This window comes from Pseudomonas sp. LBUM1645, assembly GCF_059716185.1.
On sequence record NZ_CP166811.1, the window covers coordinates 1 to 57228 of the forward strand.

Sequence of the window (57228 nt, forward strand, 5' to 3'; positions counted from 1 at the left end):
GTGTCAGTGGAACTTTGGCAGCAGTGCGTGGAGCTTTTGCGCGATGAGCTGCCTGCCCAACAATTCAACACTTGGATCCGTCCACTACAGGTCGAAGCCGAAGGCGACGAGTTGCGTGTCTACGCACCGAATCGTTTTGTTCTCGACTGGGTCAACGAAAAGTACCTGGGCCGCGTCCTTGAACTGCTGGATGAGCATGGCAATGGCATGGCGCCGGCGCTGTCCTTATTAATAGGCAGCAAACGCAGTTCGGCACCGCGTGCCGCCCCGAACGCTCCGTTGGCCGCCGCTGCTTCACAGGCTCAGGCCGCTCAAGCACCTGTCAGCGCCCCGGCGCCAGCCCAGGTAGCGGCTCCGACCAAGCGTGCGACGCAAAAAGTTGCCGAGGTTAATGAAGAGCCATCGCGAGACAGCTTCGACCCGATGGCCGGGGCCAGTTCGCAACAGGCACCGATTCGCGCCGAACAGCGTACGGTGCAGGTTGAAGGTGCGCTCAAGCACACCAGCTATCTGAACCGCACCTTCACCTTCGAAAACTTCGTCGAGGGCAAGTCCAACCAACTGGCCCGGGCTGCGGCCTGGCAAGTGGCGGATAATCCCAAGCACGGTTACAACCCGCTCTTCCTTTATGGTGGCGTCGGCTTGGGTAAAACCCACTTGATGCACGCTGTGGGTAACCACCTATTAAAGAAGAATCCGAATGCCAAGGTTGTGTACCTGCATTCCGAGCGTTTCGTGGCCGACATGGTCAAGGCCCTGCAGCTGAATGCGATCAACGAGTTCAAGCGCTTCTACCGTTCGGTGGATGCATTGCTGATCGATGACATTCAGTTCTTCGCCCGTAAAGAACGTTCCCAGGAAGAGTTTTTCCACACCTTCAATGCCCTGCTTGAAGGTGGCCAGCAGGTCATTCTCACCAGTGACCGCTACCCGAAAGAAATCGAAGGCCTTGAAGAGCGCCTGAAATCCCGCTTCGGCTGGGGCCTGACGGTAGCCGTCGAGCCGCCGGAACTGGAAACCCGTGTGGCGATCCTGATGAAAAAGGCCGATCAGGCCAAAGTCGATCTGCCCCATGACGCGGCGTTCTTCATTGCCCAGCGTATTCGTTCCAACGTCCGTGAGCTGGAAGGCGCACTCAAACGCGTGATCGCCCACTCGCACTTCATGGGCCGCGATATCACCATCGAGTTGATTCGCGAATCCCTGAAAGATCTGTTGGCACTGCAAGACAAACTGGTCTCTGTGGATAACATTCAGCGCACGGTCGCCGAGTACTACAAGATCAAGATCTCCGATCTGCTGTCCAAGCGTCGTTCACGCTCGGTCGCACGTCCGCGTCAGGTTGCAATGGCGTTGTCCAAAGAGTTGACTAACCACAGTCTGCCGGAAATCGGCGATGTGTTTGGCGGCCGTGACCACACAACCGTTTTGCACGCCTGCCGCAAGATCAACGAACTTAAGGAATCCGACGCGGACATCCGCGAGGACTACAAGAACCTGCTGCGTACACTGACCACTTGATGAACACCAGCGCAGCTTATTAAGGCAAGGGACTAGACCATGCATTTCACCATTCAACGCGAAGCCCTGTTGAAACCCCTGCAACTGGTCGCAGGCGTCGTCGAGCGCCGACAGACCTTGCCGGTGCTCTCCAACGTGCTGCTGGTTGTCGAAGGCCAGCAATTGTCGCTGACCGGTACCGACCTGGAAGTCGAGCTGGTCGGTCGTGTACAACTCGAAGAGCCTGCCGATCCAGGTTCCATCACTGTGCCTGCGCGCAAGCTGATGGATATCTGCAAAAGCTTGCCAAACGACGCGTTGATCGACATCAAGGTCGACGAGCAGAAGCTCGTGGTGAAGGCCGGCCGTAGCCGCTTCACCCTGTCGACCCTGCCGGCTAACGATTTCCCGACTGTGGAAGAAGGCCCTGGCTCGCTGACCTGCAGCCTTGAGCAAAGCAAACTGCGTCGCCTGATCGAACGCACCAGCTTCGCCATGGCCCAGCAAGACGTGCGTTACTACCTGAACGGTATGCTGCTGGAAGTTTCTGAAGGCATCATCCGCGCCGTGGCCACTGACGGTCACCGTCTGGCCATGTGCTCGATGAAGGCTGATATCGGTCAGCCGGATCGCCACCAGGTCATCGTGCCACGTAAAGGTATCCTTGAGTTGGCGCGCCTGCTGACTGAGCCGGACGGCATTGTCAGCATCGTCCTGGGCCAGCATCACATCCGCGCCACCACCGGTGAGTTCACCTTCACCTCGAAACTGGTCGACGGCAAATTCCCGGACTACGAGCGCGTTCTGCCGAAAGGTGGCGACAAGCTGGTACTCGGCGACCGCCAGGCCCTGCGTGAAGCGTTCAGCCGTACCGCGATTCTGTCCAACGAGAAGTACCGCGGCATCCGTCTGCAACTGGCCAATGGTCAGCTGAAGATCCAGGCGAACAACCCGGAACAGGAAGAAGCGGAAGAAGAAGTGGGCGTCGAGTACAACGGCGGCAATCTGGAAATCGGCTTCAACGTGAGCTACCTGCTGGACGTGTTGGGCGTCATGACGACTGAGCAGGTTCGTCTGATCCTGTCCGACTCCAACAGCAGTGCGCTGGTGCAAGAGTCCGACAACGACGACTCGGCCTACGTTGTCATGCCGATGCGTCTGTAATCATGCTCAGCAGAAGCTAGATGTCCTTAAGTCGCGTCTCGGTCACCGCGGTGCGCAATCTGCACCCGGTGACCTTCTCCCCCTCCCCCCGAATCAACATTCTTTACGGCGCCAACGGCAGCGGCAAAACCAGTGTTCTGGAAGCCATTCATCTGCTGGGGCTTGCCCGTTCGTTTCGTAGCACCCGCCTGTTACCGGTCATCCAGTACGAGCAGCTCGCCTGTACGGTGTTTGGTCAGGTAGAGATGGCCGAGGGTGGGCACAGCGCCTTGGGGATCTCCCGCGACCGTCAAGGGGAGTTCCAGATTCGCATTGACGGGCAGAATGCTCGCAGCGCGGCGCAACTGGCGGAAATCCTGCCGCTGCAGCTGATCAACCCTGATAGCTTCCGCTTGCTGGAAGGCGCACCGAAGATTCGCCGGCAGTTTCTCGACTGGGGCGTGTTCCACGTGGAACCACGATTCATGTCCACCTGGCAGCGCTTGCAGAAGGCCCTGCGCCAGAGAAACTCTTGGCTGCGGCATGGTACACTTGACGCCGTTTCGCAAGCGGTTTGGGACAGGGAACTGTGCCAGGCCAGCGCTGAAATTGATGAATACCGCCGCGCTTATATCAAAGCCTTGAAACCAGTCTTTGAACAGACCTTGAGCGAACTGGTTGAGCTCGAGGGCTTAACGCTCAGCTATTACCGAGGTTGGGACAAAGACCGAGAGCTGAGTGCAGTGCTCGCCGGGTCCCTTCAGCGGGATCAGCAAATGGGTCATACCCAGGCCGGACCACAGCGTGCTGATTTGCGTCTTAGATTGGGCGCACATAATGCCGCGGACATCTTGTCTCGCGGTCAGCAGAAGCTGGTGGTTTGTGCATTGCGGATTGCCCAAGGGCACTTGGTTAGCCAGGCCCGACGCGGCCAGTGTATTTATCTGGTGGATGACCTGCCGTCCGAACTGGACGAGCACCACCGCCGCGCGCTTTGCCGCTTGCTGGAAGACTTACGCTGCCAGGTGTTTATCACCTGTGTAGATCACGAATTATTGAGGGAAGGCTGGCAGACGGAAACGCCAGTCGCTCTGTTCCACGTGGAACAGGGCCGTATCACCCAGACCCACGACCATCGGGAGTGAAGGCATTGAGCGAAGAAAATACGAATACCTACGACTCAACGAGCATTAAAGTGCTGAAAGGCCTGGATGCCGTACGCAAACGTCCCGGTATGTACATTGGTGACACCGACGATGGTAGCGGTCTGCACCACATGGTCTTCGAGGTAGTCGACAACTCCATCGATGAAGCGCTCGCTGGCCACTGCGATGACATCAGCATCATCATCCACCCGGACGAATCCATCACCGTTCGCGACAACGGTCGTGGCATCCCGGTAGACGTGCACAAAGAAGAAGGCGTCTCGGCAGCCGAGGTCATCATGACCGTGCTGCACGCCGGCGGTAAGTTCGACGACAACTCCTACAAAGTATCCGGCGGCCTGCACGGTGTAGGTGTGTCGGTTGTGAACGCCCTGTCCGAAGAGCTGGTCTTGACCGTTCGCCGCAGTGGCAAGATCTGGGAACAGACCTACATTCACGGTGTTCCACAAGAACCGATGAAAATTGTCGGTGAAAGCGAAACCACCGGTACCCAGATTCACTTCAAACCGTCTGACCTGACCTTCAAGAACATCCATTTCAGCTGGGATATCCTGGCCAAGCGGATTCGTGAACTGTCCTTCCTCAACTCCGGTGTCGGCATCGTCCTCAAGGATGAGCGCAGCGGCAAGGAAGAGCTGTTCAAGTACGAGGGCGGCCTGCGTGCGTTCGTTGAATACCTGAACACCAACAAGACCCCGGTCAACCAGGTGTTCCACTTCAACATCCAGCGCGAAGACGGCATCGGCGTGGAAATCGCCTTGCAGTGGAACGACAGCTTCAACGAGAACCTGTTGTGCTTCACCAACAACATTCCACAGCGCGATGGCGGTACTCACCTAGTGGGTTTCCGTTCCGCTCTGACGCGTAACCTGAACACCTACATCGAAGCCGAAGGTCTGGCGAAGAAGCACAAAGTCGCGACCACCGGTGACGATGCTCGTGAAGGCCTGACCGCGATCATCTCGGTAAAAGTGCCGGATCCGAAGTTCAGCTCCCAGACCAAAGACAAGCTGGTTTCTTCCGAAGTGAAGACTGCGGTCGAACAGGAAATGGGCAAGTACTTCTCCGACTTCCTGCTGGAAAACCCGAACGAAGCCAAACTGGTCGTCGGCAAGATGATCGACGCGGCTCGCGCTCGTGAAGCGGCGCGTAAAGCCCGTGAGATGACCCGTCGTAAAGGCGCGCTGGATATCGCCGGCCTGCCGGGCAAACTGGCTGACTGCCAGGAAAAAGACCCTGCCCTTTCCGAACTGTACCTCGTGGAAGGTGACTCTGCTGGCGGCTCCGCCAAGCAGGGACGCAACCGTCGGACCCAAGCCATCCTGCCTCTCAAGGGCAAGATCCTGAACGTCGAGAAGGCGCGTTTCGACAAGATGATCTCTTCGCAAGAAGTGGGCACCTTGATCACCGCGCTGGGCTGCGGCATTGGTCGCGACGAGTACAACATCGCGAAGCTGCGTTACCACAACATCATCATCATGACCGATGCTGACGTCGACGGTTCGCACATCCGTACCCTGCTGCTGACCTTCTTCTTCCGTCAGTTGCCGGAGCTGATCGAGCGCGGCTACATCTACATCGCCCAGCCGCCGCTGTACAAGGTCAAGAAAGGCAAGCAAGAGCAATACATCAAAGACGACGACGCCATGGAAGAGTACATGACGCAGTCGGCCCTGGAAGATGCGAGCCTGCACCTGAACGAGGAAGCCCCGGGTATTTCCGGACCGGCCCTCGAGCGTCTGGTGAATGACTTCCGTCTGGTAATGAAGACCCTCAAGCGTCTGTCGCGCCTGTACCCACAGGAGCTGACCGAGCACTTCATCTACCTGCCGGCTGTCAGCCTGGAGCAATTGTCCGATCACGCAGCGATGCAAGATTGGATGGCCCAGTACGAAGTTCGCCTGCGCACCGTCGAGAAGTCCGGCCTGGTTTACAAAGCCAGCCTGCGTGAAGACCGTGAACGTAACGTCTGGCTGCCAGAGGTCGAACTGATCTCTCACGGCCTGTCGAACTATGTCACCTTCAACCGCGACTTCTTCGGCAGTAACGACTACAAGACCGTTGTATCGCTGGGCGCTCAATTGAGCACCTTGCTGGACGACGGCGCGTATATCCAGCGTGGCGAGCGCAAGAAGCCGGTCACCGAGTTCAAGGAAGCCCTTGAGTGGCTGATGGCCGAAAGCACCAAGCGTCACACCATCCAGCGATACAAAGGTCTGGGCGAAATGAACCCGGATCAGCTGTGGGAAACCACCATGGACCCAGCACAGCGCCGGATGCTCAAAGTGACTATCGAAGACGCCATTGGCGCGGACCAGATCTTCAACACCCTGATGGGTGATGCGGTCGAGCCTCGTCGTGACTTCATCGAAAGCAACGCCTTGGCGGTTTCTAACCTGGACTTCTGATCCAGCGGACCTGCCAAACGAAAAAGGCCAACGCTCAAGCGTTGGCCTTTTTTATTTTCCGTAAATGGCTGTGGAAACAATCCAATCTTGCTGTTGTTCAACGATTGAAACACGTTATCGCAGGCATAAAAAAACCGGCTATATCAGCCGGTTTTTTTACGTCCGAAAAAAACTTATGCACCTTTTTCGGTTTTTTATGGGTTTATGAAATATGTATATAAATCATGAACCTACAAACTAAATCAGACGCTTTCCAACAAAACGGTACACAGGTTATCCACAGAATCTCAGACAGCCACTTGATCGCTAGCAGTCGGGGCTTGCGGGGCTGCCGGCAGCGAGCCCATTTCACGTTGCATCTGCTCGTTCCAGGCCTGGACCCGATCATTCAGCTCGGCAATTGCTCGCGGCCCGCTACCCTCGGCATACATGGGTGCGCCGATGATCACGGTAATGACGCCCTGCTTCTTCGCCCAACCGGTTTTCGGCCAGAACTTGCCAGCATTGTGCGCAATCGGCAGAACGGGAAGTGCGGCGTTGACGGCTAAAGCGGTACCACCCCGAGAGAACTTTCCGATGGTGCCGTAAGGAACGCGCGTTCCCTCTGGGAAGATCAGGACCCAGACACCATCCTTCAGCAGTTCATCGCCCTTCTTCGCCACATGCTTGAGTGCCGCTTTCGGGTTGTCGCGGTCGATGGCGATCGGCCGCAGCATGGCCATGGCCCAGCCGAAAAACGGAACGAAGAGCAGTTCGCGCTTAAGTACCTGGCTCAATGGCTCAAAGTAGGCCGATAGAAAGAACGTCTCCCACGTGCTCTGGTGGTTCGACTGAATCACGCAGGGCTGGTCAGGCACGTTCTCGGCGCCCTTCACTTCGTAGCTGATGCCCAGGAAAACCTTGCTCAGCCACAAGGCGCAGCGGCACCAGTACACATTGATGAAGCGATAGCGCGCCTTGAACGGCAGAAAAGGCGCGATAAAAAAGCTCAGGCTGCACCAGAGCAAGGAGCTGGTGCCCAGCAGCAGGTAAAAGAGGAAGGTTCTGATGGCCTGCAATATCGACATGGCGACGTTTACCGTGCGGGCTCTGCCCGTCTATATAAAGCGCACTCCCGATCAATCCTTGGTCAGGAACAATCGAAGCACTCTAATTGTGGATAAGTTCTGCGGCAATCGCCGCCAGATCGTCAAAAATCAAGGTGCCTACCGGTAGGGTCTTGCCCAAAGTCTTTTCGCCTTTCCCGGTCTTTACCAAAACTGGCTGAGAATCGACGGCTTTGGCGGCCTCCAGGTCACCAAGGGTATCGCCGACGAACCAAAGATTGGTCAGCGATACGTTGTAATGCGCGGCGATGGTTTTCAACATCCCGGGTTTTGGTTTGCGGCAATCGCAGCCATCGTCCGGCCCGTGCGGGCAATAGACGATCAGCCCGACTTCACCGCCCTGCTCCGCCACCAGCGAGCGCAAGCGCTCGTGCATGGCGTCCAGGGTGGCGATGTCGTAATAGCCGCGAGCGATGCCCGACTGGTTGGTAGCCACCGCCACCGTCCAGCCGGCCTTGCTCAACTGCGCGATGGCTTCGATCGAACCAGGGAGCGGAATCCACTCCTCCACCGACTTGATGTAAGCGTCGGAGTCGTAATTGATCACCCCGTCCCGATCGAGAATCAGCAGTTTCAACAGCAGCCCCTCAACCCAGCAGCGAAATGTCGGCTACGCCGAGGAACAGCCCACGCAGACGCGCCAGCAACGCATAACGGTTGGCGCGGACCTTGGCATCTTCCGCGTTGACCATCACGGCTTCGAAGAACGCATCCACTGGTTCGCGCAAGGCAGCCAGACGTGCCAGCGATTCGCTGTACTGACGCGCCGCAGCCATCGGCTGGACAGCCTGGTCAGCCTGCTGGATCGCCGAGTACAGGGAGAACTCGTTGGCGTTGTCGAAGTACTTGGCTTCCACGACCGAAGGAACAGAGCCTTCGACCTTGCTCAGCAAGTTCGAAACGCGCTTGTTCACCGCGGCCAGGGCAGCGGCTTCCGGCAATTTGCGGAAGGCTTCTACCGCTTGTACGCGCTGATCGAAGTCCAGCGCCGAACCCGGTTTCAGCGCACGCACCGACAGGTAAGTCCCGACATCCACGCCTTCGTCTTCGTAACGGGCACGCAGACGGTCGAAGATGAACTCCAGCACCGAATCGTTGAGGCCGGCAGCCTTGACCTTGGTACCGAACGCATTCACGGCAAATGCCACGGCGTCGTTCAGGTCGAGGTCGAGCTTCTTGTCGATCAGGATGCGCAACACGCCGAGTGCAGCACGACGCAGGGCATACGGGTCTTTGCTACCGGTTGGCAGCATGCCGATACCAAAGATGCCGACCAGGGTGTCGAGCTTGTCCGCGATGGCCACAGCCGCACCGGTCAGGGTGGTCGGCAGTTCAGCACCGGCACCGCGCGGCATGTATTGCTCGTTCAGCGCCAGAGCGACTTCTTCCGGCTCGCCGTCGTTGAGGGCGTAGTAGTAACCGGCGACACCTTGCATCTCCGGGAACTCACCGACCATCTCGGTCGCCAGGTCGCACTTGGACAGCAGGCCTGCACGGGAAGCCCATGCGGCGTTACCGCCAATGCGTTGAGCGATGAACGCTGCGAGTTTGGAAACGCGCTCGGCCTTGTCGTAGACGCTGCCGAGTTTTTCCTGGAACACCACGTTCTGCAGACGCAGGTTGAAGTCTTCGAGTTTCTGCTTCTTGTCTTGCTTGAAGAAGAACTCGGCGTCGGTCAGGCGTGGGCGAACCACTTTCTCGTTACCGGCGATGATCTGTTGCGGGTCTTTGCTTTCGATGTTGGCCACGGTAATGAAACGTGGCAGCAACTTGCCGTCGGCATCCAGCAGGCAGAAATACTTCTGGTTGTCCTGCATGGTGGTGATCAGGGCTTCTTGCGGCACGTCGAGGAAACGTTCCTCGAACGAGCACACCAGCGGCACCGGCCATTCAACCAGCGCGGTCACTTCGTCGAGAAGGGCTGGCGGCACGATCGCCGTCCCTTCCTGCATCGTCGCCAGCTCTTCGACGCGCTTGCTGATCAGCTCGCGACGCTCGTTGGCATCGGCCAATACGTAAGCGGCACGCAGGTCGGTCAAGTAGTTGGCCGGCGAGGTGATGCGTACGCTTTCCGGGTGGTGGAAGCGGTGACCACGGGAATCGCGGCCGGACTTCTGGGCAAGGATTGTGCAATCGATGACCTGGTCACCGAGCAGCATCACCAGCCACTGGGTAGGACGAACGAATTCTTCCTTGCGAGCACCCCAGCGCATGCGCTTGGGAATCGGCAGGTCGTTCAGGGAATCTTCGACGATGGTCGGCAGCAGGCTCGCGGTCGGTTTGCCGGCGATGCTTTGGCTGTAACGCAGTTTCGGGCCGCTCTGATCGATTTCGCTCAGGTCGACGCCGCACTTCTTGGCGAAGCCCAAAGCCGCTTGAGTCGGGTTGCCTTCGGCATCGAACGCGGCCTGACGTGGCGGGCCGTCGAGGTTGATGCTGCGATCCGGCTGATGGGTAGCCAGCGAGGTGATCAGCACAGCCAGACGACGTGGCGCGGCGTAGACGGTTTTGGTCTCGTAGTTCAGGCCAGCGGCTTGCAGGCCCTTGTCGATACCGGCCAGGAACGCGTCGGCCAGGGTGTTCAGGGCTTTGGGTGGCAGTTCTTCGGTGCCCAGTTCAACCAGAAAATCTTGAGCACTCATTGTGCAGCCTCCAGCTTAGCCAGCACTTCGTCACGCAGGTCCGGGGTCGCCATCGGGAAGCCCAGCTTGGCGCGAGCCAGCAGGTAGGCTTGCGCAACGGAACGCGCCAGGGTGCGGACACGCAGAATGTATTGCTGACGCGCAGTCACCGAGATCGCCCGGCGCGCATCCAGCAGGTTGAAGGTGTGGGAGGCCTTCAACACCATTTCGTAGCTCGGCAACGGCAGCGGCTGGTCGAGTTCGATCAGGCGCTTGGCTTCGCTTTCGTAGAAGTCGAACAGTTCGAACAGCTTCTCGACGTTGGCCTGTTCGAAGTTGTAGGTCGACTGCTCCACTTCGTTCTGGTGGAACACGTCGCCGTAGGTCACCTTGCCGAACGGACCGTCAGCCCAGACCAGGTCGTAGACCGAGTCCACGCCTTGCAGGTACATGGCCAGGCGCTCGAGACCGTAAGTGATCTCGCCGGTCACCGGGTAGCACTCGATGCCGCCCGCTTGCTGGAAGTAAGTGAACTGCGTCACTTCCATGCCGTTGAGCCAGACTTCCCAGCCCAGACCCCAGGCGCCCAGTGTCGGCGACTCCCAGTTGTCTTCGACGAAGCGAATGTCGTGGACCAGCGGGTCCAGACCGACATGCTTCAGGGAGCCCAGGTACAGTTCCTGGAAGTTGTCCGGGTTCGGCTTCAGGACTACCTGGAACTGGTAGTAGTGCTGCAGACGGTTCGGGTTTTCGCCGTAGCGGCCGTCAGTCGGGCGACGACTGGGCTGCACATAAGCGGCGTTCCAGGTTTCCGGGCCAATGGCGCGCAGAAACGTGGCAGTGTGGAAAGTCCCGGCGCCTACTTCCATATCGTAGGGCTGAAGTACCACGCAACCTTGCTCGGCCCAGTATTGCTGGAGGGCGAGGATCAAGTCTTGGAAGGTACGCACGGCTGGCGTAGGCTGGCTCACGAAATTCACCTGTTTCTTGGGCTGCGATTTAAAGAGCGGGAGTATACCCGATTCGGTCCTGCGCACGCCCCCTGGAGCCTTATGCCACGCTGCTTTTGGTGTTCCGAAGATCCGCTGTACATGGCTTATCACGATCAGGAGTGGGGTACGCCGCTACGCGATGCGCAGGGATTGTTCGAGTTGCTTTTGCTCGAAGGGTTCCAGGCCGGCCTTTCCTGGATCACCGTGCTGCGTAAACGCGAGCACTATCGTCAGGTAATGTTCGGCTTCGACGTACAACGCGTGGCGCAAATGAGCGACGCAGAAATCGATGAATTGATGCTCGATCCGGGCATCATTCGCAATCGCCTCAAACTCAATGCGGCCCGGCGCAATGCCCAGGCCTGGCTGGCGCTGGAGGATCCGGTGGAGTTTCTCTGGTCCTTCGTCGACGGCAAGCCTGTGATCAACCATTTCAAGGACCGCAGCGAAGTGCCGGCCGTGACGCCGACCGCCGTGGAGATGAGCAAAGGCCTGAAAAAGGCCGGCTTCACGTTCGTAGGCCCGACTATTTGTTACGCGCTGATGCAGGCCTCGGGGATGGTCATGGACCACACCCAGGATTGTGATCGTTACGCGGAGCTGGCGATCGGCGGTTAGAATAGCCGCCTCGCGCACAGCACAAGATCAGGAGTGACCTGTGGATAAGTTTAAAGGCGCCTTGCTGGTAGGCGCTCTGCGGTTGTTTGCCCTGCTCCCGTGGCGGGCAGTGCAGGCAGTGGGCTCGGCCATTGGCTGGGTGATGTGGAAAACCCCCAACCGTTCCCGCGATGTGGTGCGGATCAATCTCGCCAAATGTTTCCCGGACATGGACCCGGCCGAGCGTGAGCGTCTGGTAGGCCAGAGCCTGAAAGACATCGGCAAGTCCCTGACCGAAAGCGCCTGCGCCTGGATCTGGCCGGCCCAGCGCTCCATCGACCTGGTGCGTGAAGTCGAAGGTCTCGACGTATTAAAGGACGCCCTCGCCTCCGGCAAAGGTGTCGTCGGCATCACCAGTCACCTTGGCAACTGGGAAGTGTTGAACCACTTCTATTGCAGCCAGTGCAAACCGATCATTTTCTATCGCCCGCCGAAGCTGAAGGCTGTGGATGATTTGCTGCGCAAGCAACGGGTGCAATTGGGTAACCGGGTAGCCGCTTCCACCAAGGAAGGCATCCTCAGTGTTATCAAGGAAGTGCGCAAAGGTGGTGCAGTGGGCATTCCCGCTGACCCGGAACCGTCTGAATCTGCCGGGATCTTCGTGCCGTTCTTCGCTACCCAGGCCCTGACCAGCAAGTTCGTACCGAACATGCTCGCCGGCGGCAAAGCGGTCGGCGTTTTTCTGCATGCGCTACGTCTGCCGGACGGTTCGGGTTACAAAGTGATCCTGGAAGCCGCGCCAGATGCCATGTACAGCACCGATACCGAGACGTCCTGCGCAGCCATGAGCCAGGTGGTCGAGCGCTATGTGCGGGCGTATCCGAGCCAGTACATGTGGAGCATGAAGCGCTTCAAGAAGCGTCCGCCGGGTGAAGAACGCTGGTACTGAGTCGATTGGCATGATCTGTGGATAACCTGTAGGAGCTGCCGAAGGCTGCGATCTTTTGATCTGGCTTCTCAGTTATCCACAACACGTTCATAAAGGGCGCAGAAGATGTCCGAACACCGCAAATCGTTTCGCATCAAGATCAGTCACCACAGCTTCGGCGAATGCCTCGGTCAGACGCGTAACCTGTCGACGACAGGCGTCTACGTCAAGCATCCGGGCCTGTCGACCTTGCCCAAGGGCGCGGTGGTGTACGGTCAGGTGCAGGACTTACCCACAGGCGCGCCGCGGGTGCGCATGGAAGTGGTGCTGGTGGATGCCGAGGGCATTGGCCTGCGATATCTCTGATCAGTGAGCCTGACGCTCAAGCTTCTTCAGAAACACAGTCATTTCCTTTTCGGCCTGCTTGTCGCCATGGGCGCGAGCGGCTTCCAGACCCTGTTCCCACGCCTGACGTGCGGACGCGAAATCCTTCAGCCCCAGATGGGCCTTGCCCAATAGCTTCCAGGCCGCCGAATACTTCGGATCGAATTCGACGCAACGCTGGAAATGCTCGGCGGCCTTGGCGTTTTCCCCAAGATCCAGATAGCCCTTGCCAAGGCCGAAGCGCAGCAATGAGTTATCCACACCCTTGGCGAGCATTTTTTCCAGGGATTCGATCATTGGTACTTCCTGTGAGTGATGGGTGGTTTCCAGATTGCCATCGCGGGCAAGCCTTGCTCCTACAGGTCCGCGTCGTACACAAAACATCCGAACGAAAAAAATCCTGTAGGAGCAAGGCTTGCCCGCGATGAGGCCTTCCGCGTCACAACAGAACTCGGATCAGAAGAAGCTAAGTCCCACATGGAACAACTTCTCCACATCCCGAATATGCTTCTTATCCACAAGGAACAGAATCACATGGTCGCCGGCCGCGATCACTGTGTCGTCGTGGGCAATAATCACCTCTTCGTCGCGGATGATCGCGCCGATGGTGGTGCCCGGCGGCAGGCCAATGTTCTCAATGGACTTGCCGATGACCTTACTCGATCTCTCATCACCGTGGGCAATCGCCTCGATGGCTTCCGCCGCGCCCCGGCGCAATGAGTGCACGCTGACGATGTCGCCGCGGCGCACGTGGGCCAGCAAGGTGCCGATGGTCGCCAATTGAGGGCTGATGGCGATGTCGATGTCGCCGCCCTGGATCAGGTCGACGTAGGCCGGGTTGTTGATGATGGTCATCACCTTCTTCGCACCCAGGCGCTTGGCCAGCAGCGACGACATGATGTTGGCTTCGTCGTCGTTGGTCAGGGCCAGGAAAAGGTCAGCGTCGGCGATGTTCTCTTCCATCAGCAAGTCGCGGTCGGAGGCGCTGCCCTGCAACACTACAGTGCTGTCGAGGGTGTCCGAGAGATGACGGCAGCGCGCCGGGTTCATCTCGATGATCTTCACTTGGTAACGGCTTTCGATGGCTTCGGCCAGACGTTCACCGATCTGCCCGCCGCCTGCGATGACGATGCGCTTGTAGCTCTCGTCGAGACGGCGCATTTCGCTCATCACGGCGCGAATATTCGCCTTGGCGGCGATGAAAAAGACTTCGTCGTCTGCCTCGATCACCGTATCGCCCTGCGGCAGGATCGGCCGATCACGACGGAAAATCGCCGCCACGCGGGTTTCGACATTCGGCATGTGTTCACGCAACTGTCGCAGCTGCTGGCCCACCAGCGGGCCGCCGTAGTACGCCTTGACCGCCACCAATTGGGCTTTGCCTTCGGCGAAGTCGATCACCTGCAAGGCGCCCGGATGCTGGATCAGGCGCTTGATGTAATTGGTGACCACTTGCTCCGGGCTGATCAGCACGTCCACCGGAATCGCTTCGTTATCGAACAGCTCGGAGCGAGTCAGGTAGGCAGCTTCGCGAACCCGGGCGATTTTGGTCGGCGTGTGGAACAGAGTGTGGGCAACCTGGCAGGCCACCATGTTGGTTTCGTCGCTGTTGGTCACCGCCACCAGCATGTCGGCGTCGTCCGCGCCGGCCTGGCGCAGCACGGTTGGCAGCGAGCCGCGGCCCTGCACGGTGCGGATGTCCAGCCGATCGCCGAGGTCGCGCAGGCGTTCGCTGTCGGTGTCGACCACGGTAATGTCGTTGGCCTCGCTGGCCAAGTGTTCTGCCAGCGAACCGCCGACCTGCCCTGCGCCGAGGATGATGATTTTCATCCAGTCACTCCCTTAAAACCCATTAACCGCGCGCGGCGGCGATCTTGATCAGCTTGGCGTAGTAGAACCCGTCGTGGCCGCCGTCCTGGGCCAGCAATTGGCGGCCATGTGGCTGCTTGATGCCGGCCGCCGTGGCGAGGTCCAGTTCACGGGCGCCCGGCGTGCGAGCGAGGAAGGCTTCGATGACTTCGGTGTTCTCGGTCGGCAGCGTCGAGCAGGTGGCGTAAAGCAGGATGCCGCCGACCTCCAACGTTATCCACATGGCATCGAGCAGTTCGCCCTGAAGCACCGCGAGTGCGGCGATGTCGTCCGGTTGGCGAGTCAGCTTGATGTCCGGGTGACGACGAATCACACCGGTGGCCGAGCACGGCGCGTCCAGCAGAATGCGCTGGAACGGTTTGCCATCCCACCAGATGGCGGTGTCGCGGCCGTCGGCGGCGATCAGTTCGGCGCTCAGGCCCAGGCGTGCGAGGTTTTCCCGCACTCGCACCAAACGCTTGGCTTCCAGGTCCACCGCTACCACGCCGGCGAGTGCCGGCTCGGCTTCAAGGATGTGGCAGGTCTTGCCGCCCGGTGCGCAGCAGGCGTCCAGCACCCGTTGGCCCGGCGCCAGGTCGAGCAGATCGGCGGCCAGTTGCGCGGCTTCGTCCTGCACGCTGATCCAGCCTTCGGCGAAACCCGGCAAGCTGCGCACGTCGGCAGCGGCGTCGAGAATGATGCCGTCCTGACTGTAAATGCACGGCGTGGCGGCGACGCCGGCGGCGGTCAGCAACCCGAGGTAAGCATCGCGGCTGTGATGACGACGGTTGACCCGCAGGATCATCGGCGGATGCGCGTTGTTCGCCGCGCAAATGGCTTCCCACTGCTCCGGCCAGAAGGCTTTCAGAGATTTTTGCAGCCAGCGTGGGTGGGCAGTGCGCACCACTGGATCGTGTTCCAGCTCGGCCAGCAGCGCTTCACTTTCACGCTGGGCGCGGCGCAACACGGCGTTGAGCAAGGCCTTGGCCCAGGGCTTTTTCAGCTTCTCGGCGCAACCGACGGTTTCACCGATGGCGGCATGGGCCGGAACCCGTGTGTAGAGCAACTGGTAGAGACCGACCAGCAACAGCGCTTCAACATCGGCGTCGGCTGCCTTGAACGGTTTCTGCAGCAACTTGGCCGCCAGCGCCGACAAACGCGGCTGCCAGCGAGCGGTGCCGAACGCCAGGTCCTGGGTGAAGCCGCGATCACGGTCTTCAACCTTGTCCATTTGTGTCGGCAGGGAACTGTTGAGTGAGGCTTTTCCGTTAAGAACAGCAGCGAGTGCCTTGGCGGCGGCCAGACGTGGATTCATTGAGCGTCCGCCGCTTGACCGAGAACGGTGCCGACGGCGAATTTCTCACGACGGCTGTTGAACAAGTCGCTGAAGTTCAGCGCCTTGCCGCCGGGCAATTGCAGACGAGTCAGACACAGGGCCTGCTCACCGCAGGCGACGATCAAACCATCCTTGCTGGCGCCGAGGATTTCCCCCGGTGCGCCCTGCCCTTCAGCGAGGCTCGCAGCCAGCACCTTCAATGCTTCGCCATTCAGCGTGCTGTGGCAGATCGGCCATGGATTGAAGGCGCGGACCAGACGTTCCAGCTCAACCGCCGGGCGGCTCCAGTCGATGCGCGCCTCATCTTTGTTCAATTTGTGAGCATAAGTGGCGAGGCTGTCGTCCTGCACTTCGCCTTCCAAAGTGCCCGCAGCGAGACCGGCAATCGCCTGAATCACGGCTGGCGGACCCATTTCGGCCAGACGGTCGTGGAGGCTGCCGCCGGTGTCTTCACCGGTGATCGGTGTGGTGACTTTCAGCAGCATCGGTCCGGTGTCGAGGCCCAGTTCCATGCGCATCACGGTCACACCGCTTTCGCTGTCGCCCGCTTCAACGGCGCGCTGGATCGGCGCCGCACCGCGCCAGCGTGGCAGCAAGGAGGCGTGGCTGTTGATGCAACCCAGGCGCGGAATATCCAGCACCACTTGCGGCAGGATCAGGCCGTAGGCGACCACCACCAGCAAGTCCGGCTTGAGCGCGGCCAGTTCAGCCTGAGCGTCTTCGTTGCGCAGGGTTGGCGGTTGCAGCACCGGGATGTTGTTCTCGAGAGCCAACTGCTTGACCGGGCTTGGCATCAACTTTTGCCCGCGACCCGCCGGACGGTCCGGTTGGGTGTAGACCGCGACGATCTCGTAAGGGCTGTCGAGCAGGGCCTTGAGGTGTTCGGCGGCGAATTCCGGGGTGCCGGCAAAGACGATGCGCAGTGGCTCAGTCATTCAAAAGGTCTCGCAAAAGAAAAAGGCTTGCCGCAGCAAGCCTTTGAAAGGAGGGCATCAAGCGTTCTGGCGATGGAGCTTTTCCAGTTTCTTCTTGATTCGGTCGCGTTTGAGATTGGACAGGTAGTCGACGAACAATTTGCCGTTCAGGTGGTCGCATTCATGCTGGATGCACACGGCGAGCAGGCCTTCGGCGATCAGTTCGTAAGGCTGGCCGTCGCGGTCCAGAGCCTTGATTTTGACCTTCTGTGGGCGATCGACGTTTTCGTAGAAGCCCGGCACCGAGAGGCAGCCTTCCTGATATTGCTCCATCTCGTCGGTCAGGGTTTCGAACTCGGGGTTGATGAACACCCGTGGTTCGCTGCGGTCTTCGGAGAGGTCCATCACGACGATACGTTTGTGCACGTTGACCTGGGTCGCGGCGAGGCCGATGCCTGGCGCTTCATACATTGTTTCAAACATGTCATCGACCAACTGACGCACTTCGTCGTCCACTACGGCCACTGGTTTGGCGATAGTGCGCAGGCGCGAATCGGGGAATTCGAGGATGTCTAAAATGGCCATAAGCTTAATTGCTGCACGTTTGAGGTAATGTCGGGTCGATGGCCTGGCGGGTCCGAAGATGCAGGCTACCGTTGTAAAACGTAGCTTCCTTCTCTTTTTGGTAAAGAGTCGGGAGCGAGCCACGAGGGCTCTGGCGTTCTACGCGAATGCACATAATAAAGGGATTCACCGCATGAGGAAATCACTACTCGCCTTGCTCCTTCTGGCCTCGGCCGGTTTGGCGCACGGGCAAGTGCAACTCAGGGAAGGTTTTCCACAGCAATACACCGTGGTATCGGGTGACACACTCTGGGACATATCGGGGAAATACCTTCGTGAGCCGTGGAAATGGCCGGAACTCTGGCAGGCCAATCCACAAATCGAAAACCCCAATCTGATTTACCCCGGCGACTCGCTGTCGCTGGTCTACGTCAACGGGCAGCCACGCCTGACCCTCAATCGCGGCGCTTCCCGGGGCACCATCAAGCTGTCGCCACGCATCCGCAGCAGCCCGGTTGCCGATGCGATCCCGAGCATTCCGCTGCAATCGATCAACAGCTTTCTGCTGAGCAACCGCATCGTCGACAAGGTCGAGGACTTCGACAAGGCGCCTTATATCGTTGCCGGCGATGCCGAACGCGTGCTCAGTGGCACCGGTGACCGAATCTTCGCTCGCGGCCACTTCGATCCGGCCCAACCGGTTTACGGCATCTTCCGTCAGGGCAAGATCTACACCGATCCTGTCAGTAAAGAATTTTTGGGGATCAATGCCGACGACATCGGCGGTGGCGAGATTGTGGCCACCGAAGGCGACGTAGCCACCCTGGCGTTGCAACGCACCACTCAGGAAGTTCGCCTCGGCGACCGCTTGTTCAGCGGTGAAGAGCGTTCGATCAACTCGACCTTCATGCCCAGTGCGCCAAAAACCGAGATCAACGGGTTGATCATCGACGTGCCGCGCGGGGTGACCCAAATTGGCGCGATGGATGTGGTCACGCTGAACAAGGGCCAGCGCGATGGCTTGGCCGAAGGCAACGTATTGGTGGTGATGAAAACCGGCGAAACCGTACGTGACCGGATCACCGGTCAGCCACTGAAAATCCCGGATGAGCGCGCCGGTCTGCTTATGGTTTTCCGCACCTACGACAAGCTCAGCTACGGGCTGGTGCTCAACGCATCACGCTCCCTGGCGGTGCTGGACAAGGTGCGAAATCCTTAGCAGGCTCCACAAGTTACCAACAGAGTTATCCACAGCTTATTCCCGTTTGAACGGGGCTCATAACGATCAAGGATGATCCATGTCGCTGTCTGCTTTTGCACCGGTTTCCCCTGCGGAACTGGAAGCTCGTTTACGTTTGCATCGCCTGCCGGAACTCGGTCCTGCGCGTTTCAAGAAATTGCTTGAGGCCTTCGGCTCGGCGTCCAAGGCTATCAGCGCACCGGCCAGTGCCTGGCGTTCGCTGGGTTTGCCCCTCGCTTGCGCGGAGGCCAGGCGTTCCAGTGAAATCCGTGATGGCGCGAGCCATGCATTGGCCTGGTTAGAGCGTCCGGGCCAGCATTTACTGATGTGGGACCAATCTGACTATCCGGCACTGTTGGCGGAAATCAGTGATGCGCCGCCGCTGTTATTTGTGGCGGGCGATCCCGGCATTCTGGAAAAACCGCAACTGGCGATGGTCGGCAGCCGTCGCGCGTCGCGACCGGGCATGGACACCGCCGCGGCCTTTTCCCGCAGTTTGGCCGGCGCCGGTTTTGTCATTACCAGCGGTTTGGCGCTGGGCATTGATGCCGCCGCGCATCAAGCCGCTTTGGACGTGGGCGGGCGAACGGTCGGTGTACTTGGCACGGGACTTGAAAAGTTTTATCCACAGCGCAATCGAAGGCTAGCAGATGCCATGATCGCCTCGGGCAGCGCAGTGCTTTCAGAGTTCCCGTTGGACGCCGGACCGACCGCCAGCAACTTCCCCCGACGCAATCGGATCATCAGCGGTTTATCCCTGGGTGTGCTGGTGGTCGAGGCGAGTGTCGCCAGCGGTTCACTGATCACCGCGAGGCTGGCGGCGGAACAAGGGCGCGAGGTGTATGCGATTCCCGGGTCGATTCATCACCCGGGCGCAAAGGGTTGTCATCAGCTGATCCGCGACGGCGCAGTACTGGTGGAAACCATCGAGCATATCCTCGAAGCGTTGCGCGGCTGGCAGCAGTTGCCGTTATCCACAGCGACACAAGCGGTGACACATCCGTTGCTCATGCTGCTTCACGCGGCGCCCCATACCAGTGAAGCGTTGTCCGTCACCAGCGGCTGGGCCTTGCCGAAAGTGCTGGCAGCGCTGACGGAGCTGGAAATGGACGGCCGTGCGGTCTGCGAAAGCGGGCGCTGGTTTGCGCGGGTGAGCTAGGTTTTATAAGGAAGATCGGTAAACTGCGCAGAGCCTTATTCCGGAGAGTTTTTTCATGGTCAACAGTTGGCGTGTGCAACAAGCCGCACGAGCCATTCGCGCAGGGGCGGTGATTGCCTATCCGACCGAAGCTGTCTGGGGCCTGGGTTGCGACCCGTGGGACGAAGAAGCGGTCTATCGTCTGCTGGCGATCAAGGGTCGTTCTATGGAGAAAGGGCTGATTCTGGTGGCCGACAACATTCGCCAGTTCGACTTCCTCTTCGAAGACTTTCCTGAATTGTGGATGGATCGCATGGCCAGCACGTGGCCAGGGCCGAACACCTGGCTGGTGCCGCATCAGAATATGTTGCCGCAGTGGATTACCGGCGTGCATGAAACGGTGGCATTGCGGGTCAGCGATCATCCGTTGGTGCGGGATTTGTGCGCGGTGGTCGGGCCGTTGGTTTCAACGTCGGCCAACCCGCAGGGCCAGCCAGCGGCGCGGACGCGGATTCGCGTCGAGCAGTATTTCCGTGGGCAGGTGGATTACGTGTTGGGCGGGAATCTGGGTGGGCGCAAGAATCCGAGCGTGATTCGCGATCTGGCTACCGGCAAGGTTGTGCGCCCGGATTAGGACCGCGTCATCGTTCATCGCGAGCAAGCTCGCTCCCACAGGGGATCGCGTACTACCTGTGGGAGCGAGCTTGCTCGCGATGAGGCCCTCAAGGCAACAAAACAGTGGAACCCGTCGTACGCCGTGCCGACAACTCGGTCTGCGCCTTCGCCGCTTCGGCCAATGGATACTTCTGGCTGATGTCCACCTTCAACTTGCCACTGATGATCATCTCAAACAGCTCATCCGCCATACGCTGCAGGTTCTCGGCGTTATTGGCGTAAGTCGCGAGCGTAGGCCGGGTGACGTACAACGAACCCTTCGCCGACAGAATTCCCAGGTTCACCCCGTCTACCGCGCCCGACGCATTGCCGAAGCTCACCACCAGACCGCGAGGCGCCGTGCTATCAAGCGAAGTCAGCCACGTGTCTTTGCCGACACCGTCGTACACCACCGGGACTTTTTTCCCGTCAGTCAATTCCAGTACGCGCTGTGCGACGTTTTCATGGCTGTAATCGATGGTCGCCCAAGCGCCGTTGGCCTTGGCCAGTGCGGCTTTCTCCGGTGAGCTGACCGTGCCGATCAACTTCACGCCCAAGGCCTTGGCCCATTGGCAAGCCAGGGAACCGACGCCGCCAGCGGCAGCGTGGAACAGGATGGTTTCGCCACCCTTGAGTTCATACGTCTGACGCAGCAGGTACTGCACGGTCAGGCCCTTGAGCATTACGCCGGCCGCCTGTTCGAAGCTGATCGCGTCCGGCAGAAGGACCAGGTTGGCTTCCGGCAACACGTGAACGTCGCTGTAGGCGCCCAATGGACCGCTGCCGTACGCCACGCGATCACCGACCTTGAACCGGGTGACTTCACTGCCCACCGCCTCGACCACGCCCGCACCTTCCGAACCCACGCCCGATGGCAAGGCTGGTGGTGCATAGAGGCCGCTGCGGAAATAGGTGTCGATGAAGTTCAGGCCGATGGCTTTGTTGGTGACGCGCACTTGCTGCGGGCCGGGCTCGGCGGGTTGGTAATCGACATACTCGAGTACTTCAGGGCCGCCATGGGTGCGGAACTGGATACGCTTAGCCATCTGCCTACTCCTTGGGTCGTCTTGCGAAGCTCCCTATCGAACTCCTAACCTTGATCTTCGTCAACTGCGACGGGTCGACCTGCGATGTTATGCTACGCGCCCATTTGCGCCGGCCCCTGCTCCAATGGAGCGCCGCGTAGCTTTGCCCGATTCAAGGTGATGACATGACGACCCGCACCGAGGCCGTAAAAGCCTACCTGCTCGACCTGCAAGACCGCATTTGCGCGGCCCTCGAAGCTGAAGACGGCGGCACGCAGTTCGTCGAAGACGCCTGGACCCGACCTGCCGGCGGTGGCGGTCGCACCCGGGTGATCGAAAACGGCGCGGTCATCGAAAAGGGCGGCGTCAACTTTTCCCACGTCTTCGGCAGCGGTCTCCCACCGTCCGCCAGCGCCCATCGGCCAGAGCTGGCCGGTCGTGGCTTCGAAGCACTCGGCGTGTCGCTGGTCATTCACCCGCACAACCCATATGTGCCGACGTCCCACGCCAACGTGCGCTTTTTCATCGCTGAAAAAGAAGGCGAAGAACCGGTCTGGTGGTTCGGCGGTGGCTTCGACCTGACGCCTTATTACGGCAATGAAGAAGACTGCGTGCATTGGCACCGCGTCGCCGAGCAGGCCTGCGCGCCGTTCGGTCCGGATGTTTACTCGCGCTACAAGGCCTGGTGTGACAGCTACTTCCATATCAAGCACCGCCACGAGCCGCGCGGCATCGGCGGCCTGTTCTTCGATGACTTGAACGAGTGGGACTTCGACACCAGCTTCGCGTTCATGCGCGCCATCGGTGATGCGTTCATCGACGCCTACCTGCCGATCGTGCAGCGCCGCAAAAATGATGCGTTTACCGCCAAACAGCGTGAATTCCAGGAATTCCGCCGTGGGCGCTACGTTGAATTCAACTTGGTCTACGACCGCGGCACGCTGTTCGGTCTGCAATCGGGCGGGCGTACCGAGTCGATCCTGATGTCCCTGCCACCGCAAGTACGCTGGAGCTACGACTGGAAAGCCGAGCCGGGCAGCGAAGAAGCACGGCTGACCGAGTACTTCCTGCAAGACCGCGATTGGTTGGCCAAGGCCTGAACGAGGAATTCTGATGGATCGTTACGTCGTATTCGGTAACCCGATTGGCCACAGCAAGTCGCCGCTGATCCACCGTCTGTTCGCCGAGCAGACGGCTCAAAAACTCGACTACAGCACGTTGCTGGCGCCCCTCGATGATTTTTCCACGTGCGCCCGGACGTTTTTCCTCGAAGGTCGCGGGGCGAATGTGACGGTGCCGTTCAAGGAAGAGGCCTATCGTCTGGCGAACAGCCTGACGGCGCGGGCGCAACGCGCCGGTGCGGTGAACACGTTGAGCAAACTGGCCGATGGCAGCCTGCTGGGCGATAACACCGATGGCGCCGGACTGGTGCGGGACCTGACGGTCAACGCCGGTTTCAGCCTCAAGGGCAAACGCATCCTGCTGCTCGGTGCTGGCGGCGCCGTGCGCGGTGCACTGGAGCCGTTGCTGGCCGAGCAACCCGCCTCGGTGATCATCGCCAACCGCACGGTGGAAAAAGCCGAACTGTTGGCGGAATTGTTCGCGGACCTGGGGCCGGTGTCGGCCAGTGGTTTCGATTGGTTGAAGGAGTCGGTGGACCTGATCATCAATGCGACGTCCGCCAGTCTGTCAGGGGATGTACCACCGATTGCCAGCAGTTTGATCGAGCCGGGTAAGACGGTTTGCTACGACATGATGTACGGCAAGGAGCCGACGTCGTTCTGCCGCTGGGCCAGTGAACATGGCGCTGCGGTGTCGATGGATGGCTTGGGGATGCTCGCTGAACAAGCGGCAGAAGCCTTCTTCCTGTGGCGCGGCGTGCGCCCGGATACGGCACCGGTGCTCGCCGAACTTCGCCGGCAGCTAGCGCTTTAAGATCAAAAGATCGCAGCCTTCGGCAGCTCCTACACGGGATAAGCGTTCACCCTGTAGGAGCTGCCGAAGGCTGCGATCTTTTCAATCTTCGAACCGGATCGGGCATTTCTCCGCCCCTTCCAGCTTCCTTAATTCTTCCACCACCTGCGGCCGCGCGCGCCGCAGGGTCAGGCTGCGATCCTGGCGCAGTAGCCGTCGCGCTTCCTGGTGCAACATCTCCACGCCTGAATAGTCGATGAAGTTGATCTGCTGCGCCTCGATCACCACACGCGCGCCGTGCATCCGCTGCAGGCGTACTTGCAGGTAATGGCTGGCGCCAAAAAAGATCGAACCGCCAACCCGTAGAATGTCTTCATCCCCATCACGCCAATGCTGGACCCGCGGTTGCGAGGTGCGTTTGAGGTAGAAGAACAGCGATGCCAGCACCCCGGCGTAGATCGCGGTCTGCAATTCCAGCAGCAGCGTGGCGACACAGGTCAGCGCCATGACCAGGAACTCGGCGCGGCTGACCCGCAGCAACGCGCGAATGCCGCGATGATCCACCAGCCCCCAGGCGATCAACAGAATGCTGCCGGCCATGGCCGGGATCGGAATGTGCGCGATCAAATTTGCGCCGAAGATGGCAAACAGCGCCACCCACGCCGCCGAAAAAACGCCGGCCATCGGCGAGCAGGCACCCGCTTCGTAGCTCAGGCCCGAGCGGGTGAAGGAACCGGCTGACAGCGAGCCGGAAAAAAACGCACCGACCATGTTCGATAAACCCTGGGCACGGACTTCCTGATTGGCGTCGAGCAACTGCTGGGAACGGGCCGACAAGGATCGGGCAATAGACAGACTGGTGACTAGCCCGAGCATGCCCACCGCCACCGCGCTGGGTAGCAAGCGCAGAATCAGGTCCAGATCCAGCGGCAGCGGGCTTAAGGGCGGCAGCCGCCCGACAAACGCGCTGACCAACTTCACATGGCCGAACATCGATGGCCAGAGCCAGACCAGCAATCCGCTCAGCGCCAGAGTGATCAATAGCGTCGGCCAGCGCGGCAGGAGCAATTTCAGGATCACGCCCACGACGACCGTCGCCAGGCCCAGCATTAGCGACGGTTTATCCACTTCGCCGAGGTGGCTGAAGAGCATCATCAAGCTGTTCAGCGCTGTTGCCTGGTTGGGCAATTCCAGCCCCAGCAGATTCGGCAGTTGGCCGATGGCAATCACCACCGCCGCGCCGAGGGTGAAACCCAGCACCACCGAGTGCGAGACGAAATTCACCAAGGCGCCAAAGCGCAGCAAACCGAGCAGCCACTGGAAAATGCCGGCAAGCAGCGTCAGCAACAGGATCAGGGTGACGTAGTCCTCTGACGCAGGAACGGCCAGAGGACTGACGCTGGCGTACAAGACAATAGAAATCGCCGCCGTAGGCCCGCAGATCAAGTGCCATGAAGAACCCCAGAGACAGGCGATCAGCACCGGGATAATCGCCGCGTACAGACCGTATTCAGGTGGGAGACCGGCGATCAGCGCGTAGGCAATGGATTGCGGCAACGCGAGAATCGCACCGCTGAGGCCGACGATCAGGTCACGACCGACGCTGGCGCGGGTTTGCCGGGGCAGCCAGCTGAGGAAGGGGAAGAGCGAATGTCGGCTTGGAAAGGCCATGGGTCCTCTCGGCAAGGGGTAAATCGTCAGGGTAAACCATTGGCCTACAGTGGGCAGATCATTGTGGCGAGGGAGCTTGCTCCCGCTCGGCTGCGCAGCAGTCGCAAGTCTGGACAACTCGGTGAGACTGACAAACTGCAGTTGCCGAATCGGGAGCGCTACGCACTCCAGCGGGAGCAAGCTCCCTCGCCACAGGATGATTCAGAGTTTGGCTTTCACCGCCCCCAACGCATCCTTCCCATCCACTGTCTTCACCCCATCCAGCCACTTATCCAGCACCGCCGGATTAGCCTTGATCCACGCCTTGGCCGCATCAGCATTGCTGACCTTCTTGTTCACCACCTCGGCCATGATGCTGTTCTCCATTTCCTGGGTGAAACTCAGGTTGGTGAGCAGTTTGCCGACGTTCGGGCAGGCCTGTGCATAACCTTTGCGGGTCAGGGTATGGACGCTGCCGGTATCGCCGAAGTACTTCTCGCCGCCCTTGAGGTAATGCATTTTCAGTTGCACGTTCATCGGGTGCGGGGTCCAGCCGAGGAAGGTCACGAACTTCTGTTTTTTCACCGCGCGAGACACTTCCGCCAGCATTGCCTGCTCGCTGGACTCGACCAGTTTCCACTGGCCCATGTCGAAGTCGTTCTTCTTGATGATTTCCTGCAACGAGATGTTGGCGGGAGCGCCGGAGCCGATGCCGTAGATCTTCTTGTCGAACTTGTCGGCGTATTTGTTCAGGTCGGCAAAGTCATGCACTCCCGCGTCCCAGACATAATCCGGGACGGCGAGGGTGAATTCGGTGCCATCGAGGTTCTTCGCCAATTGCGTGACATCACCGGTGGCCACGAACTTGTCGTAGAAACCCTGCTGTGCCGGCATCCAGTTACCCAGAAACACATCGACCTGGCCATCTTTCAAGCCGCCAAAGGTGATCGGCACCGCCAGCGTGTCGACCTTGGCCTTGTAGCCCATGCCGTCCAGCAGAAACCCGGTGATGGCGTTGGTCGCGGCGATGTCGCTCCAGCCAGGGTCGGCCATTTTCACCGTCTCGCAACTCTGATCGGCATAGGCCGATGCACTGCCCAGAGCCAGAAGCCCGACCGTCATTGCTGTGGATAACCTACGCATGGCATTCCCCTTAACATTATTGGTTTTGGCAGGGTTGTGGATAACGTGCTTTACGCTCCAGATCGTCGAGGTCGATGTGGTTGCGCATGTACTGCTGACTGGCGTCCACCAGCGGCTGGTGATCCCAGCTCTTCAGCTTGCCGATGGTTAATGCATCGGCGACAAAACGTCGGCGCCGTTGGCTGGCGAGCACTTGTTGGTGGATCGCCGGGATATCCCATTTGGCCCGGGCTTCGGCGAGAAAATCTTCGAAAAGCGCTCGATGTTGTGGCGATTGACTGAGTTCTTCCAGTTCGCGCGGGTCGTTGTGTACATCGAAGAGTAGGCAAGGGTCGTCTTCGCTGTAGATGAATTTGTAGGCGCCGCGGCGAATCATCATCAGCGGGCTGATCGTGCCTTCAGCCATGTACTCGCCAAACACCTCGTCATGTCCGCCCTGCCCTTGCAAGTGCGAGACCAGTGAGCGGCCATCCAGCGGCAGCCCCGGCTCCAGCGAACCGCCGGCCAGTTCCACGAAGGTCGGCAACAGATCGGCAGTGGAGACCGCCGCGCTGACCCGGCCAGCCCCGAATTGCCCCGGCGCACTGATCAACAGCGGAACGCGGGCGGCCATTTCGTACCAGTGCATTTTGTACCAGAGCCCACGCTCGCCGAGCATGTCGCCGTGGTCGCCGGAGAAGACAATGATGGTGTCATCGATCAGGCCGGTTTCCTCGAGTGTTTGCAGGAGTTTGCCGACGTTGCTGTCGATATAGCTGCACGCACCGAAGTACGCCCGGCGCGCATCGCGAATCTTATCCACAGGCAGCGGTTTGTCCCACAGGTCGTAAACTTTGAGCAAACGTTGGGAGTGCGGATCAAGTTCTGTCTGCGCCGGGGTCTCAGGCAATGGGATGTCGGTGTCGCCGTACATATCCCAGAAAGCTTTGGGAATGGTGTACGGGTCGTGTGGGTGAGTCATCGAAACGGTCAGGCAGAACGGCTGATCGCCATCCTCACGGATGTGGTCGAACAAATACTGTTGGGCCTTGAACACCACCTCTTCGTCGAAATCCAGCTGATTGGTGCGTACGCACGGCCCGGCCTGCAGCACCGACGACATGTTGTGAAACCAGGTTGGACGCACGTCCGGCTCGTCCCAGTTCACAGACCAGCCGTAATCGGCCGGGTAGATGTCGCTGGTCAGGCGTTCTTCATAGCCGTGCAGCTGATCCGGTCCGCAGAAATGCATCTTGCCCGACAGCGCCGTGCGGTAGCCAAGTCGACGCAGGTAGTGGGCATAAGTCGGTACGTCGGCGGGGAAATCGGCCGCGTTGTCGTAGGCGCCGATCTTGCTCGGCAACTGACCGCTGACCAGGGTAAAACGCGACGGCGCGCACAGTGGGCTGTTGCAATAGGCGGCGTCGAACACCACGCCTTCGGCGGCGAGGCGGCTGAGATTGGGCAGTTTGATGGGCGAAGGGCCGTAGAACGGCAACATTGGCGCGGCCATCTGATCGGCCATGATGAAAAGAATATTCTTGCGCTTCATGTGATCGCGGCATTCCATAGTGAATATTTATGCGAGAGTGCTGCGATCGAGCATGTAGCCCATGCCGTTTGTGGTAAAGCCCATGCGCGGCAATGACTAGGATAAGCACAGCTTATGTATGACGCCCTTGGTGATTTGTCTCTGGATTTGCTTCGCGCCTTTGAAGCGGCGGCCCGACAGCGCAGCTTCACCGCCGCTGCAGTGGAGCTCGGCACCACGCAACCGGCCATCAGCCAACAGATCAAACGGTTGGAAGAGCAACTCGGGACGCGGCTGTTCGACCGGATCTATCGTGGCATCGAACTGACCGAGGCCGGAACGATCCTGTTTGAGCAGGTTCAGCTCGGATTGCAGAACATCGACGCAGGATTAAGCGCGATCAGCGCACAGCATCAACATGAAGTGTTGCAAGTCGCCACCGATTTCGCCTTCGCCGCGTATTGGTTGATGCCGCGCCTGCATCGCTTTCATGCCGCCAATCCTCAAGTGGATGTGAGCCTGGTCACCAGCGAACGCAGCCTCAACATGCTGCGCACCGATATTGATGTGGCGGTGTTGTTTGGTGATGGCCGATTCAAACAGGGCGAAAGCCATTGGCTGTTCAGCGAAGAAGTCTTCCCGGTGTGCAGCCCGCTGCTGTTGAAGGACCGTCCCCTGCCCTTGCCGGCCCAGTCATTACTCGAGTTCCCGCTGTTGCACCTTCGAGGCGAAAACAGCAGCAACTGGTTCGACTGGAGCGGCGTGTTTCGTGAGTTGGGGATCGCTTCGGCACCTGCGCCCGGGCAATTGCGCTTCGACAATTACACGTTGCTGATCCAAGCGGCGATTGGCGGCCAGGGCGTGGCCATCGGGTGGCGGCACCTTGTGGATAACTTGCTGGCGCAAGGTTTGTTGTGTCGACCGATTGCGGAAACGGTGATTTCCAGGCTCGGCTATTACGTGGTCCTGCCCCAGCGGAAACGGCGTGGTGCGCTGATTCAACAGTTTGTGGACTGGCTGATGGCTGAGCAGGCCAGCAGTGCGCAATCGTTGAATGGCCTGCCGCTGCCATCTATCGCTGTATAGCCTCGGTCGCGACAAAGGTCACGTGTTCGCCGACATGCAGGTTCAACCGCAACTCATCGGCAATCCCGACCGCCACCCGGCTCAACCGCTCAAGCGGTTCGGCGAGGCCCGGCTCCAGGCTGCGGCTGACGTGGCTGAAGTGCTCGATGGTCAGCCCGGCCACCCCGCGCGGCGCATTGATCAGCGTCCAGTGTAAGGTGCTGCTTTGCAGGGCTTCGCGGATTTCTTCGGCGGCGTGGCGTTGCAGTCGATCTTCTATCTCCGGATCGTCCAGTACCTCGAAATCTCCGACCAGAAACAGCCGGGTAATCCCTGAGGCCTGCATGCCATCGATCAGCGCATCCACCGCCAGCACTTCCTCGACCGGGCCGGGCACGATGGATTTTTCCACGTGCTCGCTGTTCATCGGCAACCCGGGTGCATCCAGCAGACAGATCACCGCCGAACAACCGGCGACGCTCTGCTTGACCCGCTTGGCGTCGAACAAATCGCCGGTCTTGGTCCGCAATCCCGGGCGCGGCGCGAGCGCCGTCAGGTCATCGAGAATCGCGATCACTTCATGTTGGCGCCGCAGCATTTCAGCCATCAGCGCACTGCCCAGGCTACTCATGGCACCATAAAGCACCACTTTCACCACCGGGGTTTCGGCATTTTTCATGTCCGTGCTCCGTTCTTCCTATCTCTATGGCGTGTGACCTGTGGGAAACAACGCCGGTTCGACTCGGTTCAGAGGGTTTCAAATGCAGCGGATCAAGGGCTACCACGCCCATGTCTACTTCGACGCCAGTACCCTTCCTCAGGCGCGAGCCTTGTGTGAGCAGGCGGCGCAACTGTTTCCAGTGAGGATGGGGCGCGTCCATGAACGGCCGGTGGGCCCGCACCCGGACTGGAGCTGCCAGTTGGCTTTCGAGCCGCAATACATCGGCGACGTGCTGCCCTGGCTTGCGCTCAACCGCAAGGGTTTGGTGGTGTTCCTGCACCCGGACACCGGCGACGATCTACTCGACCACACCGAGCATGCCATCTGGATGGGCGCGATTCGGTCACTGGATCTGTCTATTTTTTGATCAGTTTACAACTGTTCCTCGGCTTCGCCGGGCAAATGTTCGTCCAGATGCAGCCAGGGCAGTCGGTTGTCAGTCCAGATATGTTTTTCGGCGGGTGCCTGCTCGGGATGATCGAGGGTGGCGATGGTCAAGTCGATGCTGTCAGGGCTCAGCTGCGTTATCAGCGCCAGTTGCGCCCCACAGTTGCCGCAGAAATACCGTACGCAGGGTGGTGAAGAGTTGTACTGCGCGGGCGTTCCTTTCACCCATTCAAAGGCTGACGCGGGCACGGTGATCCAGGTGGTCACGATCCCGCCGCTGACCCGTCGGCAAATCGAACAATGACAGTGGGCGATGTCGTGCAAAGACCCGCTGAATTGATAGCGCAGATGTCCGCAATGGCATCCGCCCGTATGAATTTCGGCCATGTTTTTACCTCCTGTCCCGTATTCAGGGACTTTGAGCCCGTCCGACGACCGGTTGCACATCTGGTCAATGCTTTCATCCGCGAAAGCTGGGTGAAAGCTTCCCCGATTAGGATCGCCCCCACTACCGGCAACAGACCGGTCGGCCAATGCCAGTGTTTTATCGCTCGCACAGCCCATTTAACAACAACAATGGTGATCCTGATGTCCTCTGCTACCCGCCACTTCGCTGTCACTCCGCCCATACGCCTCGTGCTTCCCGTTCTGCGCTGACCCACCCGGTTCGCCCATTCCCTAGCCGCGCTATGCCTGGAGTATTCCCATGCTGACTTTCCTTGGCTTTGCCATGGTCATCACGTTCATGTTCCTGATCATGACCAAGCGCCTTTCAGCGCTGATCGCTCTGATCATCATCCCGATCCTGTTCGCGCTGTTCGGTGGTTTTGCGCCGAAGATCGGCCCGATGATGCTCGAAGGCATCACCAAGCTCGCACCGACCGGTGTGATGCTGATGTTCGCCATTCTGTACTTCGCCCTGATGATCGATTCCGGCCTGTTCGACCCGGCCGTGCGCAAGATCCTCAAACTGGTCAAGGGCGACCCGTTGAAAGTTTCGGTCGGCACCGCCGTACTGGCGCTCGTCGTCTCCCTCGATGGTGACGGCGCGACCACTTATATGATCTGCGTGGCCGCCATGCTGCCGCTCTACGCCCGTATCGGCATGAGCCCGCGGATCATGGCCGGCCTGATCATCCTCGCCGGTGGCGTGATGAACATGACACCATGGGGCGGCCCGACCGCTCGTGCGGCCAGTGCGCTGCATGTGGACCCGTCCGACATCTTCGTACCGATGATTCCGGCGATGGCTTTCGGGGTGCTGGCCATCCTCGCGATTGCCTACTTCTACGGTAAGCGTGAACGTGCGCGCCTGGGTGAGCTGCACCTGGTGGGCGATGAAATCGACCACAGTGAAATCACCGTTTCGCAATTCCCGGATGCCCGTCGTCCGAAGTTGATCTGGTTCAACGGCGCCCTGACCCTGGCCCTGATGTGCACCCTGGTTGCCGGTCTGTTGCCGCTGCCGGTGCTGTTCATGGTGGCGTTCAGCATCGCGATGATCGTCAACTACCCGTGCCTGCAACAGCAGAAAGACCGCGTCGCGGCCCACGCAGGTAGCGTGCTGGCGGTGGTCGGTTTGATCTTCGCGGCCGGTATCTTCACCGGTATCCTGTCGGGCACCGGCATGGTCGATGCCATGTCGAAAAGCCTGTTGGCGGTGATCCCTGATTTCCTCGGTCCGTACCTGGCCGTAATCACCGCGTTGGTGAGCATGCCGTTCACGTTCTTCATGTCGAACGACGCATTTTATTACGGCGTGTTACCAGTACTTGCCGAAGCAGCCAGTCATTACGGTATAACCGCGGTTGAAATGGCACGTGCCTCGATCGTCGGTCAGCCCGTCCACTTGCTGAGCCCGCTGGTACCATCGACCTATCTGTTGGTGGCCCTGGCCGGTATCGACTTCGGTGATCACCAGCGTTTCACCCTGAAGTGGGCAGTGCTGGTTTGCATGTGCATACTGGTCGCCGCTTTGCTGATGGGGATTTTTCCGCTGTTCAGCACTCTATAAGCCCAAGACTCACCATGACGGGTCCAGGCTTTGTTGTTTGAAGCCTGGGCCCTTCGTGGTTTAACACTCGCACAAAGGAATACACATGGAATGGCTGACCAACCCTGAAATCTGGGTTGCCTTCTTCACCCTGACCGCCCTGGAAATCGTCCTGGGTATCGATAACATCATCATGATTTCGATCCTGGTCAGCCGCATGCCCAAGCACATGCAACAGCGCACCCGGATTTTCGGCCTGGCGCTGGCCATGGTCACGCGGATCCTGTTGCTGCTGTCGATCACTTGGGTCATGCGCCTTACCGCCGACCTGTTCGAAGTGTTCGGCCAGGGTATTTCCGGGCGTGACCTGATCCTGTTCTTCGGTGGTCTGTTCCTGCTGTGGAAGAGCTCGCAAGAGATGTACCACGCGCTGGAAGGTGAAGACGAAACCAATGAGGAACCGGGCGGCAAGGGTGGCAACTTCCTCTACACCATCATTCAGATCGCGATCATCGACATCGTGTTCTCGCTGGACTCGGTCATCACCGCCGTGGGCATGGTGTCCCACGTACCGGTCATGGTCGCGGCGATCGTCGTTGCCGTGCTGGTGATGATGTGGGCTTCCGGCACCATCAGCGAGTTCATCGACAAGCACCCGTCGCTGAAGATGCTGGCGCTGTCGTTCCTGTTGATAGTCGGTACCGTGCTGATTGCTGAATCCCTCGACGTTCACGTGCCAAAAGGCTACGTCTACTTCGCCATGGCGTTCTCGCTGGCGGTGGAAGCGATCAACATCAAGATGCGCACCGCGATGGCGAAAAAGCGCAAGCAGCAGGACCCGGTGAAACTGCGCAAGGACATTCCGGGTCAGTAACCCGAATGCCATGTGATGACAAAGGGGCCTTCGGGCCCCTTTTTCATATCTGCATCAAGCTGTTTTTATGACAGTTTTGTTTCAATCGCTTCTTTAGCTGTGCGATGCTGGCGCGTAGACCGTTAGCCAACTACAGCTTAAGTACAGAACGTAGAAGAACGCGCGGCACCGTCAACTTGCCCCTTTGGGGCGCTACCACCACAGGGGGCCTGCATGCTCACCCTGCTCAATTTGTTATCTGCCGTGGCCTTGTTGATTTGGGGCACGCACATCGTCCGAACCGGCATCCTGCGGGTCTACGGTTCCAACCTGCGCCATGTGATTGGCCGGAACATGTCCAAGCGCTGGCTGGCGTTCATCTCGGGGATCGTCGTGACAGCGATGGTCCAGAGCAGCAACGCCACCGCCATGCTCGTCACCTCCTTTGTCGGTCAGGGCCTGATGGCGCTGACCCCGGCCCTTGCGACCATGCTCGGGGCCGACGTCGGTACCGCGCTGATGGCGCGGGTGCTGACCTTCGACCTGTCATGGCTGTCACCGCTGCTGATTTTTCTTGGGGTGATTTTCTTCCTGTCGCGCAAACAGACCCGACTGGGCCAGATGGGCCGGGTCAGCATCGGCCTGGGGCTGATCATTCTGGCGCTGCAACTGATCGTCGAGGCTGCCGCGCCGATTACCCAGGCCCAAGGCGTGAAGGTAATTTTCGCCTCGCTGACCGGCGACATCCTGCTGGATGCCCTGGTCGGCGCGTTGTTCGCAATGGTTTCCTACTCCAGCCTAGCCGCCGTCCTGCTGACCGCGACCCTGGCCGGCGCCGCAGTGATCAGCCTGCCCGTGGCCATCGGCCTGGTGATCGGCGCCAACATCGGCAGCGGCATCCTCGCCTTCCTCAGCACCAGCATGCAGAACGCCGCCGGCCGCCAGGTGGCGTTGGGCAGCTTGCTGTACAAGTTGATCGGCCTGTTGCTGATCATCCCGGTACTCGACCCGTTGGTGCACTGGATCGACAGCCTGGACTTCAGCCCTCAAGAAATGGTCATCGGCTTTCACCTGCTCTACAACACTGCGCGCTGCCTGATCTTGCTGCCGAGTGTCGGACCGATGGCCAGGTTCTGTGCGTGGGTGCTGCCGGAGCGCCCGCAAGTCAACGGCACTGCCAAACCGCGGCATCTTGATCCGACGGCGTTGGTCACGCCCAGCCTGGCTCTGGCCAATGCCGCCCGGGAAACCCTGCGTATCGGCGACCTGATCGACAACATGCTCGAGGCCATGCTCGACGTGCTGAACGGCAAGCAAACCGCCGTTACCCAGGAAATGCGGCGCCTGACCGATGATGTGGAATCGCTCTACGGTGCGATCAAACTGTATCTGGCGCAAATGCCCCGCGAAGACCTCAGTGAGCAGGACAGCCGTCGTTGGGCGGAAATCATCGAGCTGGCGATCAACCTTAAACTGGCCAGCGACCTCATCGAACGCATGCTGCGCAAGGTTCAGCAGCAGAAAACCTCACAGCGCCGGTCTTTTTCCGAGGTCGGCCTGGAAGAGTTGGCGGGGCTGCACATTCAGTTGATATCCAACCTGCGCCTGGGGTTGTCGGTGTTCCTCAGTGCCGATAAGGAAAGTGCCCGCCAGTTATTGCGTGAGAAACGTCGCTTTCGCGCACAGGAACGGCGCCTGGCCCATGCTCACGTCAGCCGATTGCAACGTAAGATCGTGCAGAGTATCGAAACCAGTTCGTTGCACCTGGAGTTGATTGCCGACATGAAGCGTCTGAATTCGCTGTTTTGCAGCAGCGCCTATGTGGTGCTGGAAACTTCCGACACCGGTGCCCTGGCGGTCGACGAATTCGCTGACATCACTCATTCACCCTGAACGTCCACAGTTGCATGAAGTCTGTTGAACTTACGCTGGCCGTATGGAAACTCGTTATGCGTTGTCTGTTGTTCGCCTGTCTGTTGCTTGGTTCACTCCCTTCATTTGCCCTGGATCGCTTTCAGGTCGAGGGCTATACGCTGCCCAATGGCCTGCAATTAATGCTCAAACCCGGCACGGAGCGCGGGCATGTGGCGATTCGTCTGGTGGTCGGCGTCGGCATCGATGATTTCAGCTGCGCCGACAAGGAGCTGCCGCACCTGCTTGAACACTTGCTGTTCAGCGGCATCGACGCCACTGGCGAAGGCGGGCTGGAAGAACGCATGCAGGCCCTGGGTGGTGAGTGGAACGCCTACACTAGCAATGCCGACACGACGTTCGTCATCGAAGCCCCGGCGAAAAACCAGCGCAAGGTCCTCGACCTGCTGCTGGCGCTGCTGACCCAGACCCGAATCGACGACAACGCCATCAACACCGCCAAACAAGTGGTCGAGCGCGAAGACGGCGGCCATTACTCGCACCTGCAACGCTGGCTGGATCGCCAGGATCTTGGCCACACGGCGAGTAATCAACTGGCGGTGGAACTGGGCCTCAAATGCCCCGAGCGGCCTGAGGTTGATTACCTGGCCCGCGATCAGCTGGAACAGGTACGCAAGGCCTGGTACGCGCCCAACAACATGACCCTGATCGTCGTCGGCGACCTTGACCGGTTGCTGCCGGCCTATCTGGAACGGTCTTATGGCGCGCTTGAAGCGGTCGACCCGACCGATCACCCGCCCTTGCCAGCCATCCAGGCCAGTGCCGCCCATGAGCGCACCCTGAGTCACGGTTTTGTCGGCGGCAGTGCCAAGTTGCATTGGCTGGTGCCGGAGCCGGTGCTGGAAGATCAGCACGACGAAACCTTCGACTTGCTCAAGGACTATCTGGACTGGGCGCTCTACCGCCAATTGCGCCTGGCCCATGGCTTGTCCTACGGGCCTTCGGCCGAGCGCGAGGTGTTTGGCGGTGTGGGCTTCATGAGCCTGAACGCCGACGTTGAACGCGATGACGTGCCCGAGGCCGAACAGGTGCTGGATGATCTGAAGGCCGGGTTGCTCAGGGACGGTCTCAATGCCCGCACCTTCAACCGCCTCAAGCAGGCCGCCATCGCCCGCCAGGCCTGGGCCGTGCAAGGCAACAGCGCGTTGGCCGATTATTACTGGAGTGCCCTTGGGGACTACGAGGACGGCCGTTTCGCCAACCCGGCCAAGGAACTGCAAGGGGTGACACTGGAGGAAGCAAACAAGGCCATGCGTGAATTGCTCATGCAGCCGGGCTACCTGCGGATCGAAAAGCCGTTGATCAGTGATGATCAGTTTATGTGGGCGATTGCCGGGGTGCTGGGGCTCATCGTATTGATGCTGATGGGTTGGCGCTTGCATCGAAGGACACCGCGAACCGTGTAGCAGCTGGCGCAGCCTGCGTTCGGCTGCGCAGCAGTCGCAAATCCGTTACGTCAGATATACCTGATGGACCGCGTTGAATGGTTTACGACTGCTTCGCAGCCGAACGCAGCCTTCGGCAGCTGCTACAGGGGTTTTGTGATCGGATCACAGCCCCTCGCCATGCCCGACCCTCGGCGGTTACCCTGTCGAGGATTTTTCCCACGACTATTGCGAACCGCCGAATGCCTACTCTGACCCTATACGTCCAGCGCATCCTGGAATTGATAAAGCGCTACCCAGGGGTCATTGCGCTCGGTGGTTTCATTTCCGGGGTCGGCAGTTTCATTCTGGTGGATCGCCAGCAAGGTCTGGCGACCTGGATCACCACCATCATGCTGATCAGCTGGATCTGGCTGATGCTGGAAAACAGCCTCACCAAGCTGTTCGCCAGGATCTTCAAACGCGAAATCCCCAAACCTCTGCTGCGCTACGCCACGCAGATGATCCACCAGGAAAGCCTGTTCTTTGTCCTGCCGTTCTTTTTTATCACCACCACCTGGAACAGCGGCCAGCTGTTCTTCACCGGTCTGCTGGGCATCGCCGCGCTGATTTCCATCATCGACCCGCTCTACTACAAATGGCTGGCCCCCCGGCGCTGGGCGTTCCTGGCACTGCATACCCTGACGCTGTTCGCTGCACTGCTGACCGCCCTGCCCGTCATCCTGCACCTGACCACCGCTCAGAGTTTCAAACTGGCCCTGGGCACCGCCGTCGTGCTGTCGTTCCCGAGTCTGGCGTCGATCTTCCCGATTCGTACCGTGCGCAACGCCTTGGCGATTCTCAGTATCACGCTGGGCATCGGCGCGCTCGGTTGGGTGCTGCGATCCTGGGTGCCGCCGGCGACCCTGTGGATGACCGACGTGGCGATCAGCACGCAAATGCAGGACCGCACACCTGGCAAGAGTCTGGAAGAAGTCAGCGCCGACCAGATCCGTGGTGACGGGCTGTACGCCTACACCGCGATCAACGCCCCGCGTGGTCTGGATGAGCGGATTTATCACGTGTGGCAGTTCAACGGCAAAGAGGTCGATCGCATCCCTCTGGACATCCATGGCGGGCGCAAGGAAGGTTATCGGGCCTGGACCCACAAACAGAATTTCCCCGGCAACCCCGCGGGTAAATGGCAGGTTCGGGTGTTGACCGAAGATGGCCAGGTCATTGGTGTGTTGCGCTTCGTGGTAAAGGACAACAAGCCTGCGACTGCCGCAAAGTAACCCGTTCGTGCTATTACGTAGAGCTGCGTAATAGCCGATAAAGCACGGAGCTTATGACCAGCAGCACAATGCCCGGCAGTGCCCGACTGGACACCTCTCACTCCCCTGCTCAGTTGCGGGTCACGGGTGACTGGACGCTTGCCCATTACGCCGATCTCAAGCACCTGAGCGAAAAGCTCCGCGGCCAATACGACGACAGCACTCACATCGACCTCAACGGCCTCGGCGCGCTCGACACCGCCGGCGCGTCGCTGCTGGTGGAGTTGCTCGGGTCCGAGCGTTTGGGCCGATCCGCCGAGCATCCCGATTGCACATTGTCCTCGGCCGACCGTGCCTTGTTGCAGACCGTCTATTGCTCGCTGACCGACTTCTGCGTACCGATCAAGGAGCCGGAAATCAGCGTTGGCATTCAACTGCTGACCCGCATCGGCCGCGCGGTCGACACGGTCTGGCAGGACACCCTGCAACTGCTGGGTTTCGTCGGCCTGATTCTCGAAACCATCGCCCGTGGTCTGTTTCGCCCCAAGCGTTGGCGCCTCACGCCGATGGTGGCGCACATCGAACAGACCGGCCTCGACGCCGCGCCCATCGTTGCCCTGCTGACCTTTCTGGTGGGCGCCGTGGTGGCGTTTCTCGGCGCGACGGTGTTGGCGAGTTTCGGCGCGAGTATTTTCACCGTGGACCTGGTGGCGTTCTCCTTCCTGCGCGAATTCGGTGTGTTGCTGACCGCAATCCTGATGGCCGGCCGCACCGCCAGTGCGTTCACCGCGCAGATCGGCTCGATGAAAGCCAACGAAGAGATCGACGCTATTCGCACCTTGGGCCTCGACCCGATGGAGCTGTTGGTGGTGCCGCGAGTCTTGGCCCTGCTGGTCGCGCTGCCGATGCTGACCTTTCTGGCGATGCTTTCGGGGATCGTCGGCGGCGGTGTGGTTTGCGCGGTGGCGCTGGATATTTCGCCGGCGATGTTCCTGTCGCTGCTGCAAACCGACATCGGTGTTCAGCACTTTTTGGTGGGGATCGTCAAAGCGCCGATCTTCGCGTTTCTGATCGCGGCGATCGGCTGTCTCGAAGGCTTCAAGGTCAGTGGCAGCGCCGAGTCCGTCGGCGCGCACACCACGTCGAGCGTGGTCCAGTCTATTTTCGTGGTGATCGTGCTCGACGCCGTGGCTGCGCTGTTTTTCATGGAGATGGGCTGGTGAGTCGTCTACCCCGAGCGCCCTCCGAGGCGGTGATCGAAGTCCGCGGTCTGTGCAATCGTTTCGGCAGTCAGAGCGTGCATGAGAACCTCAATCTGGATTTGTACAAGGGCGAAATCCTCGCCGTGGTCGGCGGTTCTGGCAGCGGTAAATCGGTGCTGTTGCGCAGCATTGTCGGCTTGCGCCAGCCCAGCGACGGTGTGGTGAAGGTCTTTGGCAAAAACCTGCCGACGTTGTCCGAACACGAGCGCTCAAAGGTCGAACGACGCTTCGGCGTGCTGTTCCAGAAAGGCGCCCTGTTCTCTTCGCTGACGGTCACCGAGAACGTCGCCCTGCCCCTGATCGAGCATGCCGGTTTGAGCCGAGAGGATGCCGAACACCTGGCGGCAGTGAAAATGGCCTTGGCCGGGTTGCCTCTGTCGGCGGCCGACAAGTACCCCGCTTCGCTGTCCGGCGGCATGATCAAGCGCGCGGCGCTGGCCCGGGCGTTGGCGCTGGACCCGGACATCCTGTTTCTCGACGAACCCACCGCCGGCCTCGATCCGATTGGCGCGGCGGCGTTCGATCAGTTGATCCTGACCCTGCGCGATGCGTTGGGCCTGAGTGTTTTTCTGGTCACCCACGACCTCGACACGCTCTACACCATCACCGACCGCGTGGCGGTGCTGGCGCAAAAGAAAGTGCTGGTGGCGGACGCCATCGACAAGGTGTCGGAAACCGACGATCCGTGGATTCACGAATACTTCCATGGCCCTCGCGGCCGCGCGGCGCTGACCGCAGCTCAACAGCTTAAGGAGGTCTGACATGGAAACCCGAGCCCATCATGTATTGATCGGCCTGTTCACCGTGATTGTGGTGGCGGGCGCCCTGCTCTTCGGCTTGTGGCTGGCCAAGTCCAGCGTCGACACCGAGTTCAAGGATTACGAAATCGTCTTCAACGAGGCGGTCAGCGGCCTGTCCAAGGGCAGCGCCGTGCAGTACAGCGGGATCAAGGTCGGCGACGTGGTGACCCTGCGCCTGGACCCAAAAGACCCGCGCCGGGTATTGGCGCGGATTCGTCTGGGCGGTGATACGCCGATCAAGGAGGACACCCGGGCCATATTGGCGCTGACCGGGATCACCGGCACCTCGATCATTCAGCTCAGCGGTGGTACACCGCAAAGTCCGAAGCTCAAGGGCAAGGACGGTAACTTACCGACCATTATTGCATCGCCCTCGCCCATCGCCCGTTTGCTGAATGACAGCGGCGACCTGGTGGCCGGTGTAAACATGCTGATGCACAACGCCAATCAGATGTTTTCTTCGGAGAACGTCGAGCGCATCAGCAAGACCCTTGAGCATCTGGAACAAACCACCGGCACCATCGCCGACCAGCGCGGCGATATTCGCCAGGCGATGCAGCAACTGGCCTCGGTCGGCAAACAGGCCGGCGCCATGCTGGAACAGACGTCGGCGCTGATGCGCAACGCCAATGGCATGCTCAACGATCAAGGCAAGCAGATGTTCGGCAGCGCCGAGCAGGCGATGAAGTCGCTGGAACAGAGCAGCGCGACCATCAATACGTTGCTCACGACCAATCAGGATTCGCTCAACAGCGGCATGCAAGGCCTCAATGGCCTGGCCCCGGCGGTGCGTGAACTGCGCGACACCCTGACGTCTTTGCGGGCTATTTCCCAGCGTCTGGAAGCCAACCCCGCCGGTTATTTGCTGGGCAATGACAAGAACAAGGAGTTCACGCCATGAAGCTGACTCACCTCGCCCTCCTCGCCAGCTTCATTGTGCTCAGCGCCTGCTCGATCCTGCCCAAGTCCGAGCCGTCCGATGTCTATCGGTTGCCTTCGGCCCAAAGCAGCGCATCGGCCAGCCACGGGACGCCGCAACGCTGGTCGCTACGCCTGACCAAGCCACAGGCCAGCGAAGCCTTGAACAGCCCGAAGATCGCCGTGATCCCTCAGGGTGATCTGATCAGCAGCTACAAGGCTTCGCGTTGGAGCGACCCGGCACCGGTGTTGCTGCGCAATCGTCTGTTGGATGGTTTCCAGCGTGATGGACGGGTTTCATTGCTGAGCACCGACGACAGCAATTTCCAGGCTGATCTTGAACTGGGCGGTAGCCTGCAGGCGTTCCAGACTGAATACCAAGGAACGAACGCGAGCGTTGTCGTGCGGCTGGATGCGTTGCTGGTGCGCGGTTATGACCAGCGAATTCTCGCCAGCCGCCGCTTTGAAGTGCGCCAGCCGTTGAGCGATGTGAAGGTGCCGGCGGTGGTGGCCGGGTTTGGCCAGGCCAGTGATCAACTGACGGCGCAGGTGGTGGCTTGGGCGGTGGAGCAAGGGCAGAAAGTCGCGCCGCCGCTCAGACCCTGAAGTCGACGTAAAACAAATGTGGGAGCGAGCTTGCTCGCGATGACTGAGTAACAGCCAACATTCATGTCGACTGATACACCGCTATCGCGAGCAAGCTCGCTCCCACAAGGGATCTCGGTTAACCGAAGAACCAGTAACAGACGCCGATCGCGCCGAGAACACCGGCAAGCTCCGCCAGCAACGCACATCCCACCGCATGCCGCGCCCGCTGGATCCCCACCGCACCAAAGTAAACCGCCAATACATAGAACGTCGTTTCGGTACTGCCCTGAATCGTCGCCGCCACCAGCGCCGGGAAGCTGTCCACCCCAGACGTTTTCATGGTTTCGATCAGCATCGCCCGCGCGGCACTGCCGGAGAACGGTTTGACCATGGCCGTCGGCAGCGCATCGACAAAGCGCGTGTCCCAACCGGCCCATTCCACCAGATGCCGAATCCCGTCCAGGCCAAAGTCCAGCGCTCCGGATGCCCGCAGCACGCCGACGGCGCACAGCATCGCCACCAGATACGGCAGCAGGTTCTTGGCCACGTCGAAGCCTTCTTTGGCGCCTTCGACGAATGCTTCGTAGACCTTCACTTTGCGTAATGCGCCGATCACCAGAAACAACATGATCAGCCCGAACAGCGTCACGTTGCCGAGGATCGATGACAGGCTGGCCAGAGCGGTCGCTGAGAGCGTCGCCAGCAGCGCCATGAAGGCACCGAGGGCGAGGGCACCGGGAATCAGGTACGCGAGCACCACCGGGTCCCACAGGCGCAGACGCTGCATGAACGCCACCGACAGCAGGCCGACCAATGTCGAGCAACTGGTGGCGAGCAGGATTGGCAGGAACACCAGGGTCGGATCGGGCGCACCTTGCTGGGCGCGGTACATGAAGATCGTCACCGGCAGCAGGGTCAGGGAAGAGGCGTTGAGCACCAGGAACAGGATCTGCGCGTTGCTGGCGATGGTGTCGCTGGGGTTGAGCTCTTGCAGCGCCTTCATGGCTTTAAGGCCGATCGGCGTGGCGGCGTTGTCCAGGCCCAGGCCGTTGGCGGCGAAGTTCAGCGTGATCAGGCCGATGGCTGGATGCCCGGCCGGCACTCCCGGCATCAGCCGCAGGAACAACGGGCCCAGCGCTTTGGCCAGCCACTCGACGATCCCGGCCTTCTCGGCAATCCGCAGAAATCCCAGCCAGAGCGTCAGGGTGCCGAACAACAGGACCATGACTTCGACCGACAACTTGGCCATGGCGAAAATGCTTTCCACCATCGCCGCGAAGATCCCGGCGTTACCGCCGATCAGCCATTGCGCCAGTGCCGAAACGGCAGCCACGATGAAGAAGCCAAGCCACAGGCCATTAAGCATCAGTCAAATCCCCCGAAGAATGCGGCGAATGATAGCGGGGTAGCCAGAAACGACAAACCCCGGATTTCTCCGGGGTTTGTTTTGGCTCTTCTTGTAGGAGCAAAGCTTGCTCGCGATGCGGGCGCCGCGGTCTATCAGCTATACCGCATCATCGTTCATCGCGGGCAAGCCTTGCTCCTACAGGGGGCGTGATCAGTTGCTGGAGACTTCACCCACCGGCAACTTTTCCTTGCTGCGCCAGTGCGGCAGGGAGTTCCAGTAGCGCTGGCCCTTGGCGTCGTCGTACATGCCTTCCCAGCGGGAGATGACCAGCACGGCCAGGGCATTGCCGATCACGTTCAGTGCGGTACGGGCCATGTCCATGATGCGGTCGACACCGGCGATGAACGCCAGGCCTTCGAGTGGAATACCCACGCTGCCCAAGGTGGCCAGCAGCACCACAAAGGACACACCCGGTACGCCGGCGATGCCTTTGGAGGTGACCATCAGGGTCAGCACCAGCAGCAATTGCTGGCTGATGGACAGGTCGATGCCGTAGAGCTGGGCAATGAAGATTGCCGCGATGCTCTGGTACAGGGTCGAACCGTCGAGGTTGAACGAGTAGCCGGTCGGGACCACGAAGCTGCAAATGGCTTTCGGAGCGCCGTAGGCTTCCATTTTCTCGATCACGCGCGGCAGCACGGTTTCGGAACTGGCGGTGGAGTAGGCCAGCACCAGCTCATCCTTGAAGATGCGCATCAGCTTGATCACCGAGAAGCCGAACAGGCGAGCGATCAGGCCCAGCACCACGAAGGCGAAGAAGGCGATGGCGACGTAAACCAGGATCACCAGTTTGGCCAGCGGCAACAGGGAGGCGAAGCCGAAGTTGGCCACGGTCACCGCGATCAGTGCGAAAACGCCGATCGGGGCGTAGTTCATGATCATGTGAGTGACTTTGAACATGCTTTCCGACACGCCCTGGAACATCTTCACCAGCGGCTCGCGCAGGTCCGATTGCAGGCTCGACAGACCGAGGCCGAACAATACGGAGAAGAAGATGATCGGCAGCATCTCGCCGCGGGCCATGGCCGCGAAGATGTTCGATGGGATCAGGTTGAGGATGGTCTGGATGAACGCATGTTCATGCTGAACCTCGGCGGCAGTGGCCTGGTACTTGGAAATATCCACAGTACCCAGGGTGCTCATGTCGATGCCGGTGCCCGGATGGAACACGTTGGCCAACACCAGACCGACCACGATGGCGATGGTGGTAACGATCTCGAAATAAAGGATGGTTTTGAGGCCGATACGCCCGAGCTTCTTCGCGTCACCGACGCCTGCAATACCGACGATCAAGGAGGAGATCACGATCGGGATCACAATCATCTTGATCAGACGGATAAAGATATCGCCTGCCGGTTGCAGGACGTTGCTGACCCACCAGGCCTTTTCGGCACTGAAATGGTTGAGCAGCGCACCGATTGCAATCCCCAATACCAGACCGATGAGGATCTGCCAGGCGAGGCTAAGCTTTGCCTTCTTCATATCTTTACCCTTACTTGCGTTTGACTCAGGCAGATGCAAGAACTGGAACGCTTGTGGCGAAAAAGTCTTGTGCATCTACCCCCGTATAAGGTGCCCCGGAGCGCTTGTTATCGGCTCTCTGGCAGGCGAAAAAAGGCGCAACTATTCAGATGCAAGGAAGCGACGTCTAATGCCGTAAACGCCTACCCTATGCCGAATCGGCATGAGCTTTTTTAACTGAAACTCGCGTCCCAACCGGTTCGAATACGACATTTCGGCAGGCATAAGTGCCGTGAACCGGCCATCGCAGAGGAGGTTGGTTGTTTTTTGAACAAGGGAATGAAGGCTAAAACTTAGGAAAAAGCCTACGTTTAAGCGCGAAAATTCTCGGACTTTGAGTCGCAGTTTTCTCGATATACGGTCACCAAAGAAACACCGCGAAATGGTTTTGCGAGGGATTAGCTGAAGAGGCGAGCAGAACGCTCTAGGTCAATGTTTTGCGCTGAGGAAGCTCTTCGCAAGTCCGTCGATCCATGAGTGACCGGCGAACTTGCGTCGCAGCTTCTGCCTGACCCGGCCCTTGCGCAGGTACTCCCTGTACCCGTAGGTCACTCCGCCCCTGAAACAGGCAGAACGTCCCGGCCCCTTGATCATGCGACTACCGTCCTCGGGTAGCGCAGTGGAAAGAAGCCATGCTGCTTCTTTCATGTTACGAATTCAGTACCGGTGTGGATCTTTCTTCCATGGCACGGCCGCCCAGACGCAGGGCGGCTGCCAGTGTCTTTAACAAAAACGCGCATATTCACCCTCGACCGCGACGGCCAAAGAAGAAGGAAGCAATGAACATCACCAGGAACACGACAAAGAGAATCTTGGCGATACCCGTGGCGGTGCCCGCGATACCACCGAAGCCCAGTACCGCAGCGATGATGGCAATGATCAAGAATGTGATTGCCCAGCTCAACATGGTGATTCTCCTTACGCTTCTATTTAGAGGTGTTGCTTGTGGTGCTATTCCCGGCGCATCGAACGCGCCAAGTTCATGTGTCTAGAACACCCAACGTTCCTGGCGAGGCATCTCATCCACAGGCTGAGCCTGGTCGACGTCCATCATTCGCATTGGGGGGCTGTCAGCCTGGTTACTGCTGGCCGCACTGAAATGGGTTTGGGTCGGGTGCTGAATCGACAAGCGTGGCGCTTCTTGCTGCTGGCTCTGCTCCCAACGCTGAAACTGCTGGCCGCCGATCAAGGTGATTAATAGCGCCAGAACAGCAAACAGACCTTGCTGGATATGCAGTGGCGAGATACGCAACTGGGCGGCACGTTGGCGACTCATCCTGAAGCTCCTCCCACAATGTGGTGATCTTGTTGGGGCGACGTCTAAATGCCCTGGTTACTCAGACCATTGCAGTCTGCATGCCAGCTTTTCATGATAATAAAAACCAACAAAATCAATCGGTTATGAATGATGTCGAATTCGGATCGGACGCATCCTGCACGATGGTCCTTTTGAGGTCGTGCGTAATGCACGATGGGTTCGTAGGAACTTTCAATATTTTTGAATTGCGAGGAGGGCGTGGATGTCACAAGGGGACACCGGTAATCGCCTGAGCACCGGCTATCTGATAAAAAAACAACAAAATCAGGCGATTAGCCGTAGGGTGCGGAGAGAGCTACGCTGCTGTGGCTGGAATCGACCAGAATCAACCATGCAACTTGCCCGATTTTTCCGGGACTAACCAAGATCATTCATTAAGGAGCGTAGGAAAATGGAATCAGCCACTGAGCATCAAGGCCGCATTCTGCTGGTGGACGATGAGTCCGCCATCCTGCGTACTTTCCGTTATTGCCTCGAAGATGAAGGCTACAGCGTCGCTACTGCCAACAGCGCCGCCCAGGCTGATGCACTGCTTCAGCGCCAAGTCTTCGACCTGTGCTTCCTCGACCTGCGTCTGGGTGAAGACAATGGCCTCGATGTGCTGGCCCAAATGCGCATTCAGGCGCCGTGGATGAGGGTGGTGATCGTCACCGCTCATTCGGCCGTGGATACTGCCGTGGATGCCATTCAGGCCGGTGCCGCCGACTATCTGGTCAAGCCTTGCAGCCCCGACCAATTGCGCCTGGCCACCGCCAAGCAACTGGAAGTGCGGCAACTGTCGGCACGTCTGGAAGCCCTTGAAGGCGAAGTGCGCAAACCCAAGGATGGCCTGGACTCTCACAGCCCGGCGATGAAAGTCGTGCTCGAAACCGCCCGCCAGGTGGCCAACACCGATGCCAATATTTTGATTCTCGGCGAGTCAGGTACCGGTAAAGGCGAGCTGTCCCAGGCCATTCACGGCTGGAGCAAACGCGCGAAGAAATCCTGCATCACGATCAACTGCCCGTCCCTGACCGCCGAACTCATGGAAAGCGAGCTCTTCGGCCACAGCCGTGGCGCGTTCACCGGGGCCAGCGAAAGTACTTTGGGTCGTGTCAATCAGGCCGACGGTGGGACGCTGTTTCTTGACGAGATCGGCGATTTTCCGTTGGTTTTGCAGCCTAAACTGCTGCGTTTCATCCAGGATAAAGAATACGAACGGGTGGGCGACCCGGTCACCCGCCGCGCCGATGTGCGCATCCTCGCGGCCACTAACCAGAACCTCGAAGACATGGTGCGCGACGGCCGTTTCCGTGAAGATTTGCTCTACCGCCTGAACGTGATCACCCTGCATCTGCCACCACTGCGCGAACGCAGGGAAGATATTCTGACCCTGGCCGATCGTTTTCTGGCCCGTTTCGTCAAGGAATACGCGCGTCCGGCTCGGGGCTTCAGTGACGAAGCCCGTGAAGCGCTGCTCGGCTACCGCTGGCCGGGGAATATTCGCGAACTGCGCAACGTTGTGGAGCGGGCAAGCATCATTTGTCCACAGGAACGGGTCGAGATCAGTCACTTGGGCATGGCTGAAACCCCGGTCAACAACGCACCTCGCATCGGCGCTGCGCTGAGTCTGGATGAATTGGAAAAAGCCCACATCGGAGCGGTCCTCGCCACTGCAGATACGCTGGACCAGGCCGCCAAGACCCTGGGGATCGATGCCTCGACGTTGTACCGAAAACGCAAGCAGTACAACCTGTGAGCAGTCTCCGATGAGACTGGCGATGAAGTTGCGCACGCGGCTGTTCCTGAGTATTTCCGCGCTGATCACCGTGGCGCTGCTTGGGCTGTTGCTCGGGCTGGTCAGCGTGATGCAGATGGCGAGTTCCCAGGAAGCGCTGATTCGCAATAATTTCGTCACGCTCGACCTGGGACTGAAATTGCGTCAGACCTTGGGCGATCAGCTGATGATCATGCTCAGCGAGAAGCCGGATCCTGCAGCGTTCGAGGCGTCCAAGCAGCATTATTTTCAGTTGCTTGATGAAGGCATTGTCCATGCCCAGGCTGGTGATGAGCGCCAGCATGGTTTCGAACAGGCCAAGACTGACTACCTGAGCTTTCTACAGGCGTACGACCTGTCACATGACTCGACGCAGGTGTTGAGTGGCAACAAGGAACTCACCGAAAAATTCAATGCGCTGCGCAATGGTTTGATCGTCGAGCAACAGCGTGCGCTGGATAACATCAATGCCACCGAACGGCAGACTCGGGAGAGGGCGCTGTTGGTTGCCGGCCTGCTCGGGCTGGTGGGGCTGGCGGTGCTGATCATCGGCTTCGTCACCGCCCACGCTATCGCTCGACGTTTTGGTGAACCGATCGAGGCCCTGGCCCAGGCGGCGGACAACATCGGCCAAGGCAATTTCGAAGTGACGCTACCGATTTCCTCGGCCGTGGAAATGAACCAGCTGACCAAGCGCTTCGGGATCATGGCCGAGGCCCTGCGTGAGCATCAGGCCACCAATGTCGATGAACTGCTCGCAGGCCAGCAGCGTTTGCAGGCCGTGCTCGACAGCATCGACGATGGGCTGTTGATGATTGATCGCGATGGTCATTTGGAACACCTCAACCCAGTGGCGCAGCGTCAGTTGGGTTGGGACAGTGATCGTCTCGGTCAAGGTCTGGGTACGGCGCTTGAGCGTCCCGAACTCGATGATCAGCTGCAACTGGTGCTGCGCGGCGGCACCCTGGAGCGGGCGCCTGAGGACCTGAGTATCGAGGTCGACGGTGAGTCGCGGTTGCTGACCTTTAGCCTGACGCCGGTCAGCCATACACAGGGTCATATTCTCGGCGCCGTGATGGTGCTGCATGACGTCACCGAACAGCGGGCGTTTGAGCGGGTGCGCAGCGAGTTCGTGCTGCGCGCCTCTCATGAATTGCGAACGCCGGTTACCGGGATGCACATGGCGTTCGGCCTGTTTCGCGAGCGCGCGCACTTTGCCAAGGACTCGCGTGAAGCTGATCTGCTGGACACCGTGAATGAAGAGATGCAGCGCTTGATGCAGTTGATCAACGACCTGCTGAACTTCTCCCGCTACCAGAACGGATTGCAGAAACTCACGTTGGCGCCGTGCTCCATCGAGGATTTGCTGGAGCAGGCCCGGGAACGTTTTGCCGGCCCATCAGAAGAGCAGGGCATCGACCTGCTGGTGGAAGTGCAAGGGCCATTGCCGCGATTGCAGGCCGATCAGCCGCAGCTGGACCGGGTGCTCGATAACCTGATCGACAACGCGTTGCGCCACACCGCTTCCGGCGGGCATATACGTTTGCAGGCTCGACGCCATGGGGAGCGAGTGATTATCAGCGTCGAGGACAACGGCGAAGGCATTGCCTATGGCCAGCAGGGGCGGATTTTCGAACCCTTTGTACAGGTGGGTCGCAAGAAGGGCGGTGCCGGGCTCGGTCTGGCGCTGTGCAAGGAAATCGTGCAGTTGCACGGCGGTCGGATGGGTGTTTATTCGCGGCCAGGGCAGGGCACTCAGTTCTATATGGCGTTGTCGGTATAAGCCGCAGCCGCTTCAGGCTTCGTCATCGAGACGTCGGGCAGCCAATCGGCGACCACGGGTAATCAGCTCGATGAACTGCACCGCACTCAACGCATGGGCAAATAGCCAACCCTGACCGAACTTCACGCCCTCACTGCTCAGAAGCGCCGCCTGGGATTCAAGTTCGATGCCTTCGGCAATCACCTTGAGTTGCAGGGCCTGGGCCATGTGAATGATATGGGGGGCGACACCGCTACTTGCAGCGTCATGACCCAGCGCATCGATAAACGCCTTGTCGATCTTCAGGCAATCGACTGGCAGGGTTTGCAGATAGGCGAGGCTGCAATAGCCGGTGCCAAAGTCATCAATCAGCACTTGATGCCCGACATCCCGCAAGGCTTGCAGGTTTTCCCGGGCTACCACGACATCGATCAATCCCCGCTCGGTGACCTCAAAGGCAATTTGCTTTGCCGCGACGCGGTGCAAGGTCAGCAGTCGCGCCATTACCTGACCGATACGCGGCACCATGACGTCGCAGGCCGCCAGGTTGACCGAGATGTACAGTTGCGGATTGGCCCGCAACAATTGACCCAGCTGCTCAAGCAGGCGTTGCAGGACGAAGTCGGTCATCTGGCGAATCTGGCCGGTGTTCTCCGCCATCGGAATAAACAGGTCGGGGCTGGTCAGGGTGCCATCCGGCCTTCGCCAGCGCAGCAAGGCTTCTGCCCCGACACAGTTACGGCTGTCGAGGTCGAAGATCGGTTGATACAGCACCTGCAATTCGCCTCGTCGTATGGCGCCACTCAGTTCGGCGTCCAGCGACTGTCGCTGGCGCACCAGCAAAAGCACCAGAAAACCCACGCATAAGGCGAGTGCCAGGCTGGCCGGCAGCAACCACCACCAGACTGCGGGCACATGCATGCCGGTGCGCGGGCTGATCAGCACCAATTGGTATTCCGGATTGTTGGTGGGCATGCGGTAAATCAAGCGGGAATGCGTCACTTGTAGCGCGTCGAGGCTTTTCGGGGGCCAGGGTTCGGTGGGTGGCCAGGCCTGCGAGACACCCAATACCGGAATCGCGCGCGTACCGTGGTCGAGCACCACCAGCAGACTGCTTCCCGGTGGCAAGTCGACCATGTCGGTCAAATGCCCGCGAGACGTCGCGACACGAAAATTGCCGCGCCCGAGCATCAGCGCGGCACGGTTTTCATCGGGTTCGGTGGTGGTGTTCAGCCAGTAGCTGTAGGTCGGCCCCTTGATGTCTGGCGGCCTTATCATCGACAGCCCTTCCTGGCGGGGGCGGTTGGAACAGATCCGCGAGGCGTCCATATAAGCGGCTTCGTAAACGAAACGGTAATTGAAGCTGACCTGTTGCAAGGTCGCGATCATTTCGTCATCGCAGCCGCGTAACGGCTGGGCTTCCAGGTCGTCGAGGCTTTCACGCAACTGCCCGAAAAGTTGCTCCAGGCGAGCAAGGAAGCGCTCGCCCTGGGCATTCATTTCTTCACTTTCGCTCTGCTCGACTTGATGCATGGCCACGAACAGGCTGCCGGCCATCAGGAGTGTCGCGCTCAAGGCAGCAGCCAGTATCGCCAAAAACCAAGGGCGAAAGAACCAACTACGTAGTGTCTCTCGAGCAGCAGGCATAGGGAATATCCGAAGAATTACCAATGAGTTATAGCTGCTGCTTGGAAAAAAGCCCTGACCGTCGGGCGGGCGTCATTATTTTGTCTGGTTCAAGACTTGTAGAAGCGCCGCGGTTTGCGCATCCGGGGTGCCATCGAAACGTGACGGTCGGAAGTGCATCTGGAAGGCCGCAACCACATGACGTGTCGCAACATCCAGTTCGCCGGTTTGCGGCGTGGGATAACCCGCGCGGGCCAGCTGTGCCTGAAACCAGCTGATGGTTGGCAGCTGTACTTCGAACTTTACTTGCTGACGCGTTACGGCCTGCTCGTTCGGCCAGATTCCCAGGCCTTCGGCAGCCAGGCGTTTCCAGGGAAACATCGGCCCCGGATCCAGCTTGCGCAGCGGTGCGATGTCGCTATGGCCGATGATGTTGTGGGGGCTGATGGAGTACCGCTTGCTGATGTCTTTGAGCAGGATGATCAAGGACTGGACCTGGGCTTCGCTATAGGGGTACCAGAGACGCCCTGTCGGGATGACTTTGAAGCCCGGATTGACGATTTCGATGCCGATGGAGCTGGAGTTCAACCAGGTCCGACCTTCCCATTCGCTTTCCCCGGCATGCCAGGACCGCAGATTTTCATCCATCAGCTTATAGATAGTGGCGTTTTTGTCGTCGCCAATCAGATAGTGGCTGCTGACCTCGCCGTGGGTCAGCAGTTGCAACGAGCGCTCCAGTGACGCGGAGGTGTAGTGCACCACCACGAACTGAATGCGGCTGTCGTAATTGGCTGAAGGGTGACTAGTGTCAAACCGGGGGCCGCTGGCACAACCGGCCAACAGAATCAGCGACACGATGAGAGCTAAGTATTTCATGGCAGATGGCAATACACGCAAGGCAGTAATGCAACAGTGTAACGTACTGCCTTGCGCGCAGAAGGCCAACGCGAAGTTTTAAACAAAATGGAACAATTGACCGTCAGCCCAGTGCCACTTGGTTGCGGCCGGCATGTTTCGCCCGATATAGAGCCTGATCGGCTCTTTTAAGGACAAGATCGCTATGTTCGCCGGGTTTGAATGCAGTCAGGCCCATGGAAATGGTGATGGTTACTGGCTCACCCTTGAAGTGGAAAGGGCAGGCTTCGATCGAGGCGCGCAGCTTTTCCAGCAGTTTTGCACCAGCAGTTGGCACTGTGTCTGGCATCAGCAGGACAAACTCCTCACCGCCGAACCGGGCAATGAAATCCGTCCCGCGCAGGCGCTTGCTTAGCACGCTGGCGATGATTTTCAGTACTTTGTCGCCCGCCAGGTGACCATAGTTATCGTTAATGCGTTTGAAATGGTCGAGGTCGAGCATTGCCAGCAACAGGGTGTTGCCGTGTTGCTGCCATTGGTTGATTTCGTGATCCAGCCGTTCGCTCCAGGCTGCCCGGTTAGGCAGACCGGTCAGCGGGTCGATCAACGCCTTCTGACGCTGTTCTTCAAGATGCTCGCGGTAGCCAAGGGCTTCCTGCTCCATGTGCGCAACGCGTTCGGCCAGGCCATGGAGGCGGGCTGCGACTTCCTGCTCGCGCTCGTTACGCTGCTTCTGGTGCTGGTCCATGGTGCCGAGCAGGCCTTCCAGATGGTTTTCCAGGACGTGCTTGAGATCGTCCAGGTCGGCGGCTTCCTGCATGCTGCTCTGCAAGCCGTCGACCTGCTCGCGGATCTGTGTGTCCATCTCGCGTGCGGCGGAACGGTTGTCGGCATGGCCTTCGCTGGCGGCTTGCAAGTTGCTTTGGAACGACTCGAGGCGTTCGTTTAGCTGTTGCAAGTAGGCTTCGAACTCATGCTGGCCACTGTCGGTGATTGCCAGCATCAAGGTTGCCAGATCGTCGAGGATTGGCAGCAGTTCGTACCAATTCAAACCGTTTTGCAGACGATCACGCATCGCTTCGGCTTGCGGCCGATGACGCTCGGGCAGCGTCAGGTCGTCGAGCAGGCCCAGTAACGTGTCTTCGATGTGCTTGGCCACCGAGCTGTAGGACGGCTCGGGTGAGTCCGGCAGGGCGTAGAGAACATCCTGCTCGGATTGTTCAGTGTCTACGGCGGCCAACACCTCGGCCATGGCCGGGGGCAACGGCAGGCTGTCGAGATAGACCACCGGGGTCAGTTCGTCGGGATTGATTGCCGGTTGAGCCTGTATTTCTGGCTCGATGATTGATGGAGCGGGTTCTTCTGGATGTTCTATGTCCGGTTGCGTCTCTGGAGTCTGGGCGGGTGCTTGCTCCGGCTCAAGCACCGGCGGGACAAACGCTACAACTGCAGGAGAAGGCGCTGCTGCGGACGGAGCCTCGATCGTCGGTGGCTCGGATGCAGTAGCGGGCGCGGCAACGTGTGCGACCGCCACTTGCGGCTTATCGATCTCTGGCGCGAGATTGACAGTTACCTGTGGTGTCTCGGCATGAGGCACAGCAACCGCTTCGGCTGGCTGCGGGGCGGGCGTCGGGAAGGTGCCGGAGGCAACCTGTAATGCCGTTTCATCCGTTTCACGGCTGCCAAACAGTCGCTGCAGCAAACCAGGGCGGCCGGGTTCTGCCGCGTTTTCAAGCTGATTCAGGGCTTTGCCTTGTAAGCCGCTCAGTTCGCTGAGCAGCAGCGGAATTTCGCGCGCCTGCCCGACTCTTGCATCCAGATGCTTGGCGAAGTTTTTCAGCGGCCGGCTTACTTCGCGGGGCAGCGGTAATGTTTGCAGTTGCGAGACCAGCGCGGTCAATGCAGCGCTGGTCTGATTAACCCGGGTTTCCCGGCGTTGTTCGGAGTCGAGTACAGCTTTTTCCAGCCGCGGAAGCAGGGCGGCCAGGCCGGCGTCCATGTCGTCGGAGCGCACGACTTCACGCATTTCCTTCATGCATTGGTCAACAACGCGGTCGGTGCCCTCGGCTGCCAGCGTGCTGCGCACCAGGCCACGACGCAGCAGGTCGAGCCGGGCGTCCCATCGACGTTCGAGCTTTTCCTGTTGTTCGATGCTTTTGAGGTATTTCTCTTTCCAGCGCTGTGCTTCGTCGCTCATTCATGGGATCCGCGAGGGGCAGGACTCAACGCGGGCAATGCATCAGCCGTGAGCGAACCCGGCAGACGAATCTCTACCGCGACCGGCAGGTGATCGGAAATGGGTTGTGCCAGCACCTCGACCTTTTCAAGGGTCAGGGTGGGGCTCAGCAGAATATGGTCTAGACAGCGCTGCGGGCGCCAGCTAGGGAACGTCGCTTCCAGTTGCGGCGCGAGCAGGCCGAGGTCACGCAACGGGGAGTTTTGCAGCAAGTCACTGGCATGGGTATTCATGTCGCCCATCAGCACCTGGTGTTTATAGCCGCCGATCAACTCGCGGATGTAAGCCAGTTGCATGGTACGGGCGCGAGCGCCCAGCGCCAGGTGCATCATGACCACCACCAGCGCCTCAGGACCTTCGCCAAAGCGCACCAGAATCGCCCCGCGACCCTTGGGCCCCGGTAGCGGATGATCTTCGATCGCCCACGGGCGCAGGCGGCTGAGCACACCATTGCTGTGCTGGCCGAGGCGTCCGAGATTGCGATTGAGTTGTTGATACCAGTAGGGGAATGCGCCGAGCTGGGCCAGGTGTTCGACCTGGTTGACGTAGCCTGATCGCAGGCTGCCGCCATCGGCTTCCTGCAAGGCGACCAGATCGAAGTCGCCCAGCAGATTACCGATCTTTTGCAGATTGTCGGCACGCCCGGTGTGCGGCAACAGATGCTGCCAGCCCCGGGTCAGGTAGTGATGATAGCGCTCGGTACTGATGCCGACCTGGATATTGAAACTGAGCAAGCGCAGACGGCTGTCCGCGGGCAACCCCGTCGATTCCAGGTGATGTTCGTTGACCCGCGGATCATGCAGGCCAACGACGCGTTCAGTACCCCAGCGGCGCATGGCGGGGCCCGCGCTTAGTTGGCAGCAGCCTTGTTAGCCGCTCGCTCTTGGTCGACCAGTTTGTCGGCCAGTTGCAGCGCTTGTTGGGCGCCGCCGGCAGAGCCCACGTCAAAGCGATACTTGCCGTTGACGATCAAGGTCGGTACGCCGGAGATTTCATACTTCTTCGCAAGCTCTTTGGCCTGGGCGACTTTGCCTTTGATGGCGAAGGAGTTGAAGGTGGCCAGGAACTTGTCTTTGTCGACGCCTTGGGTAGCCAGGAATTCTGCCATCTCTTCTGGAGTGGTCAGTTTTTTATGTTCTTTCTGGATAGCTTCGAAAACCGCCGTGTGAACCTTGTGCTCAACGCCCATGGCTTCAAGGGTCAGGAACATTTGGCCGTGTGCGTCCCATGGGCCGCCGAACATGGCAGGAATGCGCACGAAGTTCACATCGGAAGGCAATTTCTCAACCCAAGGATTGATCACCGGCTCAAACGAGTAGCAGTGCGGGCAGCCGTACCAGAACAGCTCCACCACTTCGATCTTGCCAGGCACGGCAACCGGAACCTGATTGGTCAGTTCAACATAAGGGGCGGCAGGTGCTTCGGCGGCTTGGGCAGTCATGCCGAACAGGCTGGCAGCGACGAGTGCGGCGCTGATGATCAGATTACGCATGCTTTACTCCTGGACAATTTTGGTCGCCTCGCGCGACCTGTTTTCAGACAGGTCCTGGCGGGCTTGAGTTCTGTAGTGTAACGGCAGCGGCCACAAAAAAGGGCGGCCTAAGCCACCCTTTTTATACTTGCTGCGACGGATTAATAGAGCGTTAACGTTGCAGGAGATGTAAACCTCGCGCGACGCCCGATTCGCCGGCCTTAGTGCAGACCTTGAATGTAGCTGGACACCGCTGCGATATCTTCGTCGCTCAGCTTTTTGGAGATGCTCTGCATCGGCTTGGTGTCGCCATCGTTGGTGCGGCCGGCTTCTTCCTTGCGGAAGTCGGTCAGTTGCTTGGCGATGTATTGAGCGTGCTGGCCGCCCAGGTGTGGGAAGCCGGCGGCTGCGTTACCCGCACCATTTGGCGAGTGGCAACCAGTGCAGGCTGGCAGACCCTTGGCCAGATCGCCGCCGCGGAACAGTGCTTCACCGCGAGAAACGACTTTCGGGTCGGCGGCGCCAACGCTGCCTTTCTGACTGGCGAAGTAGGCGGCGATATCGGCCAGGTCCTGATCGCTCAGGTTGGTCAGCAGGCCGGTCATTTCCAGTACCGTGCGTTTGCCGGACTTGATGTCGTGTAGCTGCTTGTTCAGATAACGCTCGCCCTGGCCTGCCAGTTTCGGAAAGTTAGGCGCCATACTGTTGCCATCCGGGCCATGACAGGCGCCACATACTGCGGCTTTCGCCTGACCAGCAGTCGCATCACCTGCAGCATGGGCAATGCCGGAGATCCCCACGGTCAACAGCAGACTCACGATCAATTTGTTCATCAGCTAATCCAACTACGGCTAAGGGTTAAAGAGTTATGGACCGGGATCACTCGCTCATCCACTGGATGATTGCTTGGTAATCCTCGGCACTGCAGTCCATGCACAAACCACGCGGCGGCATCGCTTTGAAACCCTGGGTCACGTGTTGCACCAGCGTCTCCATACCTTTCGCCAACCTCGGCGTCCAAGCATCCTGATCGCCCTTTTTGGGCGCCATGGGTAGTTGGCCGGAATGACAGGCACCACAAACACGGTTGTACACAGCTTCCGGATCCTGTGTAGCCTGAGCGCTGTAAAGCGGCATCAAGACACCGGCAGCTAGCAGCCATTTCGTCATAAAACGACCTTTTCAGGGTTGAGAGCGTTCTGCGTTCTAGTGCGCAATCAAGGTCAATGGCTCTCGTGAACTTCATCCTACGCTGGGACAAAGCGCACACAAAATCTGCGGCATTATATACTGGCGTCACTGAAACGGAAACGACACTGCTCGCCGCGTCCATTCCCGGCGCCGCCCACATCGGAAATCCCATGCAACTCAAGAACCCCATCCTCGGCCTGTGCCAACAGTCCACCTTCATGCTCAGCGCTGCCAAAGTCGATCAATGTCCCGACGACGAAGGCTTTGAAGTGGCCTTCGCCGGGCGTTCCAACGCCGGCAAGTCCAGTGCGCTGAACACCCTGACGCACGCCAGCCTTGCGCGGACCTCGAAAACTCCGGGTCGCACGCAGCTCTTGAACTTCTTCAAGCTAGACGATGATCGTCGTCTGGTCGACCTGCCGGGGTACGGTTACGCGAAAGTACCTATCCCGTTGAAGCTGCACTGGCAGCGTCACCTGGAAGCCTATCTGGGTGGTCGGGAGAGTTTGAAGGGTCTGATTTTGATGATGGACATCCGTCATCCAATGACCGACTTCGACCTGCTGATGCTCGACTGGGCTGTCGCCAGCGGCATGCCGATGCACATTTTGCTGACCAAAGCCGACAAGCTGACCTACGGCGCGGCGAAAAACGTCCTGCTCAAAGTTCAGACAGACATCCGCAAGGGTTGGGGTGATGCGATCAGCATCCAGCTGTTCTCGGCGCCAAAACGCATGGGGCTGGAAGACGCCTACACTGTACTGGCAGGCTGGATGGAACTCGCGGACAAGGGCTCGGAGATTGCCGAGCAATAAATCGCGGGCAAAAAAAACCCCGGACTTCTTATGGGGAGGGGGAAGTTCCGGGGTTCAAGTTCCGGACCGCTAGGGCGGGGTCCAGATATCTGCCAACACTTAACACAACATTAGGAGCATCGAAGGGCTTCACCACCCATTCAGTAACTCTGAGTGGCGATTCGGGAGATTAGTTCAGAATTTTTTAAAAAGCCTTTGGAATAGGCCATCTAATTTTCCGAACTAAGCGCCCTTCGGTCGTTCTGCCGCGGCACTATGCCGCAGCGGAAAACGCCTTTTCAGACGGCTCAGTGAGCCTCATCCCAGTTATTTCCTACACCAACCTCTACCA

53 protein-coding genes (1 of these 53 only partly in view) are annotated in these 57228 nt (G+C 59.4%); 26 read left to right on the top strand and 27 right to left on the bottom strand.

What is annotated here, in order from left to right; genetic code table 11:
* From dnaA to gyrB, 4 genes are read left to right on the top strand one after another with little or no spacing between them, the layout of a single operon-like run.
* On the top strand, positions 1–1521 hold the full coding sequence (dnaA, locus tag ACA079_RS00005) for a chromosomal replication initiator protein DnaA (RefSeq protein WP_046056621.1): 1521 nt from the start codon (positions 1–3) through the stop codon (positions 1519–1521).
* A 39-nt stretch (positions 1522–1560) separates the two neighbouring features.
* Positions 1561–2664, top strand: a complete 1104-nt coding sequence (dnaN, locus tag ACA079_RS00010) for a DNA polymerase III subunit beta (RefSeq protein ID WP_008155702.1) — start codon at positions 1561–1563, stop codon at positions 2662–2664.
* Positions 2665–2684: 20 nt separating this feature from the next.
* Positions 2685–3788, top strand: coding sequence for a DNA replication/repair protein RecF (gene recF, locus ACA079_RS00015; protein ID WP_056738504.1), 1104 nt, complete (start codon positions 2685–2687; stop codon positions 3786–3788).
* A 5-nt stretch (positions 3789–3793) separates the two neighbouring features.
* Positions 3794–6217, top strand: coding sequence for a DNA topoisomerase (ATP-hydrolyzing) subunit B (gene gyrB, locus ACA079_RS00020; protein WP_497702167.1), 2424 nt, complete (start codon positions 3794–3796; stop codon positions 6215–6217).
* 287 nt (positions 6218–6504) lie between these two features.
* On the opposite strand, the gene ACA079_RS00025 is transcribed toward gyrB, so the two are convergent.
* The 4 genes from ACA079_RS00025 to glyQ all read right to left on the bottom strand — a co-directional run bounded on the left by ACA079_RS00025 (position 6505) and on the right by glyQ (position 10915).
* The gene (locus ACA079_RS00025) at positions 6505–7284 is read right to left on the bottom strand and encodes a lysophospholipid acyltransferase family protein (protein ID WP_497702168.1); all 780 of its coding nucleotides are present in this window, start codon (positions 7282–7284) and stop codon (positions 6505–6507) included.
* Between the two features lie 82 nt (positions 7285–7366).
* The gene (gmhB, locus tag ACA079_RS00030) at positions 7367–7906 is read right to left on the bottom strand and encodes a D-glycero-beta-D-manno-heptose 1,7-bisphosphate 7-phosphatase (protein ID WP_197281768.1); all 540 of its coding nucleotides are present in this window, start codon (positions 7904–7906) and stop codon (positions 7367–7369) included.
* Positions 7907–7910: 4 nt separating this feature from the next.
* Positions 7911–9965 (bottom strand): glycine--tRNA ligase subunit beta, encoded by a 2055-nt coding sequence (gene glyS / locus ACA079_RS00035; RefSeq protein WP_497702169.1) that lies wholly within the window; start codon positions 9963–9965, stop codon positions 7911–7913.
* Positions 9962–10915, bottom strand: a complete 954-nt coding sequence (glyQ, locus tag ACA079_RS00040; protein WP_461967480.1) for a glycine--tRNA ligase subunit alpha — start codon at positions 10913–10915, stop codon at positions 9962–9964. Before glyQ ends, glyS begins: the two co-directional genes overlap by 4 nt.
* 81 nt (positions 10916–10996) lie before the next feature.
* On the opposite strand from glyQ, the gene tag reads away from it, so the two are divergent.
* The 3 genes from tag (at position 10997) to ACA079_RS00055 (ending at position 12827) form a co-directional block, all read left to right on the top strand.
* Positions 10997–11554, top strand: coding sequence for a DNA-3-methyladenine glycosylase I (gene tag, locus ACA079_RS00045; RefSeq protein WP_415772409.1), 558 nt, complete (start codon positions 10997–10999; stop codon positions 11552–11554).
* A gap of 40 nt (positions 11555–11594) precedes the next feature.
* Complete coding sequence (locus ACA079_RS00050) at positions 11595–12482, top strand: lysophospholipid acyltransferase (RefSeq protein WP_497702170.1); 888 nt, start codon at positions 11595–11597, stop codon at positions 12480–12482.
* A 105-nt stretch (positions 12483–12587) separates the two neighbouring features.
* The gene (locus ACA079_RS00055) at positions 12588–12827 is read left to right on the top strand and encodes a PilZ domain-containing protein (RefSeq protein ID WP_046056616.1); all 240 of its coding nucleotides are present in this window, start codon (positions 12588–12590) and stop codon (positions 12825–12827) included.
* Here ACA079_RS00055 and ACA079_RS00060 read toward each other — a convergent pair whose 3' ends face one another.
* From ACA079_RS00060 to def, 5 genes are all read right to left on the bottom strand, one after another.
* A complete protein-coding gene (locus ACA079_RS00060) occupies positions 12828–13142 on the bottom strand; it encodes a tetratricopeptide repeat protein (protein WP_056738491.1) in 315 nt (104 codons plus the stop codon).
* Positions 13143–13301: 159 nt separating this feature from the next.
* Positions 13302–14675: a Trk system potassium transporter TrkA gene (trkA, locus tag ACA079_RS00065; RefSeq protein ID WP_497702171.1), complete on the bottom strand. Its 1374-nt coding sequence runs from the start codon at positions 14673–14675 to the stop codon at positions 13302–13304.
* Between the two features lie 22 nt (positions 14676–14697).
* Positions 14698–16008, bottom strand: coding sequence for a 16S rRNA (cytosine(967)-C(5))-methyltransferase RsmB (rsmB, locus tag ACA079_RS00070; RefSeq protein WP_497702172.1), 1311 nt, complete (start codon positions 16006–16008; stop codon positions 14698–14700).
* On the bottom strand, positions 16005–16964 hold the full coding sequence (gene fmt / locus ACA079_RS00075) for a methionyl-tRNA formyltransferase (protein ID WP_497702173.1): 960 nt from the start codon (positions 16962–16964) through the stop codon (positions 16005–16007). The genes rsmB and fmt overlap by 4 nt, the downstream gene beginning before the upstream one ends.
* A 57-nt stretch (positions 16965–17021) precedes the next feature.
* On the bottom strand, positions 17022–17528 hold the full coding sequence (gene def, locus ACA079_RS00080) for a peptide deformylase (protein WP_046056612.1): 507 nt from the start codon (positions 17526–17528) through the stop codon (positions 17022–17024).
* A gap of 172 nt (positions 17529–17700) precedes the next feature.
* On the opposite strand from def, the gene ACA079_RS00085 reads away from it, so the two are divergent.
* From ACA079_RS00085 to tsaC, 3 genes are all read left to right on the top strand, one after another.
* Positions 17701–18726: a LysM peptidoglycan-binding domain-containing protein gene (locus ACA079_RS00085; RefSeq protein WP_497702174.1), complete on the top strand. Its 1026-nt coding sequence runs from the start codon at positions 17701–17703 to the stop codon at positions 18724–18726.
* A 79-nt stretch (positions 18727–18805) separates the two neighbouring features.
* Positions 18806–19906, top strand: a complete 1101-nt coding sequence (gene dprA, locus ACA079_RS00090) for a DNA-processing protein DprA (protein WP_497702175.1) — start codon at positions 18806–18808, stop codon at positions 19904–19906.
* Between the two features lie 55 nt (positions 19907–19961).
* Positions 19962–20519, top strand: a complete 558-nt coding sequence (gene tsaC, locus ACA079_RS00095) for an L-threonylcarbamoyladenylate synthase type 1 TsaC (protein ID WP_497702176.1) — start codon at positions 19962–19964, stop codon at positions 20517–20519.
* A gap of 88 nt (positions 20520–20607) precedes the next feature.
* Here the strand turns inward: tsaC and ACA079_RS00100 are convergent, their stop codons facing one another.
* Positions 20608–21585 (bottom strand): NADPH:quinone reductase, encoded by a 978-nt coding sequence (locus tag ACA079_RS00100; protein ID WP_497702177.1) that lies wholly within the window; start codon positions 21583–21585, stop codon positions 20608–20610.
* Positions 21586–21749: 164 nt separating this feature from the next.
* On the opposite strand from ACA079_RS00100, the gene hemF reads away from it, so the two are divergent.
* Positions 21750–22664 carry an oxygen-dependent coproporphyrinogen oxidase gene (hemF, locus tag ACA079_RS00105; protein ID WP_033059730.1) on the top strand — a complete coding sequence of 305 codons (915 nt, stop codon included), beginning with the start codon at positions 21750–21752 and terminating at the stop codon, positions 22662–22664.
* Between the two features lie 13 nt (positions 22665–22677).
* Positions 22678–23499, top strand: a complete 822-nt coding sequence (aroE, locus tag ACA079_RS00110) for a shikimate dehydrogenase (protein WP_033059731.1) — start codon at positions 22678–22680, stop codon at positions 23497–23499.
* 81 nt (positions 23500–23580) lie between these two features.
* Here the strand turns inward: aroE and ACA079_RS00115 are convergent, their stop codons facing one another.
* The 3 genes from ACA079_RS00115 to betC form a co-directional block, all read right to left on the bottom strand.
* Positions 23581–25149 carry a SulP family inorganic anion transporter gene (locus ACA079_RS00115; RefSeq protein WP_497702178.1) on the bottom strand — a complete coding sequence of 523 codons (1569 nt, stop codon included), beginning with the start codon at positions 25147–25149 and terminating at the stop codon, positions 23581–23583.
* Positions 25150–25350: 201 nt separating this feature from the next.
* Positions 25351–26271 carry a choline ABC transporter substrate-binding protein gene (gene choX / locus ACA079_RS00120; protein WP_497702179.1) on the bottom strand — a complete coding sequence of 307 codons (921 nt, stop codon included), beginning with the start codon at positions 26269–26271 and terminating at the stop codon, positions 25351–25353.
* Between the two features lie 16 nt (positions 26272–26287).
* Entirely contained in the window at positions 26288–27802 is a 1515-nt protein-coding gene (betC, locus tag ACA079_RS00125; RefSeq protein WP_497702180.1) for a choline-sulfatase, read from the bottom strand.
* Positions 27803–27916: 114 nt separating this feature from the next.
* Between betC and ACA079_RS00130 the strand changes: the two genes are divergently transcribed.
* Positions 27917–28867, top strand: coding sequence for a choline sulfate utilization transcriptional regulator (locus ACA079_RS00130; protein ID WP_033059739.1), 951 nt, complete (start codon positions 27917–27919; stop codon positions 28865–28867).
* On the opposite strand, the gene ACA079_RS00135 is transcribed toward ACA079_RS00130, so the two are convergent.
* Complete coding sequence (locus ACA079_RS00135; RefSeq protein ID WP_497702181.1) at positions 28854–29525, bottom strand: NAD(P)-dependent oxidoreductase; 672 nt, start codon at positions 29523–29525, stop codon at positions 28854–28856. The two genes, ACA079_RS00130 and ACA079_RS00135, sit on opposite strands and share 14 nt — an antisense overlap.
* A gap of 82 nt (positions 29526–29607) precedes the next feature.
* On the opposite strand from ACA079_RS00135, the gene ACA079_RS00140 reads away from it, so the two are divergent.
* Positions 29608–29934 (top strand): DOPA 4,5-dioxygenase family protein, encoded by a 327-nt coding sequence (locus ACA079_RS00140; protein WP_497702182.1) that lies wholly within the window; start codon positions 29608–29610, stop codon positions 29932–29934.
* Positions 29935–29939: 5 nt separating this feature from the next.
* Here the strand turns inward: ACA079_RS00140 and ACA079_RS00145 are convergent, their stop codons facing one another.
* Positions 29940–30341, bottom strand: coding sequence for a GFA family protein (locus ACA079_RS00145; protein WP_497702183.1), 402 nt, complete (start codon positions 30339–30341; stop codon positions 29940–29942).
* A gap of 319 nt (positions 30342–30660) precedes the next feature.
* Between ACA079_RS00145 and ACA079_RS00150 the strand changes: the two genes are divergently transcribed.
* The 9 genes from ACA079_RS00150 (at position 30661) to ACA079_RS00190 (ending at position 40956) form a co-directional block, all read left to right on the top strand.
* Positions 30661–31968 carry a CitMHS family transporter gene (locus ACA079_RS00150; RefSeq protein ID WP_497702184.1) on the top strand — a complete coding sequence of 436 codons (1308 nt, stop codon included), beginning with the start codon at positions 30661–30663 and terminating at the stop codon, positions 31966–31968.
* Between the two features lie 85 nt (positions 31969–32053).
* Positions 32054–32821 (top strand): TerC family protein, encoded by a 768-nt coding sequence (locus tag ACA079_RS00155; RefSeq protein WP_415758507.1) that lies wholly within the window; start codon positions 32054–32056, stop codon positions 32819–32821.
* A 213-nt stretch (positions 32822–33034) separates the two neighbouring features.
* Positions 33035–34693 (top strand): Na/Pi cotransporter family protein, encoded by a 1659-nt coding sequence (locus ACA079_RS00160; RefSeq protein ID WP_497702185.1) that lies wholly within the window; start codon positions 33035–33037, stop codon positions 34691–34693.
* Positions 34694–34749: 56 nt separating this feature from the next.
* The gene (locus ACA079_RS00165) at positions 34750–36138 is read left to right on the top strand and encodes a M16 family metallopeptidase (RefSeq protein ID WP_497702186.1); all 1389 of its coding nucleotides are present in this window, start codon (positions 34750–34752) and stop codon (positions 36136–36138) included.
* A gap of 221 nt (positions 36139–36359) precedes the next feature.
* A complete protein-coding gene (locus tag ACA079_RS00170) occupies positions 36360–37391 on the top strand; it encodes a DUF5924 family protein (protein ID WP_497702187.1) in 1032 nt (343 codons plus the stop codon).
* A 53-nt stretch (positions 37392–37444) separates the two neighbouring features.
* On the top strand, positions 37445–38593 hold the full coding sequence (locus ACA079_RS00175; RefSeq protein ID WP_497702188.1) for an ABC transporter permease: 1149 nt from the start codon (positions 37445–37447) through the stop codon (positions 38591–38593).
* The gene (locus ACA079_RS00180; protein ID WP_497702189.1) at positions 38590–39393 is read left to right on the top strand and encodes an ABC transporter ATP-binding protein; all 804 of its coding nucleotides are present in this window, start codon (positions 38590–38592) and stop codon (positions 39391–39393) included. The genes ACA079_RS00175 and ACA079_RS00180 overlap by 4 nt, the downstream gene beginning before the upstream one ends.
* Position 39394: 1 nt before the next feature.
* Complete coding sequence (locus tag ACA079_RS00185) at positions 39395–40333, top strand: MlaD family protein (protein WP_497702190.1); 939 nt, start codon at positions 39395–39397, stop codon at positions 40331–40333.
* On the top strand, positions 40330–40956 hold the full coding sequence (locus ACA079_RS00190; protein WP_497702191.1) for an ABC-type transport auxiliary lipoprotein family protein: 627 nt from the start codon (positions 40330–40332) through the stop codon (positions 40954–40956). The genes ACA079_RS00185 and ACA079_RS00190 overlap by 4 nt, the downstream gene beginning before the upstream one ends.
* Before the next feature lie 118 nt (positions 40957–41074).
* Here the strand turns inward: ACA079_RS00190 and ACA079_RS00195 are convergent, their stop codons facing one another.
* From ACA079_RS00195 to ACA079_RS00210, 4 genes are all read right to left on the bottom strand, one after another.
* Complete coding sequence (locus tag ACA079_RS00195) at positions 41075–42304, bottom strand: nucleoside recognition domain-containing protein (protein WP_046044891.1); 1230 nt, start codon at positions 42302–42304, stop codon at positions 41075–41077.
* A 192-nt stretch (positions 42305–42496) separates the two neighbouring features.
* The gene (gltP, locus tag ACA079_RS00200; protein ID WP_008155623.1) at positions 42497–43828 is read right to left on the bottom strand and encodes a glutamate/aspartate:proton symporter GltP; all 1332 of its coding nucleotides are present in this window, start codon (positions 43826–43828) and stop codon (positions 42497–42499) included.
* Between the two features lie 781 nt (positions 43829–44609).
* Positions 44610–44774 (bottom strand): DUF1328 domain-containing protein, encoded by a 165-nt coding sequence (locus tag ACA079_RS00205; RefSeq protein ID WP_003177151.1) that lies wholly within the window; start codon positions 44772–44774, stop codon positions 44610–44612.
* A gap of 81 nt (positions 44775–44855) precedes the next feature.
* Complete coding sequence (locus ACA079_RS00210; protein ID WP_415772455.1) at positions 44856–45143, bottom strand: hypothetical protein; 288 nt, start codon at positions 45141–45143, stop codon at positions 44856–44858.
* Positions 45144–45576: 433 nt separating this feature from the next.
* Between ACA079_RS00210 and algB the strand changes: the two genes are divergently transcribed.
* Together algB and ACA079_RS00220 are read left to right on the top strand one after the other, a co-directional pair.
* Positions 45577–46923 carry a sigma-54-dependent response regulator transcription factor AlgB gene (gene algB / locus ACA079_RS00215; protein WP_415772457.1) on the top strand — a complete coding sequence of 449 codons (1347 nt, stop codon included), beginning with the start codon at positions 45577–45579 and terminating at the stop codon, positions 46921–46923.
* Between the two features lie 10 nt (positions 46924–46933).
* Complete coding sequence (locus ACA079_RS00220; RefSeq protein ID WP_497702192.1) at positions 46934–48724, top strand: ATP-binding protein; 1791 nt, start codon at positions 46934–46936, stop codon at positions 48722–48724.
* A gap of 12 nt (positions 48725–48736) precedes the next feature.
* On the opposite strand, the gene ACA079_RS00225 is transcribed toward ACA079_RS00220, so the two are convergent.
* The 7 genes from ACA079_RS00225 to ACA079_RS00255 all read right to left on the bottom strand — a co-directional run bounded on the left by ACA079_RS00225 (position 48737) and on the right by ACA079_RS00255 (position 56061).
* Positions 48737–50350, bottom strand: coding sequence for an EAL domain-containing protein (locus tag ACA079_RS00225; RefSeq protein ID WP_056738443.1), 1614 nt, complete (start codon positions 50348–50350; stop codon positions 48737–48739).
* A 75-nt stretch (positions 50351–50425) separates the two neighbouring features.
* Positions 50426–51205 carry an N-acetylmuramoyl-L-alanine amidase gene (locus tag ACA079_RS00230; protein WP_497702193.1) on the bottom strand — a complete coding sequence of 260 codons (780 nt, stop codon included), beginning with the start codon at positions 51203–51205 and terminating at the stop codon, positions 50426–50428.
* A gap of 103 nt (positions 51206–51308) precedes the next feature.
* On the bottom strand, positions 51309–53381 hold the full coding sequence (locus ACA079_RS00235) for a GGDEF domain-containing protein (protein ID WP_497702194.1): 2073 nt from the start codon (positions 53379–53381) through the stop codon (positions 51309–51311).
* Positions 53378–54256 (bottom strand): endonuclease/exonuclease/phosphatase family protein, encoded by an 879-nt coding sequence (locus ACA079_RS00240; protein ID WP_497702195.1) that lies wholly within the window; start codon positions 54254–54256, stop codon positions 53378–53380. Before ACA079_RS00240 ends, ACA079_RS00235 begins: the two co-directional genes overlap by 4 nt.
* A gap of 14 nt (positions 54257–54270) precedes the next feature.
* Positions 54271–54912: a thiol:disulfide interchange protein DsbA/DsbL gene (locus ACA079_RS00245; protein WP_497702196.1), complete on the bottom strand. Its 642-nt coding sequence runs from the start codon at positions 54910–54912 to the stop codon at positions 54271–54273.
* A gap of 200 nt (positions 54913–55112) precedes the next feature.
* A complete protein-coding gene (locus ACA079_RS00250) occupies positions 55113–55724 on the bottom strand; it encodes a c-type cytochrome (RefSeq protein ID WP_008156009.1) in 612 nt (203 codons plus the stop codon).
* A gap of 46 nt (positions 55725–55770) precedes the next feature.
* Positions 55771–56061: a c-type cytochrome gene (locus ACA079_RS00255; protein WP_129439668.1), complete on the bottom strand. Its 291-nt coding sequence runs from the start codon at positions 56059–56061 to the stop codon at positions 55771–55773.
* 191 nt (positions 56062–56252) lie between these two features.
* Between ACA079_RS00255 and yihA the strand changes: the two genes are divergently transcribed.
* Positions 56253–56897, top strand: a complete 645-nt coding sequence (gene yihA, locus ACA079_RS00260) for a ribosome biogenesis GTP-binding protein YihA/YsxC (RefSeq protein ID WP_046055303.1) — start codon at positions 56253–56255, stop codon at positions 56895–56897.
* 287 nt (positions 56898–57184) lie between these two features.
* On the opposite strand, the gene polA is transcribed toward yihA, so the two are convergent.
* Positions 57185–57228: the end of a DNA polymerase I gene (gene polA / locus ACA079_RS00265; RefSeq protein WP_497702197.1), read on the bottom strand. Its footprint extends 2728 nt past the window's final position; 44 of the gene's 2772 nt are visible here — the last part of the coding sequence; the start codon falls outside the window, past its right edge; the stop codon is at positions 57185–57187.

Bases quoted from the DNA above. Each gene is read 5' to 3' on its own strand.
- hemF (WP_033059730.1), top strand. From the start codon at position 21,750: ATGACGACCCGCACCGAGGCCGTAAAAGCCTACCTGCTCGACCTGCAA.
- ACA079_RS00115 (WP_497702178.1), bottom strand. From the start codon at position 25,149: ATGGCCTTTCCAAGCCGACATTCGCTCTTCCCCTTCCTCAGCTGGCTG.
- ACA079_RS00085 (WP_497702174.1), top strand. From the start codon at position 17,701: ATGAGGAAATCACTACTCGCCTTGCTCCTTCTGGCCTCGGCCGGTTTG.
- yihA (WP_046055303.1), top strand. From the start codon at position 56,253: ATGCAACTCAAGAACCCCATCCTCGGCCTGTGCCAACAGTCCACCTTC.
- ACA079_RS00205 (WP_003177151.1), bottom strand. From the start codon at position 44,774: ATGTTGAGCTGGGCAATCACATTCTTGATCATTGCCATCATCGCTGCG.
- ACA079_RS00230 (WP_497702193.1), bottom strand. From the start codon at position 51,205: ATGAAATACTTAGCTCTCATCGTGTCGCTGATTCTGTTGGCCGGTTGT.
- ACA079_RS00155 (WP_415758507.1), top strand. From the start codon at position 32,054: ATGGAATGGCTGACCAACCCTGAAATCTGGGTTGCCTTCTTCACCCTG.
- ACA079_RS00130 (WP_033059739.1), top strand. From the start codon at position 27,917: ATGTATGACGCCCTTGGTGATTTGTCTCTGGATTTGCTTCGCGCCTTT.
- ACA079_RS00235 (WP_497702194.1), bottom strand. From the start codon at position 53,381: ATGAGCGACGAAGCACAGCGCTGGAAAGAGAAATACCTCAAAAGCATC.
- aroE (WP_033059731.1), top strand. From the start codon at position 22,678: ATGGATCGTTACGTCGTATTCGGTAACCCGATTGGCCACAGCAAGTCG.
- tsaC (WP_497702176.1), top strand. From the start codon at position 19,962: ATGGTCAACAGTTGGCGTGTGCAACAAGCCGCACGAGCCATTCGCGCA.
- ACA079_RS00195 (WP_046044891.1), bottom strand. From the start codon at position 42,304: ATGCTTAATGGCCTGTGGCTTGGCTTCTTCATCGTGGCTGCCGTTTCG.
- ACA079_RS00135 (WP_497702181.1), bottom strand. From the start codon at position 29,525: ATGAAAAATGCCGAAACCCCGGTGGTGAAAGTGGTGCTTTATGGTGCC.
- fmt (WP_497702173.1), bottom strand. From the start codon at position 16,964: ATGACTGAGCCACTGCGCATCGTCTTTGCCGGCACCCCGGAATTCGCC.
- ACA079_RS00245 (WP_497702196.1), bottom strand. From the start codon at position 54,912: ATGCGTAATCTGATCATCAGCGCCGCACTCGTCGCTGCCAGCCTGTTC.
- ACA079_RS00255 (WP_129439668.1), bottom strand. From the start codon at position 56,061: ATGACGAAATGGCTGCTAGCTGCCGGTGTCTTGATGCCGCTTTACAGC.
- ACA079_RS00170 (WP_497702187.1), top strand. From the start codon at position 36,360: ATGCCTACTCTGACCCTATACGTCCAGCGCATCCTGGAATTGATAAAG.
- dprA (WP_497702175.1), top strand. From the start codon at position 18,806: ATGTCGCTGTCTGCTTTTGCACCGGTTTCCCCTGCGGAACTGGAAGCT.
- ACA079_RS00175 (WP_497702188.1), top strand. From the start codon at position 37,445: ATGACCAGCAGCACAATGCCCGGCAGTGCCCGACTGGACACCTCTCAC.
- ACA079_RS00210 (WP_415772455.1), bottom strand. From the start codon at position 45,143: ATGAGTCGCCAACGTGCCGCCCAGTTGCGTATCTCGCCACTGCATATC.
- ACA079_RS00060 (WP_056738491.1), bottom strand. From the start codon at position 13,142: ATGATCGAATCCCTGGAAAAAATGCTCGCCAAGGGTGTGGATAACTCA.
- betC (WP_497702180.1), bottom strand. From the start codon at position 27,802: ATGAAGCGCAAGAATATTCTTTTCATCATGGCCGATCAGATGGCCGCG.
- def (WP_046056612.1), bottom strand. From the start codon at position 17,528: ATGGCCATTTTAGACATCCTCGAATTCCCCGATTCGCGCCTGCGCACT.
- choX (WP_497702179.1), bottom strand. From the start codon at position 26,271: ATGCGTAGGTTATCCACAGCAATGACGGTCGGGCTTCTGGCTCTGGGC.
- gltP (WP_008155623.1), bottom strand. From the start codon at position 43,828: ATGAAGAAGGCAAAGCTTAGCCTCGCCTGGCAGATCCTCATCGGTCTG.
- glyS (WP_497702169.1), bottom strand. From the start codon at position 9,965: ATGAGTGCTCAAGATTTTCTGGTTGAACTGGGCACCGAAGAACTGCCA.
- tag (WP_415772409.1), top strand. From the start codon at position 10,997: ATGCCACGCTGCTTTTGGTGTTCCGAAGATCCGCTGTACATGGCTTAT.
- dnaN (WP_008155702.1), top strand. From the start codon at position 1,561: ATGCATTTCACCATTCAACGCGAAGCCCTGTTGAAACCCCTGCAACTG.
- ACA079_RS00145 (WP_497702183.1), bottom strand. From the start codon at position 30,341: ATGGCCGAAATTCATACGGGCGGATGCCATTGCGGACATCTGCGCTAT.
- ACA079_RS00190 (WP_497702191.1), top strand. From the start codon at position 40,330: ATGAAGCTGACTCACCTCGCCCTCCTCGCCAGCTTCATTGTGCTCAGC.
- ACA079_RS00055 (WP_046056616.1), top strand. From the start codon at position 12,588: ATGTCCGAACACCGCAAATCGTTTCGCATCAAGATCAGTCACCACAGC.
- ACA079_RS00025 (WP_497702168.1), bottom strand. From the start codon at position 7,284: ATGTCGATATTGCAGGCCATCAGAACCTTCCTCTTTTACCTGCTGCTG.
- ACA079_RS00240 (WP_497702195.1), bottom strand. From the start codon at position 54,256: ATGCGCCGCTGGGGTACTGAACGCGTCGTTGGCCTGCATGATCCGCGG.
- ACA079_RS00160 (WP_497702185.1), top strand. From the start codon at position 33,035: ATGCTCACCCTGCTCAATTTGTTATCTGCCGTGGCCTTGTTGATTTGG.
- ACA079_RS00150 (WP_497702184.1), top strand. From the start codon at position 30,661: ATGCTGACTTTCCTTGGCTTTGCCATGGTCATCACGTTCATGTTCCTG.
- recF (WP_056738504.1), top strand. From the start codon at position 2,685: ATGTCCTTAAGTCGCGTCTCGGTCACCGCGGTGCGCAATCTGCACCCG.
- ACA079_RS00220 (WP_497702192.1), top strand. From the start codon at position 46,934: ATGAGACTGGCGATGAAGTTGCGCACGCGGCTGTTCCTGAGTATTTCC.
- ACA079_RS00225 (WP_056738443.1), bottom strand. From the start codon at position 50,350: ATGCCTGCTGCTCGAGAGACACTACGTAGTTGGTTCTTTCGCCCTTGG.
- algB (WP_415772457.1), top strand. From the start codon at position 45,577: ATGGAATCAGCCACTGAGCATCAAGGCCGCATTCTGCTGGTGGACGAT.
- ACA079_RS00100 (WP_497702177.1), bottom strand. From the start codon at position 21,585: ATGGCTAAGCGTATCCAGTTCCGCACCCATGGCGGCCCTGAAGTACTC.
- ACA079_RS00185 (WP_497702190.1), top strand. From the start codon at position 39,395: ATGGAAACCCGAGCCCATCATGTATTGATCGGCCTGTTCACCGTGATT.
- ACA079_RS00140 (WP_497702182.1), top strand. From the start codon at position 29,608: ATGCAGCGGATCAAGGGCTACCACGCCCATGTCTACTTCGACGCCAGT.
- ACA079_RS00250 (WP_008156009.1), bottom strand. From the start codon at position 55,724: ATGAACAAATTGATCGTGAGTCTGCTGTTGACCGTGGGGATCTCCGGC.
- ACA079_RS00165 (WP_497702186.1), top strand. From the start codon at position 34,750: ATGCGTTGTCTGTTGTTCGCCTGTCTGTTGCTTGGTTCACTCCCTTCA.
- rsmB (WP_497702172.1), bottom strand. From the start codon at position 16,008: ATGAATCCACGTCTGGCCGCCGCCAAGGCACTCGCTGCTGTTCTTAAC.
- trkA (WP_497702171.1), bottom strand. From the start codon at position 14,675: ATGAAAATCATCATCCTCGGCGCAGGGCAGGTCGGCGGTTCGCTGGCA.